This is a genomic window from Mesorhizobium sp. M0051 (assembly GCF_040323235.1).
Taxonomy (GTDB): Bacteria; Pseudomonadota; Alphaproteobacteria; order Rhizobiales; family Rhizobiaceae; genus Mesorhizobium.
Genome location: NZ_JAMYUT010000006.1, coordinates 173,015 through 229,206 on the forward strand (window position 1 = coordinate 173,015; position 56,192 = coordinate 229,206).

Here is a 56,192-nt window from a genome sequence, read left to right on the forward strand (position 1 = left end):
ATATTCGATAGCGGTCGCGCCGGATTCGTCCTTCACAAAACGTGCGATGAGATTAGACATTCGAGAGCTCCTACTCCACGTGTTACAGCACTTCCGTCAACTTCTGTGATGGTCGATCGGATGCTGCCAATCTAGGGAGAAGCTCTTTCGATCGGCTTAATAAACAGCCTTACCGATTCCTTTCCCGGTTCGAACATATTGCGTGGTTAACTTCGGGCTAAAGTGCCGCCGAACCTTCCAGTCCAGGATTTGGCAGCCTTGCGGCCCGACCCGGACCATGCCTCGGGGGACCCTTGCCGACCATGACACCATTGGCAGCACCGTATGCTTAACCGTTGGTTCACCAATCTCGTTCATGTTCCGTTGATCAGTCTGCTTGCGTGGAGCGCCTCAATGGCCCAGCCGAGATCGTCAATCGTGATTGCCGCGCTTCTTGCCGCCACAACCTTCGTCGCGCCAGTCATGGCCGGCGCCGGCATCGAGGTCACGATGAACCAGGCCAAGATCGTCAAACTGTCGCGCCCCGCCGACACAATAGTGGTCGGCAACCCGGCAATCGCCGACGCTTCCGTGCAGGATGCCTCGACGATCGTGCTGACCGGCAAAGGCTTCGGCGTCACCAATCTGGTCGTGCTCGATGCGGATGGCAGCCCAATCGTCGACGAGCAGGTTACCGTCATGCGGCAGGCTGCCTCATCTGTGCGTATCTATAGGCGCGCCGAAATCCAGACAATGTCCTGCACGCCCTATTGCGAAAGCTCCTACAAGAGCGATGCGGAGAAGTCCTCCGAAGCTGAAATGAGTGTCAGTCATTAGGATGGTGCAGCTGAATGCCGTTCAGGTTATCGGCTGGTTAAGAAGCCAACGCTGACTTTAACGATCATCCAAACCGGACTTCAATCGGTTCGCGCTAATGCTCCTTCCGAGACCGCAAAGACACCGGCAGGATCAGACATGAGCATGGAATTCGGCTCCGCAGGCGAACACAAGGCGAGACGCCCAGCGTTTTTCGGCCGTTTTTTTCGCGACCGGCGCGGCGCCACGGCAATCGAATTCGCAATCCTTTCAGTCCCGTTCGCGCTGCTTGTCTTTGCCATTCTGGAAAGCTGCATCTCGTTCGCCAGCCAGGAAGTGATGGCCAACATCACCGATGATGTCGCGCGCCAATTGCGCACTGGCCAGTTGAAGGCGGCCGACGTCACCAAAGACAGTTTGACGACCACGATCTGCACAAAACTGGAGATCATGGTATCGCAGGATTGTCCCAATCAGCTGCTGGTGGATCTCCGTCAATATGCGACATTTGCAGACGCGGCCTTGGCCGGCTTCAAGATCAAGGACAACGACGTCAAGCTGACGAACGGCACCGCCGAGCAGGACTTTGTCGTTACGGGGGGGGCGGCGGGGTCGCGGAACATGCTTCGGGTCTTTTACAAATGGCCTATTATGACCGACCTGTTGGCGCAGTCGATGGGCGGCAACAAGACGCTGCATTTCGCATCGGTAACCTGGCAGAACGAGCCGTTCGACAACTGAGTTCGAGGCGGATGCACGAGCAGCAAGAAGAAAAAAGGCAATGGGCATGATGCGTGCGGGGGCACATCTTGGGATTACGGGAATTTGGCGGAAAGCAAGTCGATTCTGGTCCGATCGCCGCGGCATCGCGGCAGTCGAATTCGCCTTGATCATGCCTATTCTGCTGATCATGTATTTCCTGACAATGGAGGCGTCACAGGCCATCGAGACCAGCAAGAAGGTCAGTCGTATCGGCAGCATGGTGGCCGATCTCGTCACCCAGCAGACAAGCGTCCTCAAGGCCGACATCGACGGCATCATGAAGATCGGCTCCGTCACCCTTCAACCCTACAACCGCTCGAACCCGAGCATCACCATAACGGCAATACAGGTCTCGGCCGACGGGACGAAGGCATCGGTGGTATGGTCACGCAAGTTGGTCGCAGGCGTCGCCGGCCCCGGCGCCGCCGCGACCACGGAGACCACGGTTCCAGCATCGCTCAAGGTCGCCAACACCTTCCTCATCCGCGCCGAAAGCAATCTTGGCTACATCCCGGTCATCGCCTGGACGGCGAGCGACCAGCAAAAGCTCGGATTGACCTCGGCTTTCAGCAACATAACGATGGGCGAAACCTATTATCTGCGTCCCCGCAGAAGCGTGGCGGTTACTTGCAGCGACTGTTGAACCATGACGGCCAGGCAGTTTGCAGAACCGCTCCGGCTCTTAATCCACCGCGATTGCAGGTGAGAAGCCGTTACGCAGATTTTCCGTTTTGGAATTGCGCTACTGCTGCTGACTTCTGCCCGAGACGAAGCGCACAATAGAAGCGGCCATCTCGTAGTCCTTTGGGGCAACGGCAGCGAAGCCACCGGAATGTTTCGGTTCCAGGAGGTGGTAAATGTCCGGAGTCGTCGACCTGAGGTTGGTGAGGAACACGGTGAGCCGTCGCTTGGCTTCAGGGTCGAGATCGCTGCGCACCGCGTGGGGACCATATCTTAGCAGGCCAGACGTCCATACGACCCGAAGTTCCGCCGCTGAAAGGCCTGCCGCTTCGAGCCTTGCCTGCGTGCCCGATGCTTCCGGCTGGCCGTCGGCCGCGGCCGTCACCCAGCCGAACAGACCATCGGCCCTGCCATCGATCAGCATCGTTTCGGCTGCCGCAGCCGAGTCGGCGCGGACCAGAAACGGTGCATCTTCCGCGACCTTGCGGCCTTCTTCGGCCAACGCCACCAGTGGCAAGAGAGAACCGCCGACACTGTCAGAAGGCGCAATGGCGATGCGATGGCTCTCCATCGCCGCCAGATTGGGCAGCTTGCCGTCCCGGGTCAGCAGAACGGAGCGGATACCGGTCGCGCCGTCGGAATCGACCGCAGCCACAAGTGGCTCGATACATAAGCAGCGCTGCGAGGCCGTCGCATAGGCGGTCGCCGAATAGATCGCGTATTCGATGCGGGCATTGGCCTGCGCCTCGATCAGCGCGGCATAGTCGCGGGCAACTACAAACTCGACCTTCATGCCCAGAGCCTTGGTGTAGGCGTCAGTCAACACAGCCAGCCCCGGAACGGTATTGCCGGCGCCTGGCTCGGCAACGATGCCGATGCGAAACGTGCCGATATCGTCGCGCCAGTCGGCATGTGCCGGATTGGACCAGAGCGTGGCCTGCACCAGCATGAGAGCGGCAGTCGCCTTCAGCGCAACGCTCATGACAAAACCGCCGTCTGTTTTTCTAGACCCATGCCCATCCGACGCACCGTTGCGACATGCACTCCTTGTTTATGCCTGTCGTTGCCCAACCGCTGCGCAGCTTTGGGCGACATCACTGGACCATCACGCCTGGCCGTTGCCGTTTGGTTTCCGAATTGCCAATGAAGTCGCGGAACCCTATGTCTGGTCGTTCAAACTGGCAACAACTCGATGGCGCGCGCTTTCCTCTTCGTTCTGGACTCCTTCGGCATCGGTGGCGCCGCCGACGCCGATCGATACGGCGATGCCGGCGCCAACACATTCGCGCACATCACCGAGGCCTGCGCAGAAGGCCGCGCGGATCGCGAAGGGCTTCGCAGTGGACCGCTGTTTGTCCCCCACATGGCCTCGCTCGGGCTTGGCAAGGCTGCCGAAACCGCGACGGGACTGGGCTTTGCCAGTAGCGGGACAGATCTGCTCGCCACTGCCTTCCACGGCGCCGCGCAGGAGGTTTCAAGCGGCAAGGACACACCGTCGGGCCATTGGGAAATCGCCGGCCTGCCGGTGCGCTTCGACTGGGGCTATTTCCCGGATACGGTTCCCGCCTTTCCGGCCGAACTGACCGAGGCGATGATCCGCGAAGGCAAGGTGCCGGGCATTCTCGGCAATTGTCATGCGCCGGGCACCCAGATCATCGAGCGGCTTGGCGAGGAGCACATCCGTACCGGCATGCCGATCTGCTATACGTCTGTCGACTCGGTGCTGCAGATCGCCGCGCATGAAGTCCATTTCGGCCTCGAGCGGCTTTATGAATTCTGCAAGGTGGTGCGCAGGCTGGTCGACCCACTGCGGATCGGACGGGTTATCGCGCGGCCTTTCATCGGCGAAACCGCCGCCACTTTCGAGCGAACGTACAACCGCCATGACTACGCCGTGCCACCGCCGGAGCCGACGCTGCTCGACCGGCTGACGGCGCGTGGTAGCCGTGTCATCGCCATCGGCAAGATCGGCGACATCTTCGCCCATCGCGGAATTTCGCAAGAGCGCAAGGCGGCGGGCAACATGGCGATGTTCAACGAGGCGCTGGGCGCGATAGATGATGCCGGCAACGGTGATCTCATCTTCGCCAATTTCGTCGACTTCGACACCGAATTCGGCCATCGCCGCGATGTTGCGGGCTATGCTGCCGCGCTCGAAGCGTTCGACCGGCGACTGCCGGAGGCTTTTGCACGGCTGCGGCAGGGCGATCTTCTCATCCTGACGGCCGATCACGGCAACGATCCGACCTGGCGCGGTACCGATCATACGCGTGAGCGCATTCCGGTGATCGGCACCGGACCGGGTTTCAAGGGCGGCGACATCGGGCTGAGAACGACATTCGCCGACATCGGTGAAACGGTGGCCGAGCATCTTGGGCTGGCGCACGGCCGTTACGGCACTTCCTTCTATACGGCGATTGGCGGCCATGCCTGAATTGCCGGAGGTCGAAACCGTCCGGCGTGGACTGCAGCCGGTCCTGGAAGGCGCCACCATTGCCCGTGTCGAGGCGCGCCGACCGGATTTGCGCTTTCCATTTCCCGAGAAGTTCTCGCAGCGGCTGACCGGCAAGACGATCACGGCCCTCGGCCGCCGGGCCAAATATCTGACGATGGACCTGGAAGGCGGTCCGGTGCTGATCTGCCATCTCGGCATGTCGGGCTCATTCCGCATCGAGACGACGGACGGCAGCGACATGCCTGGCATCTTCCAGCATGACCGCTCGAAGAGTTCCAATCACGACCACGTCGTCTTCCATGTCGTATCTCCGGCGGGCGTCCGATCCCGCGTGATCTTCAACGACCCACGCCGCTTCGGTTTCATGTTGTTTGCGGAAGGATCGCCGGACGTTCACCCGATGCTGGCCGGGCTCGGCGTTGAGCCAACGGGCAACACATTGGACGGCGTACTGCTTGCCTCGTTGATGAAAGGGCGGCGATCACCACTGAAGGCAGCGCTTCTCGACCAGCGACTGATCGCCGGGCTCGGCAACATCTATGTCTCCGAGGCGCTGTGGCGCGCCGGCCTATCGCCGCTGCGCGAGGCGGGCACGATCGCCAAACCGGGAAAGAAAGGCCATGCTCAAAGCGAACAACTCGCCCAGGCAATTCGCTCGGTGATATCAGATGCGATCGCTGCGGGTGGGTCCTCACTGCGTGACTATATGCAGACCGATGGGTCACTGGGCTATTTCCAGCATTCCTTCGCGGTCTACGATCGCGAAGGAGAGGCCTGTTCGAAGCCCGGTTGCAGCGGCCACATCGAACGGATCGTGCAGAGCGGCCGATCGACGTTCTATTGCCGGACATGTCAGCGGTGAGTTAGACGAGCGCGAGCAAGGAGAAGCAGCCATGACCTATGAAGCGATCATCACCGAAACGCATGGCAAGGTCGGACTGATCAGGCTGAACCGGCCGCAGGCGCTCAATGCGTTGAATTCGCAGATCCTGACCGAAGTGGTCGCAGCCGTGAACGGCTTCAGTGCCGATGCCGGTATCGGCGCCATGGTCATCACCGGTTCCGAAAAGGCTTTCGCCGCCGGCGCCGACATCAAGGAGATGCAGTCTATCTCTTATGCGGACGCCTACGCCCAAGACTTCTTCGTCGGCTGGGAGGAACTTACGCGGGCGCGAAAGCCTGTTATCGCGGCGGTCGCCGGCTATGCACTCGGTGGCGGCTGCGAGTTGGCGATGATGTGCGATTTCATCATTGCCGCCGACACGGCAAAGTTCGGCCAGCCCGAAATCACGCTCGGCGTCATCCCAGGCATGGGTGGATCGCAGCGGCTGACCCGCTTCGTCGGCAAGGCAAAGGCGATGGACATGTGCCTGACGGGACGGATGATGGATGCCGCCGAGGCGGAGCGTTCGGGCCTCGTGTCGCGGGTCGTGCCCGCCGCCGATCTTGTCGATGAGGCGCTGAAGGCGGCCGCCAAGATCGCCAGTTTCTCGCTGCCATCGGTGATGATGGCAAAGGAGGCTGTCAACCGCTCCTTCGAGACGACGCTTGCCGAGGGCTTGCGGTTCGAGCGCCGACTGTTTCACTCGCTGTTTGCACTGGACGATCAGAAGGAAGGCATGGCGGCTTTCGCCGAGAAGCGGAAGCCGAATTTCACCAACCGCTGACGCCAATCCTTTGGCTGGAAAGAAGTTGGCTGTTGGCCGCCAAAAAGAAGGCCGGGCAGCGTTGACGCGCCGGAAAAGCTGAACTATAAGCCGCACCAACCGAGGCGGCCCCGTGGCTGCCCGTTTGTTTTTTGCGCCCTGCGGCATCCCGCATGCGCCTACCAGATCAGAAGAGAGGCATCATGGCCAATACATCCTCGGCCAAAAAGGCAACGCGCAAGATCGTACGCCGCGCAGCGATCAACAAGAACCGCCGCTCGCGCGTGCGTACCTATATCCGCCAGGTCGAAGAGGCGCTTGCCTCCGGTGACAAGGCCGCCGCGCAGGCTGCGTTCAAGATCGCGGAGCCGGAATTGATGCGCGCCGCAACCAAGGGCGTGATCCACAAGAACACGGCGTCCCGCAAGGTGTCGCGACTGGCTCAACGGGTCAAAGTCCTGTCAGCCTAACATTACTTGCCTAGACTGATGTTCTTCGAACCCGGCCGTTTGCGCCGGGTTTTTTCGTTTGCCGGCAAGCACTTAAAAAGAATGTCCGAAAACGACGTTCTATGCGGATTTGTCCATTGGGAATACTTTGCCGGCGTATGCATGCCTGCACTTGGTCAGCATGCTTGAAATCGGCCGACTTAGAGATTCTTAGCTACCAGAAATAGTCTTTAATTTTCATACATTTACCGGCGGTGATCCACAGCTTGTCCACATCGAGCCGGAGCGATGGGGGACAAGTGGCTGTCAAGTGAATTATTTCAGAATATTTCTCTCAGCACCCGGTTTTTCATATTCGCCGGAAAAGGGTTTGAATCACAATGGCTTTGTTAAAATGTGCCGTTGCGGTACGCCACTCGAACTCGCCTCCAGTAACCAGATTCCTTAAAAATCCGTTAGACGTGGCCTTGCCCTATCCACAGCGATTTCGGTAATGTCGATCCATCGAAAGGGACGGGCTCTGGACCTTAAACCCAGCCTGAATCGGCCAGCTTAAATTGGCGGGATTTGCAACGCGGATCAAGTCCGCGGACCGATTTGGCTTGTCTTTTTTCGATACGGTAGGGGACTGGCGTAACTAGACATGGCAGGTAGACGGCGGCCGGCGCTCTTTTCGCCGGACGGTGTTGTGTTGCCCTGACATACCCAACGCGGACTGGCTTCCATGGGCCGGCACCGGTTCCCGCTGATAGTGGGCGACGTTCATCTGCCGGCGGCGGCAGCGGACATCGTAGCAAAGACGCAGTCGCCGGAACCGGATGCAGGAGGCGCATCCCCGGTGGAAAACAGGTACGGAAGGACAAGGAAAAGATCATGCAGAGCGGCATCGAAAGGGAGCTTGCGGGCGACCTCCCATTTCCTGGAACTTTGATCGGAGCAAGCGACATGGCGGTCCCCAATGACGCGGAACAGAAATTCGACCGGGTGAAAGCCCAGTTGAAGGCGCGTCTGGGAACCGAAGTTTATTCTAGCTGGTTTGGCCGCATGAAGGTCGCGGAAGCTTCCAAGGGCATTGTCCGCATCTCGGTGCCCACGGCATTCCTGCGCTCATGGATCAACGGACATTACCTCGACCTCATCTCAGAGCTGTGGAAGCAGGAGGATCCGGGTCTCCTCAAGATCGACATCGTCGTGCGCACGGCGACCCGCCAGGGCCGTAGCCAGGCCGAGGCGGAGGTGGTGCCGGCACGCAAGATGACCCGCCAGACGCAGACTGCGCTCGCCGCCGGCACCGTCAGCCCCGGCCGGACAGAGCGTGCACCGGTCCCGCGTCCGGGCACACCGGTCGAGAGCGAATTCCGGCACAATGTGCTGGGGTCACCGCTTGATCCTCGCTACACATTCGGCTCCTTCATCGAGGGACCGTCGAACCGGGTGGCCTTCGCCGCCGCCAAGGCAGTGGCGGAATCGCAATCGAGCGCGGTGCGCTTCAACCCACTTTTCCTTCACGCAACCGTCGGTCTCGGCAAGACACATCTGCTGCAGGCTATCGCGGCGGAATCGCTGAAGCAGAATCCAAAGTCGCGCGTCGTCTATCTCACGGCCGAGTATTTCATGTGGCGCTTTGCCACCGCAATCCGCGACAACAACGCGCTGACGCTCAAAGAGCAGTTGCGCGACATCGACCTGCTCATCATCGATGACATGCAATTCCTGCAGGGCAAGTCCATCCAGCATGAGTTCTGCCACCTGATCAACATGTTGCTCGACAGCGCCAAGCAGGTCGTCGTTGCCGCCGACCGGCCGCCGTCGGAACTGGAATCGCTTGAGCCGCGGGTCCGCTCGCGCCTCAATGGCGGCGTCGCGCTTGAAATGTCGGCGCCCGATTTCGCCATGCGCCTTGGCATGCTCAAATTGCGCCTTGCCACCGCCAGGGTCGATGACGGGTCGCTGAACATTTCGGAAGAGATCCTCAATCACGTTGCCCGTACCGTGACCGGCAGCGGACGTGAACTGGAAGGCGCCTTCAACCAGCTGCTGTTCCGTCAATCCTTCGAGCCGCAGATCACCATCGACCGCATCGACGAAATCCTCGGCCACATCTATCGCACCGGCGAACCGAAGCGGGTCCGCATCGAGGACATCCAGCGCATCGTCGCGCGCCACTATAATGTGTCGAAGACCGAATTGCTGTCCAACCGGCGCACGCGCACCATCGTCAAGCCGCGGCAGGTCGCCATGTACCTGTCGAAGGTGATGACGCCGCGCTCGCTGCCCGAGATCGGACGGCGTTTCGGCGGCCGCGATCACACGACGGTGCTGCATGCCGTGCGCAAGATCGAGGACCTTTCTGGCAACGACAACACGCTGGCGCAGGAACTCGAGTTGTTGAGGCGGTTGATCAACGATCAGGCCTGATCGGAAAGGGGCGAACCGGAACAACGCCGGAATTCAATGGCTTGCCAGTGCGGCCCGCGCCCGGAACGGGCTCGTGGCGCCGCCTGGAATCGACCCGGATTTCGGTTTTGCGACACTGGCGCGCGGACTTGGCACGCTTTATCCCCAGAAAGCCCGCGTAGCCGGCCCGAACCGGTCGCGCGGGCTTGCGTTCGCTGATTTTTTCCTGTCAGTCTACGCAGATTCTGAGCCTGTTCAGACCTTTCGCGGGGTGCCGCTTACTGGTGACCCCGTCATTCATTCAAGCGAGCTTGTTTCGTCATGCGTGTTATCCTGGAACGGTCAAATCTCCTGAAGTCGCTCAACCACGTCCACCGTGTGGTCGAGCGGCGCAACACCATACCGATCCTGTCCAACGTGCTGCTCAGCGCCGAAGGCGCCAGCCTTGAAATGAAGGCGACCGACCTCGACCTCGAAGTGACGGAAGCGACGCCCGCCAAAGTGGAGCGCGGCGGGGCGACGACGGTTCCGGCACATCTGCTCTACGACATCGTGCGCAAGCTCGCCGATGGCGCCGAGGTGATGCTGAAGACGGACGAGGACGGCAATGCCATGACGGTAACGTCAGGCCGATCGAGCTTCCGCCTTCAGTGCCTGCCACAATCCGACTTCCCGGAGCTTTCGGCCGGATCGTTCTCGCATATTTTCCGTCTCGAGTCGGTTGGCTTGAAAGGCCTGATCGAGAAGACCCAGTTCGCCATCTCGACCGAAGAGACACGCTATTACCTGAACGGCATCTACCTGCACACGCATGAGGTCGGCGGCAAGCTGAAGCTTCGTTCCGTGGCGACCGACGGCCACCGCCTGGCGCGCGCCGAGATCGACGCGCCGGCGGGTTCCGAGGGCATGCCGGGCATCATCATTCCACGCAAGACGGTGAGCGAGCTACAGAAGCTGGTGGACGATCCGGATGTCGCGGTGACCACTGAACTGTCGGACACCAAGATCCGCTTCACCATCGGCAGCGTAATTTTGACCTCGAAGCTGATAGACGGCACCTTCCCCGATTATCAGCGGGTCATTCCGACCGGCAACGACAAGAAGCTGATCATCGACCGCCAGAGTTTTGCCGCCGCGGTCGATCGCGTGTCGACCATCTCTTCCGAGCGCGGCCGCGCGGTGAAGCTTTCGATCAGCGAGGGTCAGGTGACGCTTGCGGTCAACAATCCGGATTCAGGCAGCGCCACCGAGGAACTGGCCGCAGACTATTCGTCCGATCCGATCGAAATCGGCTTCAATGCCAAGTATCTGCTCGACGTTGCCGCGCAACTGACCGGCACGGAGGCCAAGTTCATGCTGGCCGACGCCGGTTCGCCGACGCTGATCCACGACATGGCCGACGAAACTGCACTCTATGTGCTGATGCCGATGCGAGTGTAGCCTGAGCCGAGTCATCAGCCCGGCTCTGCAGCCGGGACCGGCTACGAGAATGATGGTTGCGGCGATTTCCAGAGCAGTTCCAGGAAAGGTGTGAAACGGCTTTCCGTCCGGAATTGCGTCGAAACAAAGAGATAGAGCGGTTCGGCGTTTCCGTGAAACGATGAACGCTCTACAGGCGGATAGCGGTTGCCGGCACAGACCCACATAAGTAAGCTTACACTTACTAACTTTCGCAATTACGCGACGCTGACGATCGATCTGGCGCCGGGCGCCGTGGTTTTTTCCGGCGACAACGGTGCCGGCAAGACCAATCTCCTCGAAGCGATCTCCCTTCTGACACCTGGGCGTGGCTTGCGCCGCGCCCCTTACGCTGACGTCGCTCGCGAGGGCGGCGACGGCGGTTTTGCCCTGCATGTACGGCTCGACGGGCCTGACGGCCAGGTCGAGATCGGAACAGGCATTTCCGGTGGCGACAACCCCGGCGAAGGCGGCAGGCGGGTGCGCATCAACGGAGCTTCGGCGCGTTCGGCCGAGGACATGCTGGAATGGCTGCGCGTGGTGTGGCTGACGCCGGCGATGGACGCGTTGTTCACCGGGCCGGCCGCGGATCGCCGGCGCTTTCTCGACCGGCTGGTGCTGGCGATCGACCCCGGCCACGGGCAACGTGCGATCGACTACGAGAAAGCGATGCGCAGTCGTAACCGTCTGCTTACAGATGGGTCTCGAGACGACCGCTGGTTCGACGCGATCGAGACGCAGATGGCAGAAACCGGGGTGGCGATCGCCGCGGCGCGGGCCGAGATGGTGCGGCTGCTCGCCGCGATGATCGACAGGTTGCCTGACACGGGGCCGTTTCCGCAGGCCGATATCGGCCTTTCAGGAGACCTGGAGGCCGCGGTTTCCAGCACACCGGCAGTCGATGTCGAGGAGAGCTTCCGCCGGACGCTTGCAGACGGCCGCGACCGCGACTGTGCCGCCGGGCGCACGCTCGAAGGGCCACACCGTTCGGATCTGGTGGTGCGGCACCGTCCCAAGGCGATGCCGGCCGAGCTCTGTTCGACAGGCGAGCAAAAGGCGCTGCTGGTCGGCATCGTGCTGTCACATGCTCGGCTAACTGGCGAAATGTCGGGCATGACACCTATCATGCTGCTCGACGAGATCGCCGCGCATCTCGATGGCGGGCGGCGCGCGGCGCTGTTTTCCATCCTTGAAGAATTGAACTGCCAGGTGTTCATGACCGGAACCGATGCTGCGTTTTTTTCCAGTCTCAAGGGGCGTGCGCAATTCCTGACTGTCGACCACGGCACAGTTGGGCCAACGATCTAACTCTGTCCCAAAACCGCTCCACACTTTTGGGCGACGTGCATGAGATTATGCATGTCGTTGTCCCAAAACCGCTCCACACTTTTGGGCGACATGCATTAAGCCCCTGACAGGATTTTGCAGCCGCTATATGATCCGGCGATGACCCCTGCCGCCCTGACCGCCGACGAGATCGAACGCTATGCCCGCCACATCGTGCTGCCCGAGATCGGCGGCGTTGGCCAGCAGAGGCTGAAACAGGCGCGAGTGCTGGTCATCGGCGCCGGCGGGCTGGGCGCGCCGGTGCTTGAATATCTTGCCGCAGCCGGCGTCGGCACGCTCGGCGTGGTCGATGACGACACCATTTCGCTCTCCAACCTGCAACGTCAGGTCATTCACGGAACGGACAGTGTCGGCATGCTGAAAACCGACAGCGCCAAGGCGGCAATCGCCCGCATCAATCCCAACACCAGCGTCGAAACGCACACATACCGGCTGACCGCGGACAATGCCCCTGCCCTCGTCGCCGGCTATGACATCGTCGTCGACGGTTCCGACAATTTCGAAACCCGCTACGCGGTGGCCGATGCCTGCGCGAGCGCTGGGAAACCGTTGGTTCATGCCGCCGTCGGGCGCTTCGATGGCTCGGTGACGGTGTTGAAGCCATTCGAAGACGGCAAGGACGGCAAGCCCAATCCGAGCTACCGCGACCTGTTTCCCGAGGCGCCACCGCCTGGGCTGGTGCCGTCCTGTGCCGAAGCCGGCGTGCTTGGAGCGCTGACCGGTGTCGTCGGCACGCTGCAGGCAATGGAGGCGATCAAGCTGATCACCGGCGTCGGTGAGCCACTGGTCGGCAGGCTGCTGCTCTATGATGGGCTGGCGGCGCGCTTCGACACGATCCGCTACAAGAGAAACTGAACCCGTGGAACAGACTGAAGCTGTCTCCATCACACAGATTTCGGCCGATTTCGACCGTTGGGACGACGTGCTCGCACTAATCATGCGCGCCTTCGCCTCGATGGACGACGTGATCGACCCACCCTCCTCTGCCCGCCTGCTGAGCGCCGATACTCTGCGGGACAAGGCGCGGCGGGAGACCGGCTTCGCGGCACTCAAGGACGGCAGGATCGTCGGCTGTATCTTTGCCCTTGAAAAGATGGCGGAACTCTATGTCGGTAAGCTCGCCGTCGCGCCGGACTGCCAGGGACAAGGTATTGGGCGGCGGTTGATGCAGGCGGTCGAAGACCTTGCCCTAAGCCGCGGCAAGGCGGCACTCGAGCTTCAGACGCGGATCGAACTGACCGCAAACCATGCAGCCTTTGCCCGACTCGGCTTTCACGAAACCGAGCGGACGGCGCATGAGGGCTATATCAAGCCGACCTCGATCACCATGCGCAAGGTTCTTGTGTAAGCCAGGTCTTTCATTCTGCGTTTCGATTTCCTCAGGTTCTGAGCGGCAGCACGCGGTCCGGCGGGCGGTGGCCGTCGACGAAAGCGCGTATGTTGATGATGACCTTTTCGCCCATATCGATGCGGCCTTCGAGCGTCGCCGAGCCCATGTGCGGCAACAACACGACCTTGTGCTTGGCGGCGAGTTTCAGCAGCTTGCTGTTCAAAGCCGGTTCGTGCTCATAGACATCGAGGCCGGCTCCGGCAATCTTGCCGTCCTGGATGAGCCTGACCAACGCTTCCTCGTCGATGATGTCGCCGCGCGCGGTGTTGACGATATAGGCCGTGGGCTGCATCAGCGCCAGCCGCCGCGCCGAAAGCAGATGGAAGGTCGCCGGCGTCGAAGGGCAATTGACCGAAATGATATCCATGCGGGCCAGCATCTGGTCGAGGCTTTCCCAATAGGTCGCCTCCAGCCCGTCTTCGACGTCAGGCAGCACGCGATGGCGGTTATGGTAGTGGATCGAGAGGCCGAACGCCTTGGCCCGCCTGGCAACCGCCGTGCCAATGCGCCCCATGCCGACGATGCCCAGCCGTTTGCCCCAAATGCGTCGGCCAAGCATCCAGGTCGGCGACCAGCCGGCCCATTTCTTGTCGCCGGTGAGCACGTTGGCGCCTTCCGCCAGCCGCCGCGGCAACGCCAGCATCAGCGCCATAGTCATGTCGGCGGTGTCCTCGGTCAGCACATTGGGCGTGTTGGTGACGGTGATGCCCCTCTTGGCCGCGGCCTCGACATCGATCTTGTCGACGCCATTGCCGAAATTGGCGATCAGCTTGAGGTTGTCGCCGGCCTGGGCGATCAGTGCCGCGTCGATCTGGTCGGTCACCGTCGGCACCAGCACGTCGGCCTCCTTGACCGCCGCAACCAGTTCCGGCTGCGTCATCGGCCTGTCCTCGACATTCAGCCGTGCGTCGAACAGTTCGCGCATGCGGGTCTCGACCGGGTCGGGCAGCTTTCGCGTGATGACGACGAGAGGCTTCTTTTTGCCTGCCATTGTTTCCTCGTACCCCGATCTCGTTGAGACCTCTTTAACCAAGACCGGCGAAACTGAAAGCCGGTCGCGGTGCCGATTACCCCATGTAACAAGCGGTGCCGCCGAAGACAAAGAAAAAGGGGCGCCGATGCCGCCAGGCAAGCGCCGAAAGGAATGAAAGTGTCTGGTTTCGCGTCGTTTCGCCTGACCCTCAGCGGAGCACTTCTCGGCGCTTTGCTTTATTCTCCGCTTGCCGCGGCGCAGAGTGCAGCAGCACCTGCCCAGAGCGTCGTCACGGTCGGGCCGAGCGGTTTGCCGCTGCCGCGATTCGTCAGCCTGAAATCCGGCCGCGTCAACTCGCGCGTCGGCCCCGGCGCCAACTATTCGGTCGACTGGATGTATATGAAGGCCGGCCTGCCGATGGAGATCATCCAGGAATTCGACACATGGCGCCGCGTGCGCGATGCCGATGGTTCGGAAGGCTGGATCAATCAGTCGCTGCTTTCCGGCCGGCGCACGGCAATAGTCGCACCGTGGCAGCGCGGCAAGGGCGCTCAGATCAACCTTCTCAACAGCCCCGACAAGGACGCTCGAGTGGTCGCGATGGTAGAGCCTGGCGTCATGGGCACGATCAAATCCTGCGACGGCCAGTGGTGCGAAATGACGTTCGATGGCCACACCGGCTGGCTTGCCCAGTCGATTGTGTGGGGCGCTTACCCCGGCGAGCGGGTCAAGAACTGACCACCTCATCGCGAGGACGCGGGATCAGATATGTAGGCCCGGCAAATCACGGTGACGGCAACGCAGCCGTGTCAGGAGCGTGATCCTGCTGGCAGGCAAACCCGGCAATCCATGCGACCGGTTCAGTAGTCACGCAGTCTGGTCGCCTGTATCAGACCGTGGTCGTTTGGCGCCCGATGCGGCCGAGATGGGTGTCCTGAAAGCTGGTCGACAGCTTGAGGCCGTAGCCCAGCGCACGGTCGATGGCGATGTGGGCGATCCAGATCAATGCGACCGCCATCACGGTCGCATTGCCGGACAGGTGCCCGGCCAGCAGCAAGAATACTGGTACGATCGGGATATGCAGGGCGTTATAGGCAAGGGCACCGACGCGCGGCCCCGCCAGATAGCCGAACATCGATAAGTCCGGCACCAGGATAAGCACCCCGAAGAGCCACCACGACATGCCAGTCGAGCCGTAGAAAACGACGGCAGCTGCCGCAACGATGGCCCATTCCAGCCGAATTGCCAGATCAAGCGATTTCAATCTCCTGCCGATCCTTCGCGGCGCTTGGGGCGCAGCCTCACCACGATGTCAACATTGGCGATCTCCATCCCTTCCGGTGGCTCCGGCAGGTTGGCGACCGTCACCGGACCGCTGTCGATATCGAATATGCGGTTTTCGCCTTCGATATAGAAATGGTGATGGTCGGAGGTGTTGGTGTCGAAATAGGTCTTCGCGCCCTCGACAGCGAGGATACGCAACAGTCCCGACTGGGTGAACTGATGAAGGGCGTTGTAGACAGTGGCCAGCGATACCGGCACGCCGGCGGCGACCGCTTCCTCGTGCAGTTCCTCGGCCGACAAATGACGGTCGCCCTTGGCGAAAAGCAGGTCGGCCAGCGCAATGCGCTGACGCGTCGGCCTCAGCCCGGCTTCACGGACCCGCTTGTCCACAGCGACATTTCCCTTCCGGCCGTCCAGGTTCATCTTCTCGTCGAACCCCACAGTTCCGCCCCAAGACACGTCCAGAATGGCAAAATAATGAACTTCTGCCGACACCGGACCTTTTCAGGACATATATTCTGTCGTCCGAATGCGATCAATAGCGCGCATTGACCCAGGCAGACGAGCAGGTTAAGCGCAAACGCCGGTTTCCGGCCTGAAACAGATTGTGTTAGGAAGCCAACGACAGGGCACCCGATAGCCCGAACGGTATGGGGATGAGGTTGATGACGGGTAAATCCAGCTACGAGTACGACGAATTGCTGGCTTGCGCCCGCGGCGAGTTGTTCGGACCGGGCAATGCCCAGCTTCCCTATCCTCCCATGCTGATGTTCGATCGTATCACCGAGATCAGCGAGACGGGCGGCGCCTTCGAGAAGGGTTTCATCCGCGCGGAATTCGACATCAAGCCGGACCTGTGGTTCTTTGCCTGCCATTTCATCGGCAATCCGATCATGCCGGGGTGCCTCGGCCTCGATGCCATGTGGCAATTGACGGGCTTCTATCTTGGCTGGCTCGGCGAACCCGGCAAGGGAATGGCGCTGTCGACCGGTGAAGTGAAATTCAAGGGCATGGTCACGCCCTCGGTGAAGAAGGTTGAGTACGGCATCGACTTCAAGCGCGTGATGCGTGGCCGGCTGGTGCTTGGCATCGCCGATGGCTGGCTAAAGGCGGATGGCGAGCCCATATACGCGGCAACGGATTTGAAGGTCGGTCTGTCGAAACAGCCGACGGTCGGCTGACCAGAATTCCTAGCCGGCCCTTGGCCAGCATCCCTGGAAGGAGTTGCGAATGAGACGTGTCGTTGTCACAGGCCTCGGCATCGTGTCGTCGATCGGCAACAATGCCAACGAGGTGCAAGCCTCGCTGCATGATGCCAGATCCGGCATCAGTTTCTCCGATTCGTTCGCCGAGCATGGCTTCCGGTGCCAGGTCTGGGGCGCGCCGACGCTCGATCCTTCCGCCATGATCGACCGCCGAGCGATGCGCTTCCTAAGCCAAGGTGCAGCCTGGAACCACGTCTCCATGGATCAGGCGATCGCGGATGCGGGCCTGGAAGAGAGCGACATCACCAATGAGCGCACCGGCATCGTCATGGGATCGGGCGGACCATCCACCCGCACCATCTTCGAGGCGGCCGAGACCACGCTGAAGAACGGCAGTCCCAAGCGTATCGGTCCGTTCGCGGTGCCGAAGGCAATGTCGTCGACCGCATCGGCAACGCTTGCCACCTGGTTCAAGATCCACGGCGTCAACTATTCGATCTCTTCGGCCTGTTCGACCTCGGCGCATTGCATCGGCAATGGCTACGAACTGATCCAATGGGGCAAACAGGACATAGTCTTTGCCGGCGGCCACGAGGATCTCGACTGGACGATGTCGGACCTGTTCGACGCCATGGGCGCCATGTCGTCGAAGTTTAACGACAAGGCATCGACCGCTTCGCGCGCCTATGACGCCAATCGCGACGGCTTCGTCATCGCCGGCGGCGCGGGCGTGCTGGTGCTGGAAGAGCTTGAGCATGCCAAGGCGCGGGGCGCCAAGATCTACGCCGAGATCGTCGGCTACGGCGCGACCTCGGACGGCTATGACATGGTTGCCCCTTCAGGCGAGGGCGCGGTTCGCTGCATGCGCCAGGCGCTGGCCACGGTTTCCACGCCGGTCGACTACATCAACACCCATGGCACATCGACGCCGGTGGGCGATTCCAAGGAAATGGGCGCGATCCGCGAGGTGTTCGGCGAGAAGATGCCCTACATCACCTCGACAAAATCGCTGACCGGCCATTCGCTCGGCGGAGCCGGCGTGCAGGAATCCATCTATTCGATCCTGATGATGCAGGGCGGTTTCATCGGCGAAAGCGCCCATATCGAGACGCTCGACCCCGAATTCGAGGGCATGCCGATCGTGCGAAAGCGCATCGACGACGCCAGGATCGACACCGTCTTGTCAAATTCGTTCGGCTTCGGTGGCACCAACGCAACGCTCGTTTTCCAGCGCTATTCCGCATAAGGATTTGCCGGCCATGGACGGATTGATGAAGGGCAAGCGCGGGCTTGTCATGGGTGTCGCCAACGATCATTCGATCGCCTGGGGCATCGCCCGGAAATTGTCCGAACATGGAGCGGAACTCGCCTTCACCTATCAGGGCGATGCCTTCGGGCGCCGGGTCAAGCCGCTGGCGGACAAGCTCGGTGCCTCGCTGGTGGTGCCGTGCGACGTCGAGGACAGCGCTTCGGTCGCCGCCACGTTCGAGACCCTGGGCAAGGAATGGGGCGGGCTGGATTTCGTCGTCCACGCCATCGGCTTTTCCGACAAGAACGAGTTGAAAGGCCTCTACGCCGACACCAGCCGGGACAATTTCGTCCGTACCATGGTGATCTCCTGCTACTCCTTCACCGAGGTCGCCCGCCATGCCGCCGCCCTGATGCAGGACGGCGGATCGATGATCACGCTGACCTACGCGGGGTCGGTCCGCGTCATGCCGAACTACAATGTCATGGGCGTGGCCAAGGCAGGGCTGGAGGCCAGTGTGCGCTATCTTGCCAACGATTACGGTCCACGCGGCATCAGGGTCAATGGCATATCGGCTGGACCCGTGCGCACGCTTGCCGGCGCCGGCATTTCCGACGCCCGCCACATGTTCTCCTATCAGCAGCGCAACTCGCCGCTGCGCCGCACGGTGACCATCGACGAGGTCGGCGGCTCCGCGCTTTATCTGCTGTCGGGTCTGTCTTCGGGCGTCACCGGCGAAATCCACTATGTCGATTCCGGCTATCACATCGTTTCCATGCCGACGCTGGACGAATTGAAGCAGACCGACGGCGGACGAGACTAATGCATCTCGCCCAAGCGTGCGCAGCGGTCTTGGGACAACGATATTTATGAAACAAAAGCTTAAGATGCGCCGGCGGAATCCGTTTCAACGCGACGCGCTTTAACCCTCTAAAGAAATACTTTCGGTCGAATAAAATTAGATGCATTGGCGGAAACTCATTTTAAGGAGATATTCGCTAGAAAGCCCCGTACTCTGGGGATCTTTCAATGTCGGCCGTCAGCAACCCGAAGCGAACACCGGTGTTCCGATTGCTCACCATAGCGAGCTCGGGTCTCGGCAGTTTCGTCCTCGGACTCTGGGGCCTGAAGCTCGGTCTCGGCGAAGGCTTTGCCGGCATCTCCGCGGACATGATGGTCGCGATGATGGCCGCGCTTTGCGCACTGGCGGCGTCGGCAGCCGCGATGTCCTTCTTCGCCGGCGTGGATGAATCGGCGGATTTCGTCTTCACGGAAACCCATTTCGACAAACTGACGGGCCTTTTGGCGCGTCCGGCAATGGTCGGCAAGATTGCCGAGGCTGCGTGCGCGACAAGCCGGACCGGCGAGCCGATGTTCCTCATCGACATCGACATAGATCGTTTCAAGCAGATCAACGACGCCATCGGCTACAGTCAGGGCGATGAGTTGATCCGCGCCTTCACCAAGCGCTTGACGACGTGCGTGCCGCAGCGGGCACTGATCGGACGCATTGGCGCCGGTGAATTCGCGGTTCTACTCCCCGACAATCAGGTGTCCGGATCGCTGGAAAGCACCATCGAGAGGCTCATCGACGAGATGATGGAGCCCTATGAACTCAGCACTCACCTGCAATCGGTCAGCCTGTCGGTGGGCATCGTGGCGATGCCAAAGGACGGCGTAGATCCCGTCCTCATCCTGCGGCGCTCCAATCTGGCGCTGCAGAATGCTCGCGCCAGCGGCGTCGGCAACTGGTCTGTCTTCCATGCCGAAATGGGCAGGGTCGCCGATCATCGCCAGTGGATCGAATCCGAGCTGAATACAGCCTTCGAGCGCGGTGACTTCGATCTTCACTACCAGCCGCAGCTCGACCTCCCGACCGGGCGCATCGTCGGCTATGAAGCCCTGATCCGCTGGCGGCACCCCGAACGCGGCATGATCCCGCCGATGGAGTTCATCCCAATCGCCGAGGAAACCGGCATGATCGGCCCGATCGGCGAATGGGTGCTGCGCAAGGCTTGCAGCGACGCCCGGCATCTGCCCGACGACTGCTTCGTCGCCGTCAACATCTCGCCCGTGCAGTTCATGACCAAGGACTTCGTCGGCACTGTGCGCGACACCATGACGAGCACCGGCATCAAACCGTCGCGGCTGGAACTGGAAGTGACCGAGACGGCGATGATGCAGGATCGCGACCGCGCCGCCGCCATCCTGAAGCAGCTTGCGGACATGGGCATCTCGGTCGCCGTCGACGATTTCGGCACCGGCTATTCCAATTTGAGTTACCTGATCGACTTCTCATTCGGCAAGCTGAAGATCGACCGGTCCTTCGTCAGCCGCCTCGATACGGATTCCAGCTCAGGCGCGGTCGTCTCGACGATCGTCGGCCTTTCGCGCGCGCTCGGCGTCGGCATCATTGCCGAAGGCGTCGAGACCGAAAGCCAGGCGACGCTGCTGCGGGCGGCCGGCTGCGAGGTGGTGCAGGGCTACCTGTTCGGCCGGCCGGCGCCACTCAAGATCAGGATTGGCGACGCGCATGTCACCGACGAGGTCCGACGCGTCGCCAATCTGCATTGAATGCTACGCCTTGTATCAACGCCGGGCGGCAAGCACCTTGAACATGCCGTCGCGGGCGAGCTCGACATGGCTCGAAAAGGCAGCCGACAGGATCGGCTCGTAGGGAAGCTGGCGGTTGGCGACCATGAACAACCGCCCACCCGGCTTCAAGGCCTTGGCTGCAGCGCGGATCATGCCGGCGCCGATCTCGGGCTCGGCTGCACGGCTGCGGTGAAACGGCGGGTTCATGGCAATCACGTCGTAGCGCTTCTCGACCGGTTCCTTCAGCAGATCGACCCAGAAAAAATTCCTGGCGACCGACTGGCTGACCACCCCTGCCAGATTGAGCTTCGCGGCTTCGAGCGCATCGAATTCGGCCTCGTAGAGATCAAGCACCGACAGGCCTTGTGAGCGGGCGGCGATCTCGGCCGCCACATAGCCCCAGCCGGCGCAGAAATCGGCAACGCTGCCACGCAGATCATTGGGCAAGTTTTCGACCAGCAATCTCGAGCCGGTATCGATCCGGTCGAAGGAAAACATGCCGGGCGCGGTATGGAACCGGCCTTCAACCAGCAAGGCGGGGTTCGCGGCGCGCAATTCTTCCGCAGCAGCCAGATCGGCAGGACGGCGTAACCAGAAGGCGATGCCGTGATATTTCGGTAGATGGTCCTCAAGCGGCACAAGCTCGTCAACGCGCTTGCGCAGGCTGGCTATGCCATCATCCTTGCCGCCGGCAACGATGACCAGCCCGCCCGGCGCCACGCGCTCAAGCGCCTGCGCGATGCGCACTTCGTTAAGGCCCCTATGCCGGCCGGCAAGCACGAGTGCCATATCGAAGCCGTCGCCTTCCGCTTGCGCGGTGACGACGAAGCCAGAAGCCTGCAGCGCGCGAAAATGCGGTCGGAAGCCTTGCACGAGGTGAAGCGCTGCCTCGAAGCCTTCGGGCAGCCTAAAACCCGGCTCAGCGCCAAGAAACAGGGCGCGATTACCCTTTCCAGGCAGAGGAACAGCCTCGGCCTCAAAGGGATGAAAAAGCGTCTTCAGCGGGTCGGCGGACATTGTTCGATCTCGAAACGAAGCCTGTGTTTGCAATATGAAAGTGAAAAAGCGGCTGAAAAAGAAAACGGGCGCGACATAAGCCGCGCCCGCTTCGAGTCATGAACTCAAGACCGATCAGGCGGCGTTTTCTTCGCCTTCGGTCTTCTTGTCGCGGGCGAGTTCCTTGCCGGTGGCCTGGTCGACGACCTTCATCGACAGGCGGACCTTGCCGCGCTCGTCGAAGCCCATCAGCTTGACCCAGACCTTGTCGCCTTCCTTGACCACGTCCGAGGTCTTGGCGACCCTGTCGTTGGCAAGCTGCGAGATGTGGACGAGGCCGTCACGCGGACCGAAGAAGTTCACGAAAGCACCGAAGTCGGCGGTCTTGACGACCGTGCCTTCGTAGATTTCGCCGACTTCCGGCTCGGCGACGATGGTGTGGATCCACTTCTTCGCCGCCTCGATCTCCTTGGCGTTGGATGAAGCGATCTTGACCGTGCCGTCGTCCTCGATGTTGATCTTGGCGCCGGTCTTTTCGACGATCTCGCGGATGACCTTGCCGCCCGAGCCGATGACGTCGCGGATCTTGTCGGTCGGGATGTGCATCACTTCGATGCGCGGTGCGAACTCACCGAGTTCCGCACGCGCGCCGGAGAGCGCGTGGCCCATCTCGCCGAGGATATGCTGGCGGCCATCCTTGGCCTGGTCCAGGGCGATCTTCATGATCTCCTCGGTGATGCCCTCGATCTTGATGTCCATCTGCAGCGAGGTGATGCCGTTGGCGGTGCCGGCGACCTTGAAGTCCATATCGCCGAGGTGATCCTCGTCGCCAAGGATGTCGGACAGAACCGCGAAGCGCTCGCCTTCCTTGATCAGGCCCATGGCGATGCCGGCGACGGGCTTGGCCAGCGGCACGCCGGCATCCATCAGCGCCAGCGAGGTGCCGCAGACGGTCGCCATCGACGACGAACCGTTCGACTCGGTGATCTCCGAGACGACGCGCAGCGTGTAGGGGAATTGGTCGGCGCTCGGCAGCATCGGACGGATGGCGCGCCAGGCGAGCTTGCCATGGCCGATTTCACGGCGGCCCGGCGAACCCATGCGGCCGGTCTCACCGACGGAGTAGGGAGGGAAGTTGTAGTGAAGGAGGAACTTCTCCTTGTACATGCCGGTCAGCGAGTCGACATACTGCTCGTCCTCACCGGTGCCGAGCGTGGCAACGACCAGAGCCTGGGTCTCGCCGCGGGTGAACAGCGCCGAACCGTGGGTGCGCGGCAGGACGCCGACTTCGGAGACGATCTTGCGGACCGTCTTGAGATCGCGGCCGTCGATGCGCGAGCCTGTGTCGAGGATGTTCCAGCGCACAACCTTGGCCTGGAGTTCCTTGAACACGGTGCCGATCTGCTCGGAGGCGTACTTGGCTTCTTCGCCTTCCGCCGGGGCAAACGCAGCCTTGACCTTGGCCTTGACGGCGTCGACGGCGGCGTAGCGCTTCTGCTTGTCGGTTATCTTGTAGGCATCGCGAAGTTCGCCTTCGACGATCTTGAGCATTTCGGCTTCAAGCGCGGAATAATCCGGCGCGGTAAAGTCGCGCGGCTCCTTGGCGGCAACTTCGGCCAGCTTGATGATGGCGTCGATGACCGGCTGGAAGCCCTTGTGGCCGAACATGACGGCGCCGAGCATCAGCTCTTCGCCGAGTTCCTTGGCTTCGGACTCAACCATAAGAACGGCGTCGGTGGTGCCGGCGACGACCAGGTCGAGCTTCGATTCCTGCATCTCATCGACATGCGGGTTGAGCACATATTCGCCGTTGATATAGCCGACGCGGGCGCCGCCGATCGGGCCCATGAACGGCACGCCCGAGAGCGTCAGGGCAGCCGAGGTGGCAACGATCGACAGGATGTCGGGATCGTTTTCCAGATCGTGCTGGACGACGGTGACGACGATCTGGGTGTCGTTCTTGTAGCCTGAGGCGAAGAGCGGGCGGATCGGGCGGTCGATGAGGCGGGAAACCAGCGTTTCCTTCTCGCTCGGACGGCCTTCGCGCTTGAAATAGCCACCCGGGATCTTGCCGGCGGCGTAGGTCTTTTCCTGGTAGTTGACGGTCAGCGGGAAGAAATCGAGGCCGGGCTTCGGCTCTTTCATCGAAACGACGGTGGCGAGAACCTTGGTCTCGCCGTAGGTGGCGAGCACCGCGCCATCAGCCTGGCGCGCGATCTTGCCGGTTTCGAGGATGAGCGGACGGCCGCCCCATTCGATTTCCACTTTGTGGTGATTGAACATATCTTGTCCTTAATATGAGGAAAGGGCCGCGCCGTTTCACGGTGCGCGGATGCCCATTCCCTTGGCTTCCTTTCTCGGGCAGCCACGGGCAAGACAGCGGGAGGCTCGGCTAATTTCGGCGCGGCGAGCGCGCACGAGCGTCCTGCAATCCTGCCCCATGACCGTCCATGGGCGGTTTCGAGTGCCCTCTGCACGATCGAAACCGGGTCTGGCCAGTCGATGCGACTGGCAGAATGCGCGACCGGCGGGCTCTCCGAAGAAAGCCCGCCGGTCAATTCGTCAACGGCGCAGACCGAGCTTCTCGATCAGCGTCTGGTAGCGCGCGTCATCCTTGCGCTTGAGATAATCAAGCAGGCTGCGGCGCTGGGAGACGAGAGCGAGCAGACCACGGCGGGAATGGTTATCCTTCTTGTGGTCCTTGAAATGGTCGGTCAGGTTCTTGATGCGCTCGGAAAGGATGGCCACCTGGACTTCCGGAGACCCGGTATCGCCCTTGGCGGTTGCGAATTCACCCATCAATTCCTGTTTGCGCTCGGCAGTAATCGACATCGTGTTTTTCCTTATCTGTTTGAGGAAACGGGTCGCCCTCAGCCGGGATGTCGTCCAGCAGGGGCCGGTGCAAGCAAGGCGTCATAGCGCTATGCTGCGGCGCATATAGTGCAATTCCCCGGAAAACACCAGCCCAATTCACAAGCCGGCTTTTCAGGCCAAAATGGCCGGTTCTATCCTTGTCAGAGCCATTTCTTCCATTTGAAGAAGGCAATCAGCCCGAGCGCGACAAGCGCCATGAACAGAAGCGATAACGGATAGCCATAATAGGCCTTCAGTTCCGGCATGTTCCAGGGCGAAGACCCTGGATCGAAATTCATGCCCCAGATGCCGACCAGGAAGGTAAGCGGCATGAAGATGACCGACACGATGGTGAGATAGCTGATGACGTCGTTGGTGCGTGCCTGGCTCAGCGACAGATGCATCTCGATCAGGCCGGTCAGCATGTCGCGCTGGGTTTCCACCAGTTCGATCAGCCTGAGCGAATGGTCGAGCGTGTCGTTGAGGAATATTTTGGTCTCGGCCTTCACATAGGGCACGTCGTTGCGGATCAGCGTCGCCAGCGCGTCGCGCATGGGCCACAGCACCCCTTTCAGCACATTGGCATCGCGCCGCAATTCATGCAGCTGTCGCATCTGATGCTTGTGCGTCGAATGCAGCATCTCATCCTCGATGCTGTCGACCAGTTCGCCGGCCGACTCGACCGGCGGAAAATAGCTGTCGACGACGGCGTCGATGAGCGCGTAAGCGAGGTAGTCGGCGCCCCGCGCGCGCAACCGGTTGGGCGCGGAACTCTCGATGCGCTTGCGCACGGGATCGAAAGGATCGCCTTCACGCTCCTGAAAGGTGACGACGAAATTGTTGCCGAAGAAGACGGCGATCTGCTCATAGCGGTGCGACGTGATATCGTCGATCATCCTGACGACGACGAAGGCATGGTCCTCGAAGAAGTCGACCTTCGGCCGCTGGCCGGTGTTGACGACGTCTTCCAGCGCCAGCGGATGCAGGCTGAAAATGCGGCCGATTTCCTCGATCAGCGGGATGTTGGCGAGGCCGGTACAGTCGAGCCAGATGACCGGCCATTTGTCGCAATGGGTGTTGAGGTCGTCGATGCTGGCGTTTTCGATGGTCTTGAATTTCTGCGGCGAGATCATAGTCAGCCGCAGTTCCGAGCGACGAGCTGCCGGGTCGGCAATCAGCGTACCGGGCGATGCACCAACCGGCGGCCGCCTCGTCCTCACCGGCGCCCGCTTCTTCACCGCCTCAGCCTTTGCCATGGAGCCCCCTCTAACGCTATGTCCGCAGACATTAGATGAGTGCCCTCAGCCGGCAAAGACCCGCTTGGGCTTGAACATGCCTTGCTCGATGGCACCGATGGCGACCAGCTTGCCGCGAGCAGTGGCGCAGGCTTCCTCGGCTTCCACCGGCGCGTCGCGGCCGCGGATGATTACGGGATTGCCAAGGCGGATCTTGGTCGCTGCATCGTCGCTGATGGCGACCTGCGGCAGGCAGTCGAGGGCGGCCGCCGTATCGACCAGAAGCGCGTCGATGGCGTCGAAGTCGATCGGCGCTTCCATCACGTCAGCGACTTCTGTCGCGCCAGTGGCTTCTGTCGTGTCGGCGACATCCGTCGCCTCCGAGCTGTCTTCATCCCGCACACCGAAACGAGCGGCTTCCAGTTCGGCGATGGTGACGAAATCCTCCGGCGTGAATGGCTCGACCTCGACCCGGCGCAATTCGGAAATATGACCGAAGCAGCCGAGGTCGCGGCCCATGTCGCGGGCCAGCGAGCGCACGTAGGTGCCCTTGCCGCACTCGACCTCGAAAACCGTATGGTCGGCGCTATGCCCGACAATATCGAGCCGGCCGATCTCGACCTCGCGTGGCGGAATATCGATTGTCGCGCCGTCGCGTGCCAGATCATAGGCACGCTCGCCCGCGATCTTGATGGCCGAGAATTGCGGCGGCGTCTGCATGATGACGCCGGTGTATTTCGGCAGCAGCGCTTTGACCTCGGCTTCCGATGGACGCAGGTCGGACTCCTTCGTCACCGGACCTTCGAGGTCATCGGTCGAGCGCTCCTGTCCCCAGGCAACGGTAAAGCGATAGATCTTGGCGCCGTCCTGCACGTAGGGCACGGTCTTGGTGGCCTCGCCAAGCGCGATCGGCAGCATGCCGGAGGCGAGCGGGTCAAGCGTGCCGGCATGGCCGGCCTTTTCCGCCTGGAACAGCCATTTGATCTTGGAGACGGCTTCGGTCGAGCCCATGCCGACCGGCTTGTCCAGGATCAGCCAGCCCGAGATCGGCCGGCCTTTCTTCTTGCCGCGACGCGCCACTATTCTGTGTCCTTGTTGTCGTCTTTGTCCTGGTCCTCAGGACCCAGATCGCGTGCTACCTCGGGCGACTTCAACAGGTCGTTGATCCTGGCGAAATTATCGAAGGAGGTGTCGAGCTTGAAGCGGAACTCCGGCATGAATTTCATCTGCCGCAGCGCGCCAGAGACGCGGCCGCGGATGAATTTCGCGTGCTTGTTCAGCGCCTCGACCACCGCATCTGTGTCCTTGGCGCCGAGCGGCGAGACGAAGGCGGTGGCGACCTTCAGGTCGGGCGACATGCGCACTTCCGAGACCGACACCACGGTGTTCTCGATCAGCGGATCGATGATCTCACCGCGCTGCAAGGTCTCGGACAAGGCATGGCGCACCTGCTCGCCGACGCGCAGCATGCGCTGGGTTGGGCCAGCGGTTGTCGATCTTGGCATGAAAACTCTTCCTTCGCGCGGGTTCGAACCGCATAAATCGTCCACTTAACGCTGTTGACCCCGCTTGGCTACCCCACCGGGAGCCCAGGATCGCGGGTTTGCCACTAATGCAACGTACGTGGCTCGGAATGCTCTGTCTCTTGGCCAACCTGTCCAGAAGCCATGACTGATACGATCTCGTCGTACCCAGCCTTCATGCTGGACTCGGACTCAAACGCACTTATCGGAATGAACCAACCGCCTTCTTGCATCACGAACCCGATGCCGAAATCGGTCAGAGTAATTTTGTCTACGGACCTCCACCCGATATGGGTTTCTGAATCTGTGACAAGCTTTGAGATGCCAGTGCCGTGTACACGGATCAAGGTCGGCTCAGGTTCGAAATGAGCAACCTCGCCTCGTCTGGCCAGAATGGGGCCGAGATTGGTCATGATGCCTGTGACAATAGTCATCATGCCCACAACTCCCATAACTCCGACCAAAGCGCCGGAACTGTCGAGATAATTTGTGGCAAGCATAAGTGGAATGCCAACGAGAAGGCAGTAGGTCAACCTTCTTAGGCCGCGGAGACGATCTTCGTTCCGCGCCCTTGAATAGACCCCTGAAAAATCGGCAGGAGTTAGAACAAAGCGGTACTCAAGGCTCCGTTCTTGCTCCATGTGCCAGCGCTTACAGCGTCCGGGTCACCATCTCGACGCGGAAGCACTCGATGACGTCGCCGACGCGCATGTCCTCGTAGTTCTGGAAGGCCATGCCGCATTCCTGACCGCCTGGGACCTCCGAAACTTCGTCCTTGAAGCGCTTCAGTGTCTTCAGCGTGCCCTCGTGAATGACGACATTGTCGCGGATCAGGCGAACGCCCGCACCGCGCTCGACCTTGCCTTCGGTGACACGGCAGCCGGCGATCTTGCCGACCTTGGTGATGTCGAAGATTTCGAGGATCTGCGCATTGCCGATGAAGGTCTCGCGACGCTCCGGAGACAGCAGGCCCGACAGAGCCGCCTTCACGTCATCGACGAGGTTGTAGATGATCGAGTAGTAGCGGATCTCGATGCCCGCTGCCACAGCTGCGGCACGCGCCTGGACGTTGGCGCGGACATTGAAGCCGATGATCGCGGCACCGGAAGTCTCCGCCAGAGAGACGTCGCTTTCGGTGATGGCGCCGGCGCCGGCATGGACGATGCGCGCACGCACTTCGTCGGTGCCGAGCTTGTCTAGCGCCGCGTTGATCGCTTCGATCGAGCCCTGCACGTCGCCCTTGATGACCAGCGGGAATTCCTTCAGCCCGCTCGTCTGCAACTGCGACATCATCTGCTCGAGCGAACCGCGCTGGCCGGCATGCTTGGCAACCGCCTTCTCGCGCGCCAGACGCTGGCGATATTCGGTGATCTCGCGGGCACGGGCCTCGTTGTTGACCACGGCGAAGCGATCGCCGGCCTGCGGCGTACCCTGCAGGCCAAGCACCTCCACCGGCATCGCCGGCGGCGCTTCCTTGATCTGCGTGCCACGATCGGTGACCAGCGCACGCACCCGGCCCCATTCGTTGCCGGCAACAAGGATGTCGCCTGGCATCAGCGTGCCGGTCTGCACCAGCACGGTGGCGACGGGGCCACGGCCCTTGTCGAGCTGGGCTTCGATGACGACGCCTTCGGCGGTACGATCCGGATTGGCCTTCAGGTCGAGAATTTCAGCCTGCAGCAGGATCGCCTCGAGCAGCTTGTCGAGATTGGTACCCTTGGTCGCCGACACTTCGACGTCCAGAACTTCACCGCCCATGGATTCGACGAAGACCTCGTGGCGCAGCAGTTCGGAGCGCACTTTCTGCGGATCGGCATCATGCTTGTCGATCTTGTTGATCGCCACGATGATCGGAACGCCGGCCGCCTTGGCATGGCTGATCGATTCGATCGTCTGCGGCATGACGCTGTCGTCGGCCGCGACCACCAGGATGGCAATGTCGGTCGCCTGGGCGCCACGAGCACGCATCGCCGTGAAAGCGGCGTGGCCGGGCGTGTCGATGAAGGTGATCTTGTGACCGTTCTTCTCGACCTGGTAGGCGCCGATATGCTGGGTGATGCCGCCGGCTTCGCCGGAGACGACGTTGGCGTTGCGGATGGCATCGAGCAGCGAGGTCTTGCCGTGATCGACGTGACCCATGATCGTCACGACAGGCGGACGCGACACCAGGTCCTCGGCATTGTCGGCGATGTTGAACAGGCCTTCCTCGATGTCGGATTCTGCGACGCGGCGAACCGTATGGCCGAATTCGGTGGCAACCAGTTCGGCCGTGTCGGCGTCGATGACGTCGCCCGGCTTGAGGATCTGGCCTTGCTTCATGAAGAACTTGACCAGGTCGACCGCACGCTCGGACATGCGTTGCGCCAATTCCTGGATGGTAATCGTCTCTGGCAGGATCACTTCGCGCATGACTTTCTCGCGCGGCTCATTGTGCATCGCGCGCTTGAATTTTTCCTGGCGGCGACGCATCGACGACAGCGAACGGGCTCGCGCATCTTCGTCGGACAATGCTGAATTCAGCGTCAGCTTGCCACGGCGGCGGTCTTCCTCGCTCTTGGTCGGCTTGGCCGGGCGCGCCACTTCGGGCGTGACCGGACGGCGCACCGGCACACCGGCACCAGTCCGCTTCGGCTTGACCTGTTCTTCGTCGTCGACCGTCGCCAGTTCAGCGGTCAGCGGCGCGCGGCGGCGCGCCTCTTCCTCGGCCCGACGGCGGGACTCGGCCTCGGTCTGCAACCGCGCCTCTTCCTCGGCCTGGCGGCGCGCCGATTCATCGCGTTCGCGCTTGCGGCGTTCTTCGTCCTCGGCGCGGCGCTTGGCCTCCTCGGCGGCGCGCTGACGGTCCTCGACCTCGCGAACCTTCGAGCCCTCGAGCGCCCTGCGGCGTGCTTCCATTTCACTGCGCGACAGTTCGTTCAGCACCATGCCGCTGCGCTCGACCGGGGCCGGTGGCGGGGGTGGCGGCGCCTTCGGCGCTTCCTGCACGACGACGGGTGCGGCCACGACCGCTGGCTTCGGTGTGAAGACGGGGGCGGCAACCGGCTCCGGCTTGTCGCCGGGCATCGAGAATTTGCGCTTCTTGGTTTCGACGACGACCTGCTTGGTGCGGCCGTGCGAGAAGTTCTGGCGCACAGTGCCCTGTTCCATACCGGGGCGCTTCAGCGTCAAGGTCTTCTTCGGCGTCACACTCAGCGTATTGTCGTCACCCGATTTCGTATCGCTCATTCCATATCCTCTGCGGCATCATCTTCGTCAGCAACAGCCGCAAGCATTGCCAGATCGTCCGGGGAACCGCCCCGATACCGGTCGAGCGCAACCATGCGCTTCTGGACCGCCCTGCCCGCGTCTCCCGCGAGAACGGCAGCATGTATCACATTTGTACCCCCCAATGCCAAGCTCAACTCGGCCTCGGAGAAAAGTTTGTAGGCAAGGATAACAGGGCCGCCGAGATGGACTGTCGCCCGTCGTGCCTGACTGATCTTGCGTACACCGTCGTCGGACGCCTCGGTCGCGTGGAGCACGAAAAGCGCCAATCCGCCACGCACAGCGCTCTCGACTTTGGTGGCGCCCAGCGCAATCGCGCCTGCCTTGCGGGCAAGACCGAGCATGCCCAGAGCGTATCTGGAAAGCAGCCCGTCGACCATGCCGCCAAGATCGGGCGGCACGACCACCTGTGCCTTGAAGGCGCGAGCGAAAAGGTTCTTCGCCGCAGCCTTGTCGATATGTAGGCGGTCGGCACTCACCCAGCAACCGCGGCCGGGCAAATTTCTCTTGATATCGGGAACGACGGCCGAATCCGGGCCGACGACGAACCGGATCAGATCATCCGGTTCGGCCTGCCTGCGGGTGACGATGCAGGTGCGATCGTTCATCTCGTCCAAGGGCGGGTTCGGTGCGATGCGGTTTCACCTCACGCACCAACGGCTTCGTCAGCCGATTCTTCTTCGGCTGCAAGCTCGTCTTCGGTGATCCATCCAGCCTTGAGGCGGGCGGCCAGAACCATTTGCTCGGCATCGGCGCGTGTCACGCCATGATTGGCCAGCACACCCGGATAGACCTTGGTCTCGCCGTCTTTGCGTTCCTTCCAGCCGGTCAGGTCGTCGGCGGCATAGCCGGCAAAGTCCTCGATCGTCTTCACGCCGTCCTCGCCGAGCGTCACCATCATGGCGGTGGTGATGCCGGGGATTTCGCGCAATTCGTCCGAGACGCCGAGCGCCTTGCGCTTGTCGTCGTGTTCGGCTTCGATCTTCTCCAGATATTCGCGGGCGCGGGTCTGGATCTCCGAAGCGGTGTCCTCGTCGAAGCCATCGATCGAGGCGATTTCGCCGGAATCGACATAGGCGACTTCCTCGACGCTGGTGAATCCTTCGGAGGCGAGCACCTGGCCGACCATCTCGTCGACGTCGAGGGCTTCCATGAACAGCGACGAACGCTCCACGAATTCCTTCTGGCGACGCTCGGATTCCTCGGCCTCGGTCAGGATGTCGATATCCCAGCCGGTCAGCTGCGAAGCAAGCCGCACGTTCTGGCCGCGACGGCCGATGGCCAGCGACAGCTGGTCGTCGGGAACCACGACTTCGATGCGCTCGGCGTCCTCGTCGAGCACGACCTTGGCGACTTCCGCCGGCTGCAGCGCGTTGACGATGAAGGACGCCGCCGATGGCGACCACGGAATGATGTCGATCTTCTCGCCTTGCAACTCGCCGACGACGGCCTGGACGCGGCTGCCGCGCATACCGACGCAGGCGCCGACCGGATCGATCGAGCTATCGCGCGAGATGACCGCGATCTTGGCGCGCGAGCCGGGGTCGCGGGCGACCGACTTGATCTCGATGATGCCGTCATAGATTTCCGGCACTTCCATGGTGAACAGCTTGGCCATGAACTGCGGATGGGTACGCGACAGGAATATCTGCGGGCCGCGCTGCTCGCGGCGCACGTCATAGACATAAGCGCGGACGCGGTCGCCGTATTTGTAGTTTTCGCGCGGGATCAGTTCGTCGCGACGGATGATTGCCTCGCCACGGCCGAGATCGACGATGACGTTGCCGTATTCGACGCGCTTAACCGTGCCGTTGACGATCTCGCCGATGCGGTCCTTGTACTCGTCGTACTGGCGATCGCGCTCGGCCTCGCGGACCTTCTGCACGATGACCTGCTTGGCCGACTGGGCGGCGATGCGGCCGAAATCCATCGGCGGCAGCTGTTCGGCGATGAAGTCGCCGAGCTGGGCATCGGGATTGCGCTCGCGGGCCGAGGAAATGGCGATCTGCGTGGCGTAGTCGTCGACCTTCTCGACCACTTCCATCAGCCGCTGCAGCTTCATCTCGCCGGTGTTCGGGTTGATGTCGGCGCGGATGTTGGTCTCCTGACCGTAACGCGAACGTGCCGCCTTCTGGATCGCGTCGGCCATGGCGGCGATGACAATCGACTTGTCGATCGACTTTTCGCGCGCGACCGCGTCGGCGATCTGCAGCAGTTCAAGTCTGTTGGCGCTTACAACCATCGTTTTTCTCCCGAGCCTGTTTGCCGGACCTTCGCGCCCAGCAGCTCAATCATAGTTCCTGTTCGTGTTCTTCCGTGGCGTCCGCTTCCGTACCCGACTCATCGTCGTCCGGTTCGCCGCGACGTTTCTTGGCTTCCTTGCGCGCCCTGTTGTCCTTCGACAGGGCATCCCGAATGAGATCGTCGGTCAGGATCAGGCGCGTTTCGGAAATCGCATCATAGGGGACACGCACCGTGGGCTCCTCGCCATAGGCAGCCTTTTCGCGCTCGATCAACACATCGTCTTCGCCGGCCTCGACGATCTTGCCCTTGAACCGCTTGCGGTCGGCGACGACGATCGATGTCTCCATCTTGACCAGATGACCCGTCCAAGTCGCGAAATCCGATTTGCGGACGAGCGGCCGGTCGATGCCGGGCGACGAGACCTCCAGATGATAGGCCTTTTCGATCGGATCGTCGACGTCGAGCGCCGGCGACACCGCCCGGCTGACCTCTTCGCAATCCTCGACGGTCATGGTGCCGTCCTCGCGCTCGGCCATGATCTGCAGCGTCAGCCCATTCTGGCCCGACAGATGCACCCGCACGAGGCGGAAGCCGATGCCGCGCAGAACCGGCTGGACGATCAGCGCGATGCGCGCATCGATGCCGCTTTCGCGGATGATGCGATCGTCGCCCTCGCTTGCCGTTGCAGTCATTGATATCCTGTCGCTCTATCCGAAGTTATCGGCAGGAAATAAAAAAGAGCGGGACCGGGTGGACCCACTCTTCGTCATACCGACCAAGAATTTGAGGCTGATATAGACGATCGCGGCCGGTCTTTCAAGCCCGCCGTGCGGGCCGCACAAAACCCATTGCGGCGCCAGTGTTGCGCCAGACGCGTGGCCTCCCTGCGGCGAAACCCCTGTGAGCCTTGCCGCTGCATTTCCATTTATAGCACATCGCACAAGGAATGCACGACACAGCACAGAGAGGCATGACATGACCAGCCGCAAGATCTTTTCCGCCATTGGCGAGCTCTTCACGACATTTGGCAGCGCGGTCGCCGCCTCGCGCGCGGTGCAAATGGGCCGCAAGCCGCGTGCTGACGACCTGCGCAAGCTCGGAATGGATCCGGCTGTCTTCAACAGGATCGGTCGTTTCTAGATTTGGCGAGTGGACTCGCCTTTGCGGCGGCCGGAGGCTGGTGCGTCCGTGAGCGCGCCTATGTTCTGACAAAAGTGAGATAGGCCGGCCGCCGGCCCTCACGAATGGCCTTCGCTTCGTAGCGAGTGCCCGGCCAGCCATCATAGGGCCGGTGCCAGTCCGCCGCCTCCGAAGCCTGCCAGGCGAACGCACCATGCGCACGGCAATGCAGCAACGTCCAGTTGACATATGTGTAGATATCGGACGCAAAGCGGAACTTCGAGCCCGGCTTCAGCACGCGCGCGAACCGATCGAGATTGACCGGGCTGACGAAGCGCCGCTTCCAGTGTTTCTTCTTCGGCCAGGGATCGGGATAGAGCAGGTCGATCCCGTCGAGCGAGGCTTGCGGCAACCAGTCCAGCAACCGGGTGGCATCGTCGTCATAAACCCGCAGATTGGCGAGCGGTTTCTCCCGCACCGCCATCATCAACTTGGCCATGCCGTTGACGAACGGCTCGACGCCGATAAAGCCGATCGAGGGCGCCTCGGCCGCGCGATGGAGAAGATGTTCGCCACCGCCGAATCCGATCTCGAGGCGAACCGCCGAAACATCGGCTTTGAACAGAGCTTGCAGATCGGCCGGCGGTTCTGCTGTCAGATCGAGCCGGTATGTCCCGAAACCGCTCTCCAGAGCGGCCGCCTGCTGCGGACGCATGGTCTTGCCGCGCCGGCGACCGAAAAAGGCTTCGGTCGCGCGGCTTGGTCTGTCCTTCGGGTCCATGGCGGGACTTTGCGGCGTCGCTATCAGGCGCCGACAGCGTCCTTGAGCGCCTTGGCGAGATCGGTCTTTTCCCAGGAGAAAGACCCGTCACGGCCGGCCTTGCGGCCGAAATGGCCGTAGGACGACGTCTTGGCGTAGATCGGCTTGTTGAGATCGAGATGGCGGCGGATGCCGGACGGCGACAGATCCATCACGCTGCGCAGCGCCTCCTCCAGCTTTGCCTCGTCGACCTTGCCGGTGCCGTGCAGGTCGACATAGACCGACAGCGGCTGGGCGACGCCGATGGCGTAGGAAAGCTGGATGGTGCAGCGGTCGGCGAGTTTCGCCGCCACGACGTTCTTGGCCAGATAGCGCGCCGCATAGGCCGCCGAACGATCGACCTTGGTGGTGTCCTTGCCGGAGAAAGCGCCGCCGCCATGGGGAGCGGCACCGCCATAGGTGTCGACGATGATCTTGCGGCCGGTCAGGCCGGCGTCACCGTCCGGCCCGCCGATGACGAACTTGCCGGTCGGGTTGATGTACCACATGCAGTCGTCGGAGATCTTCAGCTCGCCCAATGCCTCGCGGATATAGGGTTCGACGACCTTGCGGACCTTCTTCGAGTCCCAGCTCGCATCGAGGTGCTGCGTGGACAGCACGATCTGCGTCGCCTCGGCGGCCTTGCCGTCGACGTAGCGGACGGTGACCTGGCTCTTGGCGTCCGGCCCGAGCTTGCCGGCTTCACCGCTGCCTTCGTGACGGGCAGCGGCCAGCAGTTCCAGGATCTTGTGGCTGTAATAGATCGGAGCCGGCATCAGATCCGGCGTCTCGCGGCAAGCGTAGCCGAACATGATGCCCTGATCGCCGGCGCCTTCTTCGCCCTGACGGTCGGAGGCATTGTCGACACCCTGGCCGATGTCCGGCGATTGGCCGTGCAGCAGGACCTCGATCTTCGCAGTCTTCCAGTGGAAGCCGGCCTGCTCATAGCCGATTTCGCGGATCGCCTTGCGGGCGACCGACTTGAACTTGGCCGGATTGACGACGGGATGGCCGGCGGCATCCGTGAGGATGTTGCCTGCCTTGTCCTTTTTCAGCAGTGTCTCCGGGACGCGCACCTCGCCGGCGATGACGACGCGGTTGGTTGTCGCAAGTGTCTCGCAGGCGACTCGGACTTTCCATGGGTCCATGCCGGTCTTCTTGGCTTCGCGATAGACCAGATCGACAATCTCGTCGGAAATCCGGTCACAGACTTTGTCGGGATGGCCCTCGGCAACGGATTCCGAGGTAAAGAAGTAGTTCTGCCGCGTCACGGGTGTCCCCTCTTGAAAAACGATCGGCAGGCTGCCGACTTTGGCGCGCCACGTGTTAGCGGGGCGATGCGCCGCTCGTCAAGCGATGCTTCGGTTCTGGCATGAATGTCGCTGCAGTTATCTTGTGCCACCGGCGGCAGGGCGCCGCCGGTCCAAGCGTGATTGCGGATCAGTCGGCATCATCGGTGGAGAGAGACTTGACCAGATCTATTATCCTGCGCCGCACCTTGGCGTCGGCGATCTTGACAAAGGCCCGGTTGAGCTGGAGGCCTTCGGGACTGCCGCAGAATTCGACGGCGAAGGCCATCGACGCATCCTCGGCAAATCCCCGGCCTGCCACGGCCTCCTGGCCGGGCGCATCCTCGAAAAAGAAGGCGACAGGCACGCCGAGGATGGACGCGATCGCCTGCAGACGGCTGGCGCCGACGCGGTTGGTGCCCTTTTCATACTTCTGAATTTGTTGAAATGTGATGCCGAGATTTTCTCCCAGCTTTTCCTGGCTCATTCCCAACATATTGCGGCGAAGCCGAATGCGACTGCCAACATGGATGTCGATCGGATTCGGTTTCTTCTTGTTATCTTCTATCATTTTTTCCTCGCCGAATTTTTTCGGCTTCTCTATTTTTTCCTGCCCAAATGAAGCCGGAGGCAACTGCCCCAACAGAACGATCAACCGACTTCGAGAAATATCAGGCGCTTACAGTATGAGTTTCTAATGTGTGGGCTGTCAATTCACCCGTAGCCTCTGCCTTACGCTCAAAAGTGCGGCCGCAATGGCAAACAGCAACATGATCAGCATTCCGTTAATGCGTCGTTGGCCAGGAGAGATGACCGCCTCTTCGGAAATCGGCACATGGGCGTCGATGGCGCCGCGGGCATCGATCGCCAGCGCATCGACGATGCGCCCGCGCGGATCGACGACGGCCGAGATGCCGTTGTTGGCTGCACGCAACAATGGCAATCCATTCTCCACCGCACGGATCTGGGTCTGCCTGAAATGCTGATACGGACCCGGCGTGTCGCCGAACCACGCATCATTGGTGACGTTCACAATAAGCTGTGCTGACGTAGCGTCAACTGCCACGAGATCGGGAAAGATCACCTCATAGCAGATAAATGGCAATGCACGGATGCCATCAGGCAACGCAATGGCGTGCCGCTCGTTGCCGGCCGCAAAACTCATCGGCCCGGCAACGAGTTGCTCGATACCGAAATGATCGAGCAGATCGGAGAAAGGCAGATATTCGCCGAACGGCACAAGGTGAACCTTGTCGACGGCATCAGTGATTTCACCTTTGTCGTCGATCGCCACCACGGAGTTGTAGTAGCGGCTGTCGGCACTTGCGGCCGAACCGCCTTCCTCGCGGACGACGCCGGCCATCAGCATCTGGCCAGGTGCCAGCATGTCGCCCAGCGCCGTCAATGCGTCCGGACGCTCCGTGAAGAGGAACGGCACCGAGGTTTCGGGCCACAGGATCAGTTGCGGCTTGCCGTGACCCGGATCCGGTGCCTTGGCCGACAGCCCGATCAAGGTTGCGAAGATGCGATCGCGCACCGAGGCGTCCCATTTTTCCGAGAGGTCAACGGCCGGCTGGACGATGCGGACGTCCAGGCTGTGCACCGCAGGCTTTTCGGGAGCGGCAAGCCTGACATAGCCGTAGCCGACATGGGCAGCGGCAAGCACGACAAACAGTCCGGCGCCGAGGCGCAGATGCCGGCGCGCCGCCAGAAGCGCCGGCAGTGCGAAGACGAACACCGCGAGCGCGTTCATGCCGATCATGCCGGTGACCGAGACGCTTTGCATCAACAGCGGCACGGGCATGGCCGCGTAGCCGATGGCATTCCAGGGAAAACCGGTGAACAGGAAGTCGCGCAGCCATTCCGCCAGCCCGAAGCCGAAGGCAAGGGCGGCGATGCGTCCGATGTCGCTGCTCCACAACAGCCGCGCAACCATGGCCGCAAAGCCGTAGAAAAAGGCGAGTGCGAAGGGAATGCCGACCACCGCGAAGGGAAGCGCCCAGGCAAAGTTGTCGGCCTCGACCAGCAGAGCCGAGCCGATCCACCACAGGCCGGCAAGGAAATAGCCGAAGCCGAACCACCAGCCGACGGCGAAGGCCGGCCGCAGGCGCCGCACCAGGCCGCCGGAAGCATCACCGGTCGCGCCGTCGAGCAGCCAGACCAGCACGGGAAAAGAGATGAAACAGGCGGCGAAGAAATCGTAAGGCGCCTGGCCAAGCACCGCCAGCGCGCCAGCGAGAAACGCCACGAGCGCGCGCCCCCAACCCCAAAGAAGAATTATCCGGCCGGCAAGGCGCACCATGCATACTTCCGAGTCGCGCGAATCAATAGCCAAGATTTAACAGGCCACGGTCCGCGGGCCAAACGGCAGGAGATCGCCAGAGGTGGACCGAGCCTAGCGGTGCCAGCCTTCGATCCGCAGGCCGCCCAGCCGTTCGGCCTCTTCACGAGAAACAGAGCACAGGGTTTGCGTGAAGGTCCAGACATGGCCCTCGGGATCGCGTGCCCGATACTGGCGTTCGCCATAGAACTGATCCGCCGGCTCCTGGACGATCTCGGCACCCCTGGCCCTGGCATGCTCGCAATGGGCATCCAGGCCGTCCTTCAGCCTGACATAGACCGACTGCGTGTTCTTGCCGGCGACTGAGGCCGGGCTGGCGACGTGATCGGTCCATTCGGAATCGACGATGATGTAGCTGTCGCCAAACCGCATCTCGGAATGGACGAGCTTTGCCTCGGCATCGCTGACCACCATGCTGCGCTCGAAGCCGAAAGCCGCCTCCAGCCAGTCCAGCGCGGCTCGAGGATCCTTGTAGAACACGCCGGAGCCCTGGCTTGCGTGCTTGAACGGGTCGTCGACGGTCATCGGGCGAGCGAAACGCTCACGCCTGTTCGGCACGGGCCGTGGCGCGCCGGCGGCGCTCGCCCTTCTGGCTCTGCACGATGCGCACGCGCTTGACGCGGCGCGGATCGGCATCCAGCACATGGAATTCGAAGCCGGGAATGGCTTGAACCACCTCGCCACGCGCCGGTACGCGACCGAGCGTGTTGAAGATCATGCCGCCAATGGTATCGACATAATCGCCATGTTCGCCAGCGGCGAAATCCTCACCGATCATCTTGGCGACATCGTCGATCTCGGCCTTGCCGTCGACGATGAACACGCCGTCGCCGCTCCGGGTAATCATAGGCTCATCGTCGTCATGCTCATCCTCGATATCGCCGACCACCATCTCGACGATGTCTTCCAGCGAGGCGAGGCCATCGGTGCCGCCATATTCGTCGATGACCAGCGCCATCTGCGTGCGCGTCGTCTGCATGCGGGCCATCAGGTCGGAGGCAAGCATCGATGGCGGAACGAACAGCACCGGACGGATCAGACTGAGGTCGCCAATGGTGCGCGCGAGGTCGACCTGGGCGAGGTCAAGCACCGTGGCGGCAGGAGTTTTCCTTGTAGTGCGGCCTTTTTTGACGCGCGCGATCTTGGTGATGTGAGCCAGCACGTCACGGATATGCACCATTCCGCGGGGATCGTCGAGCGTCTCGGAATAGACCGGCATGCGCGAATGGCCGGACTGCTCGAAGGTGCCAAGCAGATCGCCGAGCGTCGTCGTGATCTCGACCGCCTGAATGTCGGAGCGCGGCACCATGACGTCCTCGACGCGCACCTCGCGCAAGCGCAGGATGTTGTTGAGCATGGCGCGTTCGCCGGGCGAGAAGGCCCCGGCGTCGCTCGTCGTCTCGGCAAGGGCGCCGGCGATTTCCTCGCGCAGGCTGGTTCCGTTGCGTTGCCGGAACAAACGCAGCACGCGGTCGAACAGGGAGGGGCCGGCAGGCGAGGTTTCGCTGGCAGCGCTGCCGGTGCTGGCAGCACCAGAGGTAATGGTACTGGGACTTGATCCCTCTTCCGACGTATCGGAAGCCTTAGTCGCACTGCCGGCGTCGGGGCGGGCGGCAGTCTCTGGTTTGTCGTTCATCGTCGTCCGGTCAATTGATCAGATGTAGTTACGCGTAGGGATCGGGAATGGCAAGTCTCGCGAGCGCTGCGCGTTCAACGGCCTCCATCGCCTCGGCATCCGCATCGGTCTCGTGATCGTAGCCCAGCAGATGCAGCAGGCCGTGGATGACGAGATGAGTGATATGGTTCTCAACCGGCTTATCTTCCAGTGCCGCTTCACGCGCGACCGTCTCTGCGGCGAGCACGATGTCGCCCAGCATCGGCGGCAAAGGAGCGCCTTTCACAAGCGGAAAAGCCGGGAAAGACAAGACGTTGGTCGCTTTGTCCTTGCCTCGCCAGCCGGCGTTCAGGGTCCGGATATGCGTGTCGTCGGAAAAAACGAGGCTGAGTTCGGAACGGCCAGCCCCGCCGGTCTCGGCAAAGGCAGCCGCGACAGCGCGATCGACCAGCCGCTTCAGGCTTGCCTCATCCGGCCATTCGCCCGCTTCGACTGAGATATCGATGTTGACAGGAACATTCCCGTCGCCGGATATTAAATCCTCAGGCATGAAGCCGCATCGTCAAAATCAATTCTCGGCACCGAGGCCGCGCGCCAGTTTGGCATCCCGGTCATAGGCCCTGACGATTTCCGCCACCAGCGGATGGCGGACCACGTCGCCGTCGTTGAAGCGCACGGTGACCGCGCCTGCCACGCCGTCCAGCACCCGCAAGGCTTCGACGAGGCCCGATTTGGTGTTGGAGGGAAGGTCGATCTGGGTTGGATCGCCGGTGACGATCATGCGCGAGTTCTCGCCGAGACGGGTCAGGAACATCTTCATCTGCATCGGCGTGGTGTTCTGCGCCTCGTCGAGGATGACGGCGGCATGCGCCAGCGTGCGGCCGCGCATGAAGGCGAGCGGCGCGATCTCGATGACTTCGGCGGCAATGGCGCGCTCGACCTTGTCGGCCGGCATCATGTCGTAAAGCGCGTCATAGAGCGGCCGCAGATAGGGATCGACCTTTTCCTTCATGTCGCCCGGCAGGAAACCGAGCCGCTCGCCGGCCTCGACGGCCGGCCGCGACAGAATGATGCGCTCGACCATGCCGCGCTCGAGCAGCATCGCCGCATGCGCTACCGCCAGATAGGTCTTGCCGGTGCCGGCCGGACCAATGCCGAACACCAGTTCCGACCGCTCCAGCGCCCGCATATAGGCGTCCTGGTTGAGCGATCGGGCATAGATCGTCTTCTTGCGGGTGGCGATCTGGGCGGCGGAGACCTTGCCCTTGCGCTCCAGCGTCGGCAGCGTCAGCTGATCGTCGGCGGCGATTGCCATTCGGACGGCGCCATCGACGTCGGACTGGCCGATATCGACGCCTTTCTGGAGAATGCCGTAGAGATTGTCCAGGGCGCGGCGCGCCTGCTCGGCGGCTGACGCCGAGCCCTTGATGGTCAGCTGGTTGCCGCGGGAGCGGATGTCGACGCCGAGCTTCTGCTCGAGTCTGGCGAGATTTTCGTCGAACTGACCGTAAAGGGCGCTGGCAAGCTTGTTGTTGTCGAAAGTCAGAACGATATGCGCCATATCAGAAGCCCCGGATGCCGTGGCGTGGGGTAGATTCTTCACTTCCGCAGCGCTCAACCGTCTCTCCTCATCTGCCGAGACCCTCAGGCCAATTCGGCGAACAGGCTGTTGTAGCCCGTCTTCGTGATTCGCACCTGGATAATGTCACCGATTTCGCCGGCCGTTTCATCAACAATAACCGGCTGCAGCCACGGTGAGCGGCCGACCTTCTGGCCGGCCTGTCGGCCGGGCTTCTCGATCAGCGTGTCGATGGTGCTGCCGACCAGGCTTGTGCCGAAGTCCTGCTGCTGTTTCAAAAGCAGAGCTTGTAGCCGCTGCAGGCGCTCATCCTTGACCGTTTCCGGCACATGATCGGGCATTTCAGCGCCCGGCGTGCCGGGACGCGGCGAATATTTGAACGAGAAGGCAGAGGCGTAATTCACCTGCCGCACCAGTTCCATGGTCGCCTCGAAATCCGCTTCGGTCTCACCGGGGAAGCCGACAATGAAATCGCCGGAAAGCGCGATATCGGGCCGGGCAGTGCGGATGCGGTCGAGCAGCGCCAGATAATCCTTGGCCGTGTGCCGGCGGTTCATCGCCTTGAGGATGCGATCGGAACCTGATTGCACCGGCAGATGCAGATAAGGCATCAATGCCGGCAGATCGCGGTGAGCGGCGATGAGTTCGTCGTCCATGTCACGTGGGTGGCTGGTCGTGTAGCGCAGTCGCGCCAGGCCCGGGATTTCGGCCAGCCTGAACAGCAGGCGGCCAAGGCCCCATTCCTCGCCGTTTTCGCCCCGGCCATGCCAGGCATTGACGTTCTGGCCCAGCAGCGTCACCTCGCGCACGCCGGCTTCCGCCAGGCGCTCGGCCTCCGCGACGATCTGCGCCACCGGACGCGAGACTTCCGAGCCTCTGGTGTAGGGCACGACGCAGAAGGTGCAGAATTTGTCGCAGCCTTCCTGCACGGTGAGAAAAGCGGTGACGCCGCGCTTGATAACCTCGGCGCGCTTCGGCTGCGGCAGGTATTCGAACTTGTCCTCGATGGCGTAGTCGGTCTCGACGATCTTCTCGCCGCCGCGCACCCGCGCCAGCACGTCGGGCAGCCGGTGATAGGTCTGCGGGCCGATGACCAGATCGACGGCCGGCGAGCGGCGAATGATCTCGGCGCCTTCGGCCTGCGCCACGCAGCCGGCGACGCCGACCAGCAACTCGCGGCCGACCAAGGCACGTTCGGCCTTCATATCGCGGATTCGGCCGAGCTCGGAATAGACTTTTTCCGCCGCTTTTTCCCTGATATGGCAGGTGTTGAGCAGCACCAGATCAGCCTCGCCGATGGCATCGGTCGTGGAATAGCCGTCGGCGGCCAGCGCATCGGTCATGCGCTGTGAATCATAGACGTTCATCTGGCAGCCATAGGTCTTGACGAAGACCTTCCTGGCGGTTGCCGCCGGCGCGGCCATCGCTTCGGCCGCGGCGTCGACGTCGTCGCGCTCTATCGTGTTCAAGTCCATAAGGCGGCTTCTAACGCCTTTCCGTGACAAAAAACAGACGATTCTCGGCATGCGCCTGCAGTTTGCATGCCCGGGGCTAGCGGCTCGGGCGCGGATCGGCAAGCGCTGCCTGCATCATCTCGCGCACCCGGCTTTCCATCAGTTTCGACGTTTCCTTGCGGTTCGAACCCTTGGAAAAAGCGATCGGCTCGCCGAAATGCACCTCGACGTCGAGGGCGCCCTCTGCCAGCAGCACCTTGAGATGCGGCATTAGGTCTTCATCACCGATCCAGGCGGCTAGCGGGCGGTGGCGGCGACCGAGCGGCACGCCATGCAGGCGCGTATAGGCGATAGCCACCGGCTGGATGTAGACCTGCTCCGTCGCGCCTTCCGAAATCGCCATAGAGGCGGCGCCAAACAGCGTGCTCTTGAACGGCAGGACGATGTTGCCGTCGCCAGTCGAGCCCTCGGCAAACAGCACCATGGCATCGCCCTTGCCCATGCGGCTGGCGATCTCGCTGGCCTGGTCGCCCGAGGACCGCTTGCGCTCGCGCTCGATGAACACGGTGCGTTGCAGTTTCGACAGCATGCCGATCAGCGGCCAGCCTTCCATATCAGCTCTCGCGATGAACTTCACGTCGGCCATGGAGCCGAGCACCATGATGTCGGTCCACGAGATGTGATTGGATACCACCAGCAAAGGACGCTTGGTCGATAGCGTTCCCTTGACGTGGATACGCATGCCAAGCGCCCTGATGATCAGCCTGTGCCAGATCTTGAGGATGAAGGTTTCCGGCCACCAGCCGGTCTTCATCGACAGGATCTGCAGCGGCACGAGGACCAATGAACCGGCGACAACAAGGCCCAGCGCCAGGAAAATCCTGATTTTCTTGATCATCGCCCTACCCCGGCCTCCGGCTAGCGAAGATCGCGGCGCATAACAAGCGCGCCGGTCGGTCCATGTTCCGGCGACTTGTAGTAGTTCGGTCGCTTGCCGACCTCGCGGAAGCCCAGCCGCCGATAGAGCGCGATCGCCGCGACATTGGTCTCGTCGACCTCGAGGAACAGCGCTTCGGCGCGCTGGGCGTGAAGTTCGCGCAGCACCGCATCCATCAACTGCCAACCGAGCCCCTGCCGGCGGTGGGATCGAGCGACCGCGACGGTCAGGATCTCGCCTTCGCCGGCCGCCAGCCTGGCCAGCACGAAGCCGACCGGAGGCTTGGCGCCCTGTCCGGTTTCACGCGCGGCATAGCCGAATACGGTGTCCTGTTCGAGCAAGGCAGCGAATTCACCATCGGTCCACGGGCGGACAAAGTCCTCGCGATGCAACAGGGAGACCGCCGGGCTGTCGGCGATCTTCAGCGGCTCGAGCGCATAGTCCCGGCGGCGTGGTTGGAGAAAAGGTATGCGCATCAATTTTCTTGCCTTGAAAGAATGAACCCGGCCTGCGGCTTGGCGTCGGCGCCGCGCAAATAAAGCGGTTTTGGCCTTTCGCCGGGACCCTTGGCGGCAGCCAGACGGGCGTATGTGACAATATCGGCGGTAGCCGTCTGAGGCCCGATATCGAACGCGCGACCGGCCGACGCGGCAATCAGCGCCGCCGCTGTACCGGAAAGCACCAAAGAACGTTCCGTCGCCATCGCCGCCACGTCAGCCAATGTGGCGACAGCCGGACCGTAAGTCAAAACCGACATTTCATCATAAAGGGCGGCATGGATTTCCTCGCGACCCGCATCGAGCGCCGCCAGTACGGCGCGACCGGGAAATGCCGCTGCCGCCTCAGCAGCCAGCGCCTCGAGCGTCGTCACCCCGATCGCCGGAACCTTCAGCGCCAACGCCAGGCCACGCGCGGTCGAGACGCCGACGCGCAGACCGGTGAAGAAACCGGGGCCGACGGAGACGGCGATGGCGCCAAGACCGGCATAGTCGGTGGCACTTGCCTTCAGCGCTTCGGCGATGACCGCCATCAGGTGCTCGGCATGGCCTTTGCCAAGGTCGAGCACCGAACGGCCAAGCTCTTGCTTCGCCGCCTCGTCGTAGACGCAGGCGGCGCAGAGGTTGGCGGCACAGTCGATGGCAAGCAATTTCATGGAGCGACCGGTTCGAAGAGAGTTCCGTGTGCCTGCCACGGCTCGCCACCGCAAGTGGATAGTGCATAATTCGTTAAGCGGCTTCGCTTCGGCCCGCAGGAAATATCTAGGCAGCCTGTTCGATGCGCAGCAGGTGGTTGTCCCAGACATAATCCGGTTCGGAGCGTGTCACACCGCTGCCATCGACGATCTCGCCGGCGCCCGTGGTAGCCATGAATCCGGTTCCGTCGAGCGCCGTGCCGCAGACTTCGACCAGCGCGGTGACCGAGACGACCCGGCCGCTGGCCGAATCGATCACCACAAGCGAGTTGCCTTCCGGCGAGGAGACGGCGACGGTGCCGGCGGCCGGATTGGCGGCGACCGAACCGATATAGTTGCGGAAGCCGGACAGCACGTCCTGCGGCATGTCGAGCAGCTGCAAGTCTTTGCCGCGCGCCGCGCGGCCGACCAGCAGCGGACGATCGGTGCCCGGCCCCCGGTACTGGCAGCCGAACCAGACGGTGCCGGATCGATCTGCGTCCATGTGGCGGATCGACAGCTGGTGCAGTGCCTCCGGGAGTTCATGCTTCTCGATGAGATCGCCGGTGAGGCGGTCGATGAGCACATAGGACGGCTTCATGGTGGCGATGTTGAGCTCGGCGCGGCCGTAATCCGGATGGGTTTCGATGCCGCCATTGGCAACAGCGATCGTCCTGCCGTCGCCCAGCAGCAGCAGCTCGTGCGGACCCATGCCATGGGTCGGGAATTCACCGATGCGGTTGAACTTCGTCCGCGCATCGTAGATGCCAACCACGCCGGCGGCGTTGTCGAAGTCGTTTTCGGTGGCGTAGAGCAGCGCCCCGTCGGGCGAGAAAACACCATGGCCGAAGAAGTGCCGACCGGCGATGCTGGCGATGGTTAACGGCGCGTCACGGCCCGAATGATCGAACACAACGGCGAACGTGCCGGGCTGGCGAGCGAAGACCACCGAACGCGTCGACACCGGATCGAAGGTGACGTCATGGCCACGATCGGGCAGGTCGATCGCGTGCAGGATCTTGCCGGCCTCGGATAGGACAGCGGCGCCATAGCTGCCATCACGCTTGACGAAGGCGGTGGCGAAGACGGCGTCCGCCGCGAGCGTCTTCGCCCAGGCCGCGGGCGCCATTGCCGCTACGAAGCCAACGCCTGCAGCCCTCAGGAAATCGCGGCGATCTAACAGCGGGGTTTTCAATTCAGTCCCCATCCAGCGACGAGAAGCCGGCAGTCAGGCCGAATTCGGCGGTCAGCCTGGTGCCGATCAGGGTCGACAGGCTGGAGGTGATCAGCGCGAAATGGTCGAGCTTGTCACGCAGTGCCGGATCGGCAAGCGCCTTGTCGATCGGACCCTGGATGGACTTCACGGTAGCGATACCATTGATCAGCTGGATATGGATCGATTCCGCCATCCAGCGCGCATCGGCCGGCAGTGCGTCGCCAAGCTTCGACGCCTGGAACAGCGTGTCTATCCCGGACAGATTGCCGGCTAGCGAATTGGCGGTGTTCTGTGAGCGCCAGTAGATCGCCTGTTTCGGCTTGTCCGCATCCGGCTTGTCGCCGAAAAACCCTTTCAGGCGCACATCGCGAACCATTTCCAGTTCATTGATGAAGACGCCGACCAGTTCGGTCACCGCTTCGTTGCCGTCGCGGTAGAGCGGGTTCTGTGGCCCCGGATTGGCCCAAAGGGCAGCAAATCCGTTGGGCTTGTTCCAGGCATCGTTGACGTCGCCGGTCATGGTTTCGATGTTGCCGGCAATCGCCGCGCCATAGGCACAACGATAAGGATCGTCCCTGCCCGTCAGTGCATCGGCGCCGTCGCCATAAAGCACGAATTCGAGCGCGCCCAGCCCCTGCATGGCGACGCTCTTGCCGGCCAGCAGTGCCGGATCGGTGGCGGTCGAATCCTTGTTCGCCAACACAGCCTGCACCTGCTTCAGGCCGATGCCTTTGCGATCCGGCCAGAACAGCATGCGTTCCAGCCGGTTGTTGTCCTTGATCGGTCCGAAGCCGATGATTTCGGCCGACGACCAGGCATAGACGGTGGCGGAAAATTCCGAGCGCGCGGCATCGAGCTCCTCTTGCGAGGGCGCTTCGCAGAGCTTGTGCATCGCCTTCGTCAGGGATTCCGCATGCTCGTGCAGGCCGGCATAGGCTGGGCGGACAAAGCCGTCGATCGCCCCCTGGATGATTTCGGAGGCTTTGACCGCCGCAGACACCGGGACTGCGCCGAGCAGAGCCAGCGGAAGAACGAGTAACAATGCAGAGCGCTTGAGCATCACAGTGACCCCAGGAATTTGAGCAGCGCATCGCGGTCGGCGGCGTCGGCGGCGGCAAAGCGGCTGCGCGCCTTCTGCGCCTCGCCGCCGTGCCACAGGATCGCCTCGGTCAGGCTGCGGGCGCGCCCGTCATGCAGGAAGAAGGAATTGCCGTTGACCGTCTCGGTCAGGCCGATGCCCCACAGCGGCGGCGTGCGCCACTCATTGCCCGTCGCATCGCCCACGGCCTGGCCGTCGGCCAGATCGGGTCCCATGTCGTGCAGCAGGAAGTCGGAATAAGGCCAGATCAACTGGAAGGCCTGCGCCTTGTTGGGCGTGCCGCGACGGGTGACGAATTTCGGCGTGTGGCAGGCAATGCAGCCGATCTCATAGAAGACCTTCTTGCCGGTGAGCACATCTGGTTGGTCGAGGTCGCGGCGCGCCGGCACGGCCAGGTTCTGCGAATAGAAGGTGACCAGATCCATCACCGGCGGCGGCGCCTCGACCGGGCCGAGACGCTGCTCTACGCCGCTCGGCATGGCGAAGCATTTGGCTTGCGTGGCGGTGCAGTCGCCCCAGTGTTTTGGCACTTCCGGCGTCGAGATGCCGATGTCGCCGGCGAAAGCGTCCGCCGCCTGCCGGCGGATCGATGCGGCCTGCGCCTTCCAGCCGAAACGGCCAAGCGTCAATTCGCCGCTTGGGCTGTCCCGCACGATGTTCGGCCTGCCGGAAATGCCGTCACCGTTGCGGTCGAGTGGATCGGCGTTGGCAAGAATATCCGCTGGTGCAATCTCTTCGATCAGGCCAAGGCCGATCATCGGCGGCGTCAGGCGCGGCGACAGCGTGGTGCGCGGATCGAGAGGTCCATAGGCAGGATCGACCACCGAATAGCTAGGTTTGCGCAAGGAAATCACGGCACCGTCTGCCAGTTCTACCATACGCTCCTGATAGTCGACATGCATGCGGCCCTCGCCGCGCAGGCCGGGCACCGCCAGTTCCTGCAATTGCGCGCCATAGACCGGATCGGGGAAGTTCAGCACCTTTTGGTCGACAAGCGCTGCTTTCTCTTCGGCCGTACTGGCATCGCGCGCCAGCCGCAGGAACATCGAAGTCGTGCCGGCATCGCCTTGCGGGGGACGGCCGCGGCCGTCCTTCAGATGGCAGTTCTGGCAGGCGCGTTCGTTGAACAGCGGGCCGAGCCCATCCGACGCCTGCGTCGAGGATGGCGACGACACCCAGTTCTTGCGAAACAGGGCATTGCCGAGCTTGAAGTCGCCCTCTTCCTCGAAGGTGATGTTGGCCGAGGATTGCGAGAAGGAATCGCGGCTGACGTCCTTCCTGGACGTGCCGGCGCCGCCTTGCATCAGCTCGAACTGCTCAGGCCTGGAAAAATCAGCGGTCGGCCTGGTGATGGCGGCGACGCGCGCCTTATCCTTCGGACTGAGGTCGGTGCGCGTGGTGGCGATGCCGGCAGGTTGAAGCTCACCGGCCATCGCGGACGAGGAGAGCGCGATTGCGAAGACGACACAGCGCCGCCGCGCCAATCCGGCCGGCGTCTTCCGAAGGAGCGGCGAGCCGTCGGCCCGCCGCATGCGGCGCATGAATTCTAACAGGCGCCGCATTCCGGCATGTCCTTAATCGGCCTCGTGCGCCGATGCAGCGTTGAGCTGGCCGTATTTTTCCTCGCCGATCGAGGCAAGCAGGTCGAGCTGCGTCTCGAGGAAGTCGATGTGACCCTCCTCGTCGGCCAGCAATTCCTCGAACAGCTTCATCGTCACATAGTCGCCAGCGTCGTTGCAGATCTCGCGCGAGCGCTTGTAGGCGGTACGCGCGTCATATTCGCCGGCAAGGTCGGATTCGAGCACTTCCTTGACGTTCTGTCCGATGCGCAGCGGCGCCACGGACTGCAGGTTCGGATGGCCTTCAAGGAAGATGATGCGGGCCACGAGCTTGTCGGCATGGTGCATCTCCTCGATCGATTCCGCCCGCTCCTTCTTTGCCAGCTTGGCGTATCCCCAGTCCTCCAGCAGACGGAAATGCACCCAGTACTGATTGACGGCCCCCAGCTCCAGAAAAAGAGCCTCGTTAAGCCGCTCGATGACCTGCGGGTCGCCTTTCATGATTTCTGCTCCCGTATTGGACGCGCAGGCTTCTGACGCGATCCAGGTGTGAAACGATATCGACGCCGCTCGCCTCGGAGCGGGCGTGGTAATTTTCGGTGACCCGAATGATCGTTTCCACCACATTTGGGAAGCAGCCGCAACAGCGCCCGCGCTTTTGCATGGCGTGATAGACCTTTGCCGGCACGATCAGTTGCCAGGGGTCCTGATCCAGCAGCGCGATGATCGTCTGCTCGATTTCCCTCTCGGTGATGATGTTGCAATGGCAGATCAGCATTGGTTTGCTCGGATGGCTGACGGCGCCTCCCGCGCCGTGTGGCTTGATTTCCTATCGAAGCCCGTTCCGACCCCGATTGCCCGGCTCCGGATCAGGCTCCAACCCTTTGACTTACTTGAACACCTTGTCGGGTGCGTCGAGACTGTCGGACCCTTCGAAGGCGATGGTGCTGAGTTTCAGGGAGCCAACGGCGCGTTCGATCGACTTGGTCTGGTCGACCAACGCGTCGATTGCCGCCTGCACGGTCGCATTGCCTTGCGCATTGCCCTCGGCGATCTGCTGGTCATAGGCCTCGCCAGCCAGTGCCCGCGCCTTGATCGCCTCCATCTTGGCGACCGTCACGTCGAGCTTGTCCGACAGTTCCTTGTCGATCGCCGGATCGGCTGCTTTCACCATATCGGCCACCGAGGGACCCGAAACGACGGTGCCGTCGAGCCTGGTATAGCTGGCATGATAGGCGGCGCTAATGCCGATGGCATCATAGAGATGCGAGTTATAGGTGTTGTCGGAGAAGCAGTCATGCTCCTCTTCCGGATCGTGCAGCAGCAGGCCGAGCTTCATGCGCTCGCCGGCCAGCTCGCCGTAGGACAGCGAGCCCATGCCGGTGAAGATGATCGAGATGGCGGTGTTCGGGTCGCCGTCGATGAGGGCCTTGCGCGCGGCACCGTCTTCCTTCCAGTCGTTGACCATCTTCTGCAGGTCGGCGACCAGAAGGTCAGTCGCCGATTTCAGGTACTGGGCGCGACGGTCGCAATTGCCGCCGGTGCAGTTCTTGAGGTCGTAGTCGGAATAGGGGCGCTCGCCGGCACCCGGGCCGGTGCCATGCAGATCCTGACCCCAGAGCAGGAATTCGATGGCATGATAGCCGGTGGCGACGTTTGCCTCCACGCCGCCGGCTTCCTGCAATGTGCCGGAGAGGAATTCCGGCGAAAGGCTCGAAGCGTCGACTTTCTTGCCGTTGATCTCGATCTCCTTGTTGGCGATCACATTGGCCGTATAGAGCGAATTCGCATCCGATTCGGAGCCGTAGCTCTTGGCGACGTAGTCGATCAGGCCTTCGTCCAGCGGCCAGGAGTTCACCTCGCCTTCCCAGTCGTCGACGATCTTGTTGCCGAAACGGTAGACCTCGGTCTGCTGGTAGGGAACGCGCGATGCCCTCCAGGCGTCGCGGGCTGCATTGAGAGTTTCCGCCGAGGGGGTGGCGAGCAGCGCGTCGACTGCCTTGTCGAGCGCCTGCGCGGTGGTCAGCGAATCCTCATATTTGGCCAAGGCGATGTCGGAATAGGTCTTGACGACCGCCTTCGCATCGGTTTCGGCCTTTGCGGGCAGCACGAACACCGCCGCCGTCAGTAGGGCCGTGGCGCCGATCGCGGCAAGCCTGCCGCCATATCGTGCTGTCATAATCGCTCTCCAGTTTCTCGGAATTTTTGTAAACGGCGCGCGCGGCAACTGGCACCAGGCCATCTGCAAGCCATCGGGCGCAAGAGATGCCGCGCCATCGCGCGGTTCGCGGAAGAAAGACACCAAAATGCCTCCAATCGAAAGGGTTCAAGGCCCAGACATTAAAGGGATGCGCTGACGCGCGAGCTTCCATAAAGCTGCGACATCGTCGGATGTCAATGGAGATCGGCAAGAAAAATCAATTGAAACAATAGTTTAGAATTATTCTAAACTGCAACTGTCAACTTAATGTGCGGCCTGCACCGGTCTTGCCGCTGAACTGTACGATTGACAGCCGCCATCCCGAGTGCGACCCGCACAGCCTCGCTTGCGGCGGCGCCAGACAATCGCCACATGGCGAGATATCCTAGGATGCCGGCAGGATTGGAATGCAATGAAGAACGGTGTGGTCATTGTCGGCGCGGGTCATGCGGGCGTGCAAGCGGCCGCCAGTCTGCGCGATGACGGCTATGACCGGCCGGTGATCCTGGTCGGCGACGAGAACGAGTTGCCCTACCATAAACCTCCACTGTCGAAGACCTTCATCAAGGATGCCGAGGCCAGACCGCAACCGTTGCGCGGCGAGGCCTTCTACACCGGCAGCGCCATCGACTTCCGGCCGGGCATCAGGATCGATCGCATCGATGCCGGACGCCGTAGCGTGGAGATATCAGGCGGCGGCACACTTGCCTTCGACCATCTGATCCTGGCGACCGGCTCGCGCCCGCGCACCTTGTCGCTGCCCGGTTCGGACCTGTCGGGCGTGCTGTCGCTGCGCTCGCTGGCCGATGCGCGTCTGATCCGGGAACTCAGCGCCCAGAGCGACGAGGTCGTCATCCTCGGCGGCGGCTTCATCGGGCTGGAGATCGCCGCGACGTTGCGGGCAGCCAGCCGCACGGTGACCGTGGTCGAGGCGGTCGACCGGCTGCTCGGCCGCGCCGTGGCGCCGGTCGTGGCGAGCCACGTCCGGCAACGTCTGGAAGGGACAGGCGTGCGCATCCTCACCGGCACCTCGATTGCAAGACTCGAAGGCGAAATCGGCCATGTCGCAGCCGCGATCACATCCAGCGGTGAAAGGCTGCCGGCGCGCATGGTCATCGTCGGCATCGGCGCCGTGCCGAATGTCGAGCTGGCGCAGGCCGCAGGCCTCAGCATCGCCAACGGCATCCGCGTCGATCACCAGATGCGCACTTCGGTGCCTGAAATCCTCGCCATCGGCGACGCCGCCTCCTACCGGCACTGGTTCACCGGCGGCGACGTACGGCTGGAATCGGTGCAGAACGCCACCGACCAGGCGCGGCTTGCCGCACGCACCATCACCGGCCATGCCGATGGCTATTCAGCGGTGCCGTGGTTCTGGTCCGACATCGGCGACATGAAATTGCAGATGGTTGGGCTGACTGCAGGCAGCGACAGCCATGTCGTGCTGGGTGATCTGCCCGACAACAAATTCTCGATCTACCATTATGCTGGAGACCGGCTGCTCGGCATCGAATCGGTGAACCGTCCCGGCGACCACATGCTTGGCCGCAAGATGCTCGGCGCCGGCTTCTCGCCGACGCCGGGGATCGTTGCGACGGGACCGGACGGGCTGAAGGCTGCGCTTGCCGCCTTCCAGGAAGAGGAGCCTGTCCGCGCGGCGGGATAGGATCAAAACCCAATCACCCTAAACGACCGAGTTCGCCCGGGAGCTGACCTTCAAAACCTATAGCGAAGTAAAGGAAACAGCGGTATTTTGACCAATTGAAGTCGTCTTTGGGGGGTGCTCATGGCTCTAGATGTCATTGGCGCAGGCATGGGTCGCACTGGCACATATTCGCTGAAACTCGCGTTGGAGCATCTTGGGTTCGGGCCGTGTCATCACATGGCAGATGTCCACGCCAATCCCGAGCAGAAGGCGCTGTGGCGCGCCGCCGGCCAGGGACAACTCCCTACCTGGGATACGGCATATGCCGGCTATCTTTCCGCGGTCGATTGGCCAACGGCGCATTTCTGGCGAGAAGTGAGTGACCACTACCCTGACGCAAAGGTTATCTTGACAGTTCGTGACCCAGAAGCCTGGTATGAAAGCATGGCGCAAACGATAGGGTTCACGATGGATGCTGCTACCAATGATCCACAGTCCTTTGGTGTGGCAGTGGTTGGAAACAGTGTCTTTGGCGGTCGATTTGATGACCGAGATCACGCAATCGCTGTCTATGAAGCACATAACGCTTCCGTGAAATCAACGCTGCCACCTGAACGCCTTCTCACTTATCAGGCCTCCGAAGGATGGGAGCCCCTTTGTGCCTTTCTCGGTGTACAGTTGCCTTCCGAACCTTTTCCACGCACCAATTCGACCGCAGAATTTCGTGCTCGCATAGGGCGTTGAACGGCAGCTTGCCACCCTATCTCGGCCTTTTCCCGCAAGGTTGTTGAATCCTAGGCGATATCCTCGCCGATCAGGCGGCGCAGACTTCGCGGATCGAGCTTTCCAGAATGTCGAGCGCCTCGTTCATGACGCCGTCCTGGATGGTGATCGGCGCCAGGAAGCGGATGACGTTGCCGTAGACGCCGCAGGTCAGCAGGATCAGGCCCTTGTCGAGCGCCTTCAGCCTGATCGCATTGGCTATCTCGGCCGACGGCAGGCCCTTCTTGACGTCGTTGAACTCGATCGCGTTCATGAAGCCGAGGCCTCTTATGTCGACGATCTCGGGCACGTCGTCGCGGATCGACTGCAGCCGCTGCTTCAGTCTTGCACCCAGCGTGTTGGCGCGGTCGCACAGCTTTTCCTCATCGATCACGTCGAGCACGGCGTGCGCCGCGGCGACACCGATAGGGCTGCCGCCATAGGTACCGCCGAGCCCGCCGGGGCCGGGTGCATCCATGATTTCGGCGCGGCCGGTGACCGCGGCCAGCGGGAAGCCGCCAGCCAGGCTCTTGGCCATGGTGGTGATGTCGGCCGCCACCTCGTGGTGGTCCATCGCGAACATCTTGCCGGTGCGGGCAAAGCCGGTCTGCACCTCGTCGGCGATCAGAAGCATGCCGTGCTGGTCGCAAAGCTTGCGCAGAGCCGTCAGAAACTCGCGCGGCGCCTCGTAGAAGCCACCCTCGCCCTGGACCGGCTCGATGATGATGGCGGCGACGCGGGCCGGGTCGACATCGGCCTTGAACAGGCGGTCGAGGGCAGCCAGCGAATCGGCGACCGATACGCCATGCAGCGGCACCGGGAACGGCGCGTGATAGACGTCGCCTGGCATGGCGCCGAAGCCGACCTTGTAGGGCACGACCTTGCCGGTCAGCGCCATGCCCATGAAGGTGCGGCCGTGGAAGCCGCCAGCAAAGGCGATGACCGCCTGGCGACCGGTGGCGTTGCGGGCGATCTTGATCGCGTTCTCGACTGCCTCGGCGCCAGTGGTGACGAAGATCGTCTTCTTCTCGAACTTGCCGGGCAGCATGCCGTTCAGCCGTTCGGCCAGCCGCACATAGCTTTCATAGGGCACCACCTGATGGCAGGTGTGGGTGAAGCGGTCGAGCTGCGCCTTGACCGCCGCGATCACCTTGGGGTGGCGGTGACCGGTGTTGACGACGGCGATACCCGACGAGAAGTCGATGTAGCGACGGCCCTCGACATCCCAGATTTCCGAATTCTCAGCACGGTCGGCATAGATCTGCGTGGTCATGCCGACGCCGCGCGAGATCGACTGGTTCTTGCGTTCGGAAATGGCTGAATTCTTCATGCTGTCCTCATCGGGCCGGCGCCCGTTCTTGTTTGCTGTCGCTGACACGTCTTCTGACCTTATTTCACGTTTTGCTCAAGTTGGCACCGTCAACAGGCGATTGGGCCTGTCGCCCGGCGCCGCCTCAACCAGTCGGCCGGTACGCGTCCGAAGGAGGTTCCCTTTTCCAAGGGATCGACTATCTTCTGACGCCGCGAGGCTCCGCGGCGGGAGCGTCCCACACAGGCGAGGGAAGCCATGAGCCGGAACGTGACATCTCCCGCCTTGCCACTGTCGCCATCCAATCCTTTGCCGTTCCGAAGTGCTCCGATGCTTATCGCCTGCACGATGGCCAGCCTGCTGCTGGCCGGTTGCCAGAAGCAGGAGGCGGCCGAACGCAAGATGCCGACCATGGTGCGCACCGCCGAAGTCGAAATCTCCTTCTATGCTCCGACGACGTCGCTGACCGGGGTCATCGCTGCGCGTACGCTGAACAACCTGGCCTTCCGGGTCGGCGGCCGCGTCGCCGAGCGGCTGGTGGAAATCGGCCAGCATGTCGACAAGGGCACGTTGCTGGCCCGCATCGATCCACAGGAGCAGGAATCGGACCTGCGCTCGGCGCAGGCCGATCTCGATGCGGCACAGGCGCAATTGACGCAGGCATCCGCCGCTTTCGAGCGCCAAAAGACGCTGCTTGCTCAGGGTTTTACCACGCGCCGGGACTATGATCAGGCAGCACAGGTGCAGAGCGTTGCACAAGGCAGCGTCCAGCAGGCGCAGAGCGCGTTGGACAATGCCCGGGAGAGCTTCACCTTCACCGAGCTGCGGGCCGGCGCGCCGGGTGTCGTCACCGCACGCGCGGTCGAGGCCGGCCAGGTGGTGCAAGGGGCACAAACAGTCTTCACCATCGCCGAGGACGGCGACCGCGACGCCGTCTTCAACGTTCATGAAACGCTGGTTGCCGGCAGCTCGATGGCACCACCACCGGTGTCGATCACGCTGGTGTCGGATCCGTCGGTGAAGGCGATAGGCAAGGTGCGCGAGATTTCTCCGGTGGTCGACGCCGCCTCGGCCTCGGTTCGGGTCAAGGTCGCCATTCCCGAGACCCCTGCCGCCATGCCGCTCGGCGCCGCCGTCACCGGCACGGTCAGCGCCCAGCCGGTGAAAGCCGTGATCCTGCCCTGGCAGGCGCTGACCTCCAGCAACGGTCAGCCTGCGGTCTGGCTCATCGACCCTGCTTCCAAGAAGGTCACCGTCGCGCCGGTCGATATTCTCGCTTATGGCTCCGGCGTCATCG

Annotated in this window: 55 protein-coding genes and 3 pseudogenes (2 of these 58 running past the window's edge); 22 read left to right on the forward strand and 36 right to left on the reverse strand. The window is 62.2% G+C overall.

The window, feature by feature from the left end; genetic code table 11:
* Window positions 1-60: the beginning of a Flp family type IVb pilin gene (locus tag NKJ90_RS08780; RefSeq protein WP_023758090.1), read on the reverse strand. It extends 123 nt beyond the left edge of the window; the window shows 60 of its 183 coding nt (coding positions 1-60); it begins with the start codon at window positions 58-60; its stop codon lies beyond the left edge, outside the window.
* Between the two features lie 333 nt (window positions 61-393).
* Between NKJ90_RS08780 and NKJ90_RS08785 the strand changes: the two genes are divergently transcribed.
* The 4 genes and pseudogenes from NKJ90_RS08785 (at window position 394) to NKJ90_RS08800 (ending at window position 2,200) form a co-directional block, all read left to right on the forward strand.
* A complete protein-coding gene (locus tag NKJ90_RS08785; protein WP_023758091.1) occupies window positions 394-816 on the forward strand; it encodes a pilus assembly protein N-terminal domain-containing protein in 423 nt (140 codons plus the stop codon).
* A 144-nt stretch (window positions 817-960) separates the two neighbouring features.
* A pseudogene (locus NKJ90_RS08790) lies at window positions 961-1,104 on the forward strand (TadE/TadG family type IV pilus assembly protein); the annotation flags it as partial.
* Between the two features lie 30 nt (window positions 1,105-1,134).
* Window positions 1,135-1,536 (forward strand): pilus assembly protein, encoded by a 402-nt coding sequence (locus NKJ90_RS08795; RefSeq protein WP_348626150.1) that lies wholly within the window; start codon window positions 1,135-1,137, stop codon window positions 1,534-1,536.
* A gap of 46 nt (window positions 1,537-1,582) precedes the next feature.
* Window positions 1,583-2,200 carry a TadE/TadG family type IV pilus assembly protein gene (locus NKJ90_RS08800; protein ID WP_023758093.1) on the forward strand — a complete coding sequence of 206 codons (618 nt, stop codon included), beginning with the start codon at window positions 1,583-1,585 and terminating at the stop codon, window positions 2,198-2,200.
* 99 nt (window positions 2,201-2,299) lie between these two features.
* On the opposite strand, the gene NKJ90_RS08805 is transcribed toward NKJ90_RS08800, so the two are convergent.
* Window positions 2,300-3,220, reverse strand: a complete 921-nt coding sequence (locus tag NKJ90_RS08805; protein WP_023758094.1) for a phosphate/phosphite/phosphonate ABC transporter substrate-binding protein — start codon at window positions 3,218-3,220, stop codon at window positions 2,300-2,302.
* Window positions 3,221-3,430: 210 nt separating this feature from the next.
* Here NKJ90_RS08805 and NKJ90_RS08810 point away from each other — a divergent pair, with 210 nt between their 5' ends.
* The 9 genes from NKJ90_RS08810 to NKJ90_RS08850 all read left to right on the forward strand — a co-directional run bounded on the left by NKJ90_RS08810 (window position 3,431) and on the right by NKJ90_RS08850 (window position 13,338).
* A complete protein-coding gene (locus tag NKJ90_RS08810) occupies window positions 3,431-4,672 on the forward strand; it encodes a phosphopentomutase (protein ID WP_352485919.1) in 1,242 nt (413 codons plus the stop codon).
* Window positions 4,665-5,555, forward strand: coding sequence for a bifunctional DNA-formamidopyrimidine glycosylase/DNA-(apurinic or apyrimidinic site) lyase (gene mutM, locus NKJ90_RS08815; protein ID WP_023758095.1), 891 nt, complete (start codon window positions 4,665-4,667; stop codon window positions 5,553-5,555). Before NKJ90_RS08810 ends, mutM begins: the two co-directional genes overlap by 8 nt.
* A gap of 31 nt (window positions 5,556-5,586) precedes the next feature.
* On the forward strand, window positions 5,587-6,360 hold the full coding sequence (locus tag NKJ90_RS08820; RefSeq protein WP_023758096.1) for an enoyl-CoA hydratase: 774 nt from the start codon (window positions 5,587-5,589) through the stop codon (window positions 6,358-6,360).
* Between the two features lie 182 nt (window positions 6,361-6,542).
* The gene (gene rpsT / locus NKJ90_RS08825) at window positions 6,543-6,809 is read left to right on the forward strand and encodes a 30S ribosomal protein S20 (protein ID WP_013533694.1); all 267 of its coding nucleotides are present in this window, start codon (window positions 6,543-6,545) and stop codon (window positions 6,807-6,809) included.
* A gap of 924 nt (window positions 6,810-7,733) precedes the next feature.
* Window positions 7,734-9,206 carry a chromosomal replication initiator protein DnaA gene (gene dnaA / locus NKJ90_RS08830; protein WP_023758097.1) on the forward strand — a complete coding sequence of 491 codons (1,473 nt, stop codon included), beginning with the start codon at window positions 7,734-7,736 and terminating at the stop codon, window positions 9,204-9,206.
* Window positions 9,207-9,506: 300 nt separating this feature from the next.
* Window positions 9,507-10,625 (forward strand): DNA polymerase III subunit beta, encoded by a 1,119-nt coding sequence (gene dnaN / locus NKJ90_RS08835; RefSeq protein ID WP_023758098.1) that lies wholly within the window; start codon window positions 9,507-9,509, stop codon window positions 10,623-10,625.
* 186 nt (window positions 10,626-10,811) lie between these two features.
* Entirely contained in the window at window positions 10,812-11,951 is a 1,140-nt protein-coding gene (gene recF, locus NKJ90_RS08840) for a DNA replication/repair protein RecF (RefSeq protein ID WP_023758099.1), read from the forward strand.
* A gap of 138 nt (window positions 11,952-12,089) precedes the next feature.
* Entirely contained in the window at window positions 12,090-12,845 is a 756-nt protein-coding gene (locus NKJ90_RS08845) for a molybdopterin-synthase adenylyltransferase MoeB (RefSeq protein WP_023758100.1), read from the forward strand.
* A 4-nt stretch (window positions 12,846-12,849) separates the two neighbouring features.
* Window positions 12,850-13,338, forward strand: coding sequence for a GNAT family N-acetyltransferase (locus tag NKJ90_RS08850; protein ID WP_023758101.1), 489 nt, complete (start codon window positions 12,850-12,852; stop codon window positions 13,336-13,338).
* A 31-nt stretch (window positions 13,339-13,369) separates the two neighbouring features.
* Here the strand turns inward: NKJ90_RS08850 and NKJ90_RS08855 are convergent, their stop codons facing one another.
* Entirely contained in the window at window positions 13,370-14,371 is a 1,002-nt protein-coding gene (locus NKJ90_RS08855; RefSeq protein WP_023758102.1) for a 2-hydroxyacid dehydrogenase, read from the reverse strand.
* Window positions 14,372-14,530: 159 nt separating this feature from the next.
* On the opposite strand from NKJ90_RS08855, the gene NKJ90_RS08860 reads away from it, so the two are divergent.
* On the forward strand, window positions 14,531-15,091 hold the full coding sequence (locus NKJ90_RS08860) for an SH3 domain-containing protein (RefSeq protein WP_023758103.1): 561 nt from the start codon (window positions 14,531-14,533) through the stop codon (window positions 15,089-15,091).
* A 151-nt stretch (window positions 15,092-15,242) separates the two neighbouring features.
* Here the strand turns inward: NKJ90_RS08860 and NKJ90_RS08865 are convergent, their stop codons facing one another.
* On the reverse strand, window positions 15,243-15,617 hold the full coding sequence (locus NKJ90_RS08865) for a DUF4260 domain-containing protein (RefSeq protein WP_023758104.1): 375 nt from the start codon (window positions 15,615-15,617) through the stop codon (window positions 15,243-15,245).
* Window positions 15,614-16,060, reverse strand: a complete 447-nt coding sequence (gene irrA / locus NKJ90_RS08870; protein ID WP_031259787.1) for an iron response transcriptional regulator IrrA — start codon at window positions 16,058-16,060, stop codon at window positions 15,614-15,616. Before irrA ends, NKJ90_RS08865 begins: the two co-directional genes overlap by 4 nt.
* Before the next feature lie 242 nt (window positions 16,061-16,302).
* Here irrA and fabA point away from each other — a divergent pair, with 242 nt between their 5' ends.
* The 4 genes from fabA to NKJ90_RS08890 all read left to right on the forward strand — a co-directional run bounded on the left by fabA (window position 16,303) and on the right by NKJ90_RS08890 (window position 20,665).
* Window positions 16,303-16,818: a 3-hydroxyacyl-[acyl-carrier-protein] dehydratase FabA gene (gene fabA / locus NKJ90_RS08875; RefSeq protein WP_023758106.1), complete on the forward strand. Its 516-nt coding sequence runs from the start codon at window positions 16,303-16,305 to the stop codon at window positions 16,816-16,818.
* 49 nt (window positions 16,819-16,867) lie between these two features.
* Window positions 16,868-18,088, forward strand: a complete 1,221-nt coding sequence (fabB, locus tag NKJ90_RS08880; RefSeq protein WP_023758107.1) for a beta-ketoacyl-ACP synthase I — start codon at window positions 16,868-16,870, stop codon at window positions 18,086-18,088.
* Between the two features lie 13 nt (window positions 18,089-18,101).
* Entirely contained in the window at window positions 18,102-18,914 is an 813-nt protein-coding gene (gene fabI / locus NKJ90_RS08885; RefSeq protein ID WP_023758108.1) for an enoyl-ACP reductase FabI, read from the forward strand.
* Window positions 18,915-19,120: 206 nt separating this feature from the next.
* Window positions 19,121-20,665 (forward strand): putative bifunctional diguanylate cyclase/phosphodiesterase, encoded by a 1,545-nt coding sequence (locus NKJ90_RS08890; protein ID WP_023758109.1) that lies wholly within the window; start codon window positions 19,121-19,123, stop codon window positions 20,663-20,665.
* 15 nt (window positions 20,666-20,680) lie between these two features.
* Here NKJ90_RS08890 and NKJ90_RS08895 read toward each other — a convergent pair whose 3' ends face one another.
* From NKJ90_RS08895 to rimP, 12 genes and pseudogenes are all read right to left on the reverse strand, one after another.
* Complete coding sequence (locus NKJ90_RS08895) at window positions 20,681-21,703, reverse strand: class I SAM-dependent methyltransferase (protein ID WP_352485920.1); 1,023 nt, start codon at window positions 21,701-21,703, stop codon at window positions 20,681-20,683.
* A 114-nt stretch (window positions 21,704-21,817) separates the two neighbouring features.
* Window positions 21,818-23,965 carry a polyribonucleotide nucleotidyltransferase gene (gene pnp / locus NKJ90_RS08900; RefSeq protein WP_023758110.1) on the reverse strand — a complete coding sequence of 716 codons (2,148 nt, stop codon included), beginning with the start codon at window positions 23,963-23,965 and terminating at the stop codon, window positions 21,818-21,820.
* A 279-nt stretch (window positions 23,966-24,244) separates the two neighbouring features.
* The gene (rpsO, locus tag NKJ90_RS08905) at window positions 24,245-24,556 is read right to left on the reverse strand and encodes a 30S ribosomal protein S15 (protein ID WP_269470859.1); all 312 of its coding nucleotides are present in this window, start codon (window positions 24,554-24,556) and stop codon (window positions 24,245-24,247) included.
* A 140-nt stretch (window positions 24,557-24,696) separates the two neighbouring features.
* Entirely contained in the window at window positions 24,697-25,791 is a 1,095-nt protein-coding gene (corA, locus tag NKJ90_RS08910) for a magnesium/cobalt transporter CorA (protein ID WP_023758111.1), read from the reverse strand.
* 45 nt (window positions 25,792-25,836) lie between these two features.
* Window positions 25,837-26,076: pseudogene (locus NKJ90_RS33485) on the reverse strand (tRNA pseudouridine(55) synthase TruB); the annotation flags it as partial.
* A gap of 105 nt (window positions 26,077-26,181) precedes the next feature.
* Window positions 26,182-26,850 (reverse strand): annotated as a pseudogene (gene truB, locus NKJ90_RS08915) (tRNA pseudouridine(55) synthase TruB); the annotation flags it as partial.
* Entirely contained in the window at window positions 26,850-27,275 is a 426-nt protein-coding gene (gene rbfA, locus NKJ90_RS08920) for a 30S ribosome-binding factor RbfA (RefSeq protein ID WP_023758113.1), read from the reverse strand. The pseudogene truB and the gene rbfA, both read right to left, overlap by 1 nt.
* Before the next feature lie 104 nt (window positions 27,276-27,379).
* The gene (locus tag NKJ90_RS08925) at window positions 27,380-27,730 is read right to left on the reverse strand and encodes a hypothetical protein (RefSeq protein WP_156938492.1); all 351 of its coding nucleotides are present in this window, start codon (window positions 27,728-27,730) and stop codon (window positions 27,380-27,382) included.
* 214 nt (window positions 27,731-27,944) lie between these two features.
* Complete coding sequence (gene infB / locus NKJ90_RS08930) at window positions 27,945-30,518, reverse strand: translation initiation factor IF-2 (RefSeq protein WP_023758115.1); 2,574 nt, start codon at window positions 30,516-30,518, stop codon at window positions 27,945-27,947.
* Window positions 30,515-31,165, reverse strand: coding sequence for an RNA-binding protein (locus tag NKJ90_RS08935; protein WP_023758116.1), 651 nt, complete (start codon window positions 31,163-31,165; stop codon window positions 30,515-30,517). The genes infB and NKJ90_RS08935 overlap by 4 nt, the downstream gene beginning before the upstream one ends.
* Before the next feature lie 38 nt (window positions 31,166-31,203).
* Complete coding sequence (nusA, locus tag NKJ90_RS08940) at window positions 31,204-32,799, reverse strand: transcription termination factor NusA (RefSeq protein ID WP_023758117.1); 1,596 nt, start codon at window positions 32,797-32,799, stop codon at window positions 31,204-31,206.
* 49 nt (window positions 32,800-32,848) lie between these two features.
* Entirely contained in the window at window positions 32,849-33,493 is a 645-nt protein-coding gene (gene rimP, locus NKJ90_RS08945) for a ribosome maturation factor RimP (protein WP_023758118.1), read from the reverse strand.
* 283 nt (window positions 33,494-33,776) lie between these two features.
* Here rimP and NKJ90_RS08950 point away from each other — a divergent pair, with 283 nt between their 5' ends.
* Window positions 33,777-33,941, forward strand: coding sequence for a hypothetical protein (locus tag NKJ90_RS08950; RefSeq protein ID WP_023758119.1), 165 nt, complete (start codon window positions 33,777-33,779; stop codon window positions 33,939-33,941).
* Window positions 33,942-33,999: 58 nt separating this feature from the next.
* On the opposite strand, the gene trmB is transcribed toward NKJ90_RS08950, so the two are convergent.
* From trmB to NKJ90_RS09040, 18 genes are all read right to left on the reverse strand, one after another.
* Window positions 34,000-34,701: a tRNA (guanine(46)-N(7))-methyltransferase TrmB gene (gene trmB, locus NKJ90_RS08955; protein ID WP_023758120.1), complete on the reverse strand. Its 702-nt coding sequence runs from the start codon at window positions 34,699-34,701 to the stop codon at window positions 34,000-34,002.
* 23 nt (window positions 34,702-34,724) lie between these two features.
* Window positions 34,725-35,990 carry a methionine adenosyltransferase gene (gene metK, locus NKJ90_RS08960; RefSeq protein WP_023758121.1) on the reverse strand — a complete coding sequence of 422 codons (1,266 nt, stop codon included), beginning with the start codon at window positions 35,988-35,990 and terminating at the stop codon, window positions 34,725-34,727.
* A gap of 169 nt (window positions 35,991-36,159) precedes the next feature.
* A complete protein-coding gene (locus tag NKJ90_RS08965; protein WP_023758122.1) occupies window positions 36,160-36,579 on the reverse strand; it encodes a helix-turn-helix domain-containing protein in 420 nt (139 codons plus the stop codon).
* Window positions 36,580-36,717: 138 nt separating this feature from the next.
* Entirely contained in the window at window positions 36,718-38,310 is a 1,593-nt protein-coding gene (gene lnt, locus NKJ90_RS08970) for an apolipoprotein N-acyltransferase (RefSeq protein WP_023758123.1), read from the reverse strand.
* Between the two features lie 93 nt (window positions 38,311-38,403).
* The gene (locus NKJ90_RS08975) at window positions 38,404-38,874 is read right to left on the reverse strand and encodes a VOC family protein (RefSeq protein ID WP_023758124.1); all 471 of its coding nucleotides are present in this window, start codon (window positions 38,872-38,874) and stop codon (window positions 38,404-38,406) included.
* A gap of 16 nt (window positions 38,875-38,890) precedes the next feature.
* A complete protein-coding gene (locus tag NKJ90_RS08980) occupies window positions 38,891-39,985 on the reverse strand; it encodes a hemolysin family protein (protein ID WP_023758125.1) in 1,095 nt (364 codons plus the stop codon).
* A 28-nt stretch (window positions 39,986-40,013) separates the two neighbouring features.
* Window positions 40,014-40,514: an rRNA maturation RNase YbeY gene (gene ybeY, locus NKJ90_RS08985; RefSeq protein WP_023758126.1), complete on the reverse strand. Its 501-nt coding sequence runs from the start codon at window positions 40,512-40,514 to the stop codon at window positions 40,014-40,016.
* Between the two features lie 18 nt (window positions 40,515-40,532).
* Window positions 40,533-41,525, reverse strand: coding sequence for a PhoH family protein (locus NKJ90_RS08990; protein ID WP_023758127.1), 993 nt, complete (start codon window positions 41,523-41,525; stop codon window positions 40,533-40,535).
* A gap of 83 nt (window positions 41,526-41,608) precedes the next feature.
* Window positions 41,609-42,967, reverse strand: a complete 1,359-nt coding sequence (gene miaB / locus NKJ90_RS08995; protein WP_031259792.1) for a tRNA (N6-isopentenyl adenosine(37)-C2)-methylthiotransferase MiaB — start codon at window positions 42,965-42,967, stop codon at window positions 41,609-41,611.
* A 127-nt stretch (window positions 42,968-43,094) separates the two neighbouring features.
* Entirely contained in the window at window positions 43,095-43,895 is an 801-nt protein-coding gene (gene olsA / locus NKJ90_RS09000) for a lyso-ornithine lipid O-acyltransferase (RefSeq protein ID WP_023758129.1), read from the reverse strand.
* A gap of 20 nt (window positions 43,896-43,915) precedes the next feature.
* Entirely contained in the window at window positions 43,916-44,410 is a 495-nt protein-coding gene (gene rimI / locus NKJ90_RS09005) for a ribosomal protein S18-alanine N-acetyltransferase (RefSeq protein ID WP_023758130.1), read from the reverse strand.
* The gene (tsaB, locus tag NKJ90_RS09010) at window positions 44,410-45,087 is read right to left on the reverse strand and encodes a tRNA (adenosine(37)-N6)-threonylcarbamoyltransferase complex dimerization subunit type 1 TsaB (protein WP_352485921.1); all 678 of its coding nucleotides are present in this window, start codon (window positions 45,085-45,087) and stop codon (window positions 44,410-44,412) included. The genes rimI and tsaB overlap by 1 nt, the downstream gene beginning before the upstream one ends.
* A gap of 106 nt (window positions 45,088-45,193) precedes the next feature.
* Complete coding sequence (locus NKJ90_RS09015) at window positions 45,194-46,300, reverse strand: DUF1513 domain-containing protein (RefSeq protein ID WP_023758132.1); 1,107 nt, start codon at window positions 46,298-46,300, stop codon at window positions 45,194-45,196.
* A gap of 1 nt (window position 46,301) precedes the next feature.
* Window positions 46,302-47,381: an imelysin family protein gene (locus NKJ90_RS09020; protein ID WP_023758133.1), complete on the reverse strand. Its 1,080-nt coding sequence runs from the start codon at window positions 47,379-47,381 to the stop codon at window positions 46,302-46,304.
* Window positions 47,381-48,982, reverse strand: a complete 1,602-nt coding sequence (locus NKJ90_RS09025; protein WP_023758134.1) for a di-heme oxidoreductase family protein — start codon at window positions 48,980-48,982, stop codon at window positions 47,381-47,383. Before NKJ90_RS09025 ends, NKJ90_RS09020 begins: the two co-directional genes overlap by 1 nt.
* A 12-nt stretch (window positions 48,983-48,994) precedes the next feature.
* Entirely contained in the window at window positions 48,995-49,480 is a 486-nt protein-coding gene (gene bfr, locus NKJ90_RS09030; protein WP_023758135.1) for a bacterioferritin, read from the reverse strand.
* The gene (locus NKJ90_RS09035) at window positions 49,446-49,757 is read right to left on the reverse strand and encodes a (2Fe-2S)-binding protein (protein ID WP_352485922.1); all 312 of its coding nucleotides are present in this window, start codon (window positions 49,755-49,757) and stop codon (window positions 49,446-49,448) included. The genes bfr and NKJ90_RS09035 overlap by 35 nt, the downstream gene beginning before the upstream one ends.
* Window positions 49,758-49,868: 111 nt before the next feature.
* Window positions 49,869-51,158: an imelysin family protein gene (locus tag NKJ90_RS09040; RefSeq protein ID WP_023758137.1), complete on the reverse strand. Its 1,290-nt coding sequence runs from the start codon at window positions 51,156-51,158 to the stop codon at window positions 49,869-49,871.
* A 433-nt stretch (window positions 51,159-51,591) separates the two neighbouring features.
* On the opposite strand from NKJ90_RS09040, the gene NKJ90_RS09045 reads away from it, so the two are divergent.
* Both NKJ90_RS09045 and NKJ90_RS09050 read left to right on the forward strand, forming a co-directional pair.
* Window positions 51,592-52,845: an NAD(P)/FAD-dependent oxidoreductase gene (locus NKJ90_RS09045; RefSeq protein ID WP_352485923.1), complete on the forward strand. Its 1,254-nt coding sequence runs from the start codon at window positions 51,592-51,594 to the stop codon at window positions 52,843-52,845.
* Between the two features lie 120 nt (window positions 52,846-52,965).
* The gene (locus NKJ90_RS09050) at window positions 52,966-53,568 is read left to right on the forward strand and encodes a sulfotransferase family protein (protein WP_084025241.1); all 603 of its coding nucleotides are present in this window, start codon (window positions 52,966-52,968) and stop codon (window positions 53,566-53,568) included.
* A gap of 70 nt (window positions 53,569-53,638) precedes the next feature.
* On the opposite strand, the gene NKJ90_RS09055 is transcribed toward NKJ90_RS09050, so the two are convergent.
* Window positions 53,639-54,916 (reverse strand): 4-aminobutyrate--2-oxoglutarate transaminase, encoded by a 1,278-nt coding sequence (locus NKJ90_RS09055; RefSeq protein WP_023758140.1) that lies wholly within the window; start codon window positions 54,914-54,916, stop codon window positions 53,639-53,641.
* Between the two features lie 237 nt (window positions 54,917-55,153).
* Here NKJ90_RS09055 and NKJ90_RS09060 point away from each other — a divergent pair, with 237 nt between their 5' ends.
* Window positions 55,154-56,192: the 5' portion of an efflux RND transporter periplasmic adaptor subunit gene (locus NKJ90_RS09060; RefSeq protein ID WP_023758141.1), read on the forward strand. The gene runs 104 nt beyond the window's last position; only the first 1,039 of its 1,143 coding nucleotides appear in the window; it begins with the start codon at window positions 55,154-55,156; the stop codon falls past the right edge of the window.

Excerpts from the sequence above, each read along its gene's own strand:
- NKJ90_RS08785 (WP_023758091.1), top strand. The coding sequence starts at position 394 with ATGGCCCAGCCGAGATCGTCAATCGTGATTGCCGCGCTTCTTGCCGCC.
- NKJ90_RS08795 (WP_348626150.1), top strand. The coding sequence starts at position 1,135 with ATGGCCAACATCACCGATGATGTCGCGCGCCAATTGCGCACTGGCCAG.
- NKJ90_RS08800 (WP_023758093.1), top strand. The coding sequence starts at position 1,583 with ATGATGCGTGCGGGGGCACATCTTGGGATTACGGGAATTTGGCGGAAA.
- NKJ90_RS08805 (WP_023758094.1), bottom strand. The coding sequence starts at position 3,220 with ATGAGCGTTGCGCTGAAGGCGACTGCCGCTCTCATGCTGGTGCAGGCC.
- NKJ90_RS08810 (WP_352485919.1), top strand. The coding sequence starts at position 3,431 with ATGGCGCGCGCTTTCCTCTTCGTTCTGGACTCCTTCGGCATCGGTGGC.
- mutM (WP_023758095.1), top strand. The coding sequence starts at position 4,665 with ATGCCTGAATTGCCGGAGGTCGAAACCGTCCGGCGTGGACTGCAGCCG.
- NKJ90_RS08820 (WP_023758096.1), top strand. The coding sequence starts at position 5,587 with ATGACCTATGAAGCGATCATCACCGAAACGCATGGCAAGGTCGGACTG.
- rpsT (WP_013533694.1), top strand. The coding sequence starts at position 6,543 with ATGGCCAATACATCCTCGGCCAAAAAGGCAACGCGCAAGATCGTACGC.
- dnaA (WP_023758097.1), top strand. The coding sequence starts at position 7,734 with ATGGCGGTCCCCAATGACGCGGAACAGAAATTCGACCGGGTGAAAGCC.
- dnaN (WP_023758098.1), top strand. The coding sequence starts at position 9,507 with ATGCGTGTTATCCTGGAACGGTCAAATCTCCTGAAGTCGCTCAACCAC.
- NKJ90_RS08845 (WP_023758100.1), top strand. The coding sequence starts at position 12,090 with ATGACCCCTGCCGCCCTGACCGCCGACGAGATCGAACGCTATGCCCGC.
- NKJ90_RS08855 (WP_023758102.1), bottom strand. The coding sequence starts at position 14,371 with ATGGCAGGCAAAAAGAAGCCTCTCGTCGTCATCACGCGAAAGCTGCCC.
- irrA (WP_031259787.1), bottom strand. The coding sequence starts at position 16,060 with ATGAACCTGGACGGCCGGAAGGGAAATGTCGCTGTGGACAAGCGGGTC.
- fabA (WP_023758106.1), top strand. The coding sequence starts at position 16,303 with ATGACGGGTAAATCCAGCTACGAGTACGACGAATTGCTGGCTTGCGCC.
- fabB (WP_023758107.1), top strand. The coding sequence starts at position 16,868 with ATGAGACGTGTCGTTGTCACAGGCCTCGGCATCGTGTCGTCGATCGGC.
- fabI (WP_023758108.1), top strand. The coding sequence starts at position 18,102 with ATGGACGGATTGATGAAGGGCAAGCGCGGGCTTGTCATGGGTGTCGCC.
- NKJ90_RS08890 (WP_023758109.1), top strand. The coding sequence starts at position 19,121 with ATGTCGGCCGTCAGCAACCCGAAGCGAACACCGGTGTTCCGATTGCTC.
- NKJ90_RS08895 (WP_352485920.1), bottom strand. The coding sequence starts at position 21,703 with ATGTCCGCCGACCCGCTGAAGACGCTTTTTCATCCCTTTGAGGCCGAG.
- pnp (WP_023758110.1), bottom strand. The coding sequence starts at position 23,965 with ATGTTCAATCACCACAAAGTGGAAATCGAATGGGGCGGCCGTCCGCTC.
- corA (WP_023758111.1), bottom strand. The coding sequence starts at position 25,791 with ATGGCAAAGGCTGAGGCGGTGAAGAAGCGGGCGCCGGTGAGGACGAGG.
- rbfA (WP_023758113.1), bottom strand. The coding sequence starts at position 27,275 with ATGCCAAGATCGACAACCGCTGGCCCAACCCAGCGCATGCTGCGCGTC.
- NKJ90_RS08925 (WP_156938492.1), bottom strand. The coding sequence starts at position 27,730 with ATGATGACTATTGTCACAGGCATCATGACCAATCTCGGCCCCATTCTG.
- infB (WP_023758115.1), bottom strand. The coding sequence starts at position 30,518 with ATGAGCGATACGAAATCGGGTGACGACAATACGCTGAGTGTGACGCCG.
- NKJ90_RS08935 (WP_023758116.1), bottom strand. The coding sequence starts at position 31,165 with ATGAACGATCGCACCTGCATCGTCACCCGCAGGCAGGCCGAACCGGAT.
- nusA (WP_023758117.1), bottom strand. The coding sequence starts at position 32,799 with ATGGTTGTAAGCGCCAACAGACTTGAACTGCTGCAGATCGCCGACGCG.
- rimP (WP_023758118.1), bottom strand. The coding sequence starts at position 33,493 with ATGACTGCAACGGCAAGCGAGGGCGACGATCGCATCATCCGCGAAAGC.
- NKJ90_RS08950 (WP_023758119.1), top strand. The coding sequence starts at position 33,777 with ATGACCAGCCGCAAGATCTTTTCCGCCATTGGCGAGCTCTTCACGACA.
- trmB (WP_023758120.1), bottom strand. The coding sequence starts at position 34,701 with ATGGACCCGAAGGACAGACCAAGCCGCGCGACCGAAGCCTTTTTCGGT.
- NKJ90_RS08965 (WP_023758122.1), bottom strand. The coding sequence starts at position 36,579 with ATGATAGAAGATAACAAGAAGAAACCGAATCCGATCGACATCCATGTT.
- lnt (WP_023758123.1), bottom strand. The coding sequence starts at position 38,310 with ATGGTGCGCCTTGCCGGCCGGATAATTCTTCTTTGGGGTTGGGGGCGC.
- NKJ90_RS08975 (WP_023758124.1), bottom strand. The coding sequence starts at position 38,874 with ATGACCGTCGACGACCCGTTCAAGCACGCAAGCCAGGGCTCCGGCGTG.
- NKJ90_RS08980 (WP_023758125.1), bottom strand. The coding sequence starts at position 39,985 with ATGAACGACAAACCAGAGACTGCCGCCCGCCCCGACGCCGGCAGTGCG.
- ybeY (WP_023758126.1), bottom strand. The coding sequence starts at position 40,514 with ATGCCTGAGGATTTAATATCCGGCGACGGGAATGTTCCTGTCAACATC.
- NKJ90_RS08990 (WP_023758127.1), bottom strand. The coding sequence starts at position 41,525 with ATGGCGCATATCGTTCTGACTTTCGACAACAACAAGCTTGCCAGCGCC.
- miaB (WP_031259792.1), bottom strand. The coding sequence starts at position 42,967 with ATGGCCGCGCCGGCGGCAACCGCCAGGAAGGTCTTCGTCAAGACCTAT.
- olsA (WP_023758129.1), bottom strand. The coding sequence starts at position 43,895 with ATGATCAAGAAAATCAGGATTTTCCTGGCGCTGGGCCTTGTTGTCGCC.
- rimI (WP_023758130.1), bottom strand. The coding sequence starts at position 44,410 with ATGCGCATACCTTTTCTCCAACCACGCCGCCGGGACTATGCGCTCGAG.
- tsaB (WP_352485921.1), bottom strand. The coding sequence starts at position 45,087 with ATGAAATTGCTTGCCATCGACTGTGCCGCCAACCTCTGCGCCGCCTGC.
- NKJ90_RS09020 (WP_023758133.1), bottom strand. The coding sequence starts at position 47,381 with ATGCTCAAGCGCTCTGCATTGTTACTCGTTCTTCCGCTGGCTCTGCTC.
- NKJ90_RS09025 (WP_023758134.1), bottom strand. The coding sequence starts at position 48,982 with ATGCGGCGCCTGTTAGAATTCATGCGCCGCATGCGGCGGGCCGACGGC.
- bfr (WP_023758135.1), bottom strand. The coding sequence starts at position 49,480 with ATGAAAGGCGACCCGCAGGTCATCGAGCGGCTTAACGAGGCTCTTTTT.
- NKJ90_RS09035 (WP_352485922.1), bottom strand. The coding sequence starts at position 49,757 with ATGCTGATCTGCCATTGCAACATCATCACCGAGAGGGAAATCGAGCAG.
- NKJ90_RS09040 (WP_023758137.1), bottom strand. The coding sequence starts at position 51,158 with ATGACAGCACGATATGGCGGCAGGCTTGCCGCGATCGGCGCCACGGCC.
- NKJ90_RS09045 (WP_352485923.1), top strand. The coding sequence starts at position 51,592 with ATGAAGAACGGTGTGGTCATTGTCGGCGCGGGTCATGCGGGCGTGCAA.
- NKJ90_RS09050 (WP_084025241.1), top strand. The coding sequence starts at position 52,966 with ATGGCTCTAGATGTCATTGGCGCAGGCATGGGTCGCACTGGCACATAT.
- NKJ90_RS09055 (WP_023758140.1), bottom strand. The coding sequence starts at position 54,916 with ATGAAGAATTCAGCCATTTCCGAACGCAAGAACCAGTCGATCTCGCGC.